General features: G+C 64.1%; 55 protein-coding genes (2 of these 55 only partly in view). 28 read left to right on the top strand and 27 right to left on the bottom strand.

The features are described from left to right. Nucleotides 1-11 carry the 5' portion of an ABC transporter ATP-binding protein gene (locus tag TGR7_RS09310; protein WP_012638422.1) on the bottom strand. 913 nt of this gene lie to the left of the window's left edge, so 11 of the gene's 924 nt are visible here — the first part of the coding sequence; its start codon is at nt 9-11; its stop codon lies beyond the left edge, outside the window. Nucleotides 12-150: 139 nt separating this feature from the next. On the opposite strand from TGR7_RS09310, the gene TGR7_RS09305 reads away from it, so the two are divergent. After that, nucleotides 151-1536, top strand: coding sequence for a leucyl aminopeptidase family protein (locus tag TGR7_RS09305; protein WP_012638421.1), 1386 nt, complete (start codon nt 151-153; stop codon nt 1534-1536). Between the two features lie 101 nt (nt 1537-1637). Here TGR7_RS09305 and TGR7_RS09300 read toward each other — a convergent pair whose 3' ends face one another. Further along, entirely contained in the window at nt 1638-3746 is a 2109-nt protein-coding gene (locus TGR7_RS09300; RefSeq protein ID WP_012638420.1) for a SulP family inorganic anion transporter, read from the bottom strand. Between the two features lie 57 nt (nt 3747-3803). Then, a complete protein-coding gene (locus TGR7_RS09295) occupies nt 3804-4325 on the bottom strand; it encodes a hypothetical protein (protein WP_012638419.1) in 522 nt (173 codons plus the stop codon). A 239-nt stretch (nt 4326-4564) separates the two neighbouring features. Here TGR7_RS09295 and TGR7_RS09290 point away from each other — a divergent pair, with 239 nt between their 5' ends. Together TGR7_RS09290 and TGR7_RS09285 are read left to right on the top strand one after the other, a co-directional pair. Continuing rightward, nucleotides 4565-6070: a sensor histidine kinase gene (locus TGR7_RS09290; RefSeq protein WP_012638418.1), complete on the top strand. Its 1506-nt coding sequence runs from the start codon at nt 4565-4567 to the stop codon at nt 6068-6070. Next, the gene (locus TGR7_RS09285; RefSeq protein ID WP_012638417.1) at nt 6063-7400 is read left to right on the top strand and encodes a sigma-54-dependent transcriptional regulator; all 1338 of its coding nucleotides are present in this window, start codon (nt 6063-6065) and stop codon (nt 7398-7400) included. The genes TGR7_RS09290 and TGR7_RS09285 overlap by 8 nt, the downstream gene beginning before the upstream one ends. A 55-nt stretch (nt 7401-7455) precedes the next feature. On the opposite strand, the gene TGR7_RS09280 is transcribed toward TGR7_RS09285, so the two are convergent. After that, complete coding sequence (locus TGR7_RS09280) at nt 7456-8874, bottom strand: Glu/Leu/Phe/Val family dehydrogenase (protein ID WP_012638416.1); 1419 nt, start codon at nt 8872-8874, stop codon at nt 7456-7458. A gap of 92 nt (nt 8875-8966) precedes the next feature. Between TGR7_RS09280 and dusA the strand changes: the two genes are divergently transcribed. Continuing rightward, a complete protein-coding gene (gene dusA / locus TGR7_RS09275) occupies nt 8967-9977 on the top strand; it encodes a tRNA dihydrouridine(20/20a) synthase DusA (protein ID WP_012638415.1) in 1011 nt (336 codons plus the stop codon). 29 nt (nt 9978-10006) lie between these two features. Here the strand turns inward: dusA and TGR7_RS09270 are convergent, their stop codons facing one another. The 3 genes from TGR7_RS09270 to purB form a co-directional block, all read right to left on the bottom strand. After that, on the bottom strand, nt 10007-13912 hold the full coding sequence (locus TGR7_RS09270) for an EAL domain-containing protein (RefSeq protein ID WP_012638414.1): 3906 nt from the start codon (nt 13910-13912) through the stop codon (nt 10007-10009). 77 nt (nt 13913-13989) lie between these two features. Continuing rightward, the gene (locus TGR7_RS09265) at nt 13990-15177 is read right to left on the bottom strand and encodes a cupin domain-containing protein (protein WP_081434277.1); all 1188 of its coding nucleotides are present in this window, start codon (nt 15175-15177) and stop codon (nt 13990-13992) included. Between the two features lie 156 nt (nt 15178-15333). Beyond that, on the bottom strand, nt 15334-16701 hold the full coding sequence (gene purB / locus TGR7_RS09260) for an adenylosuccinate lyase (protein ID WP_012638412.1): 1368 nt from the start codon (nt 16699-16701) through the stop codon (nt 15334-15336). An 83-nt stretch (nt 16702-16784) separates the two neighbouring features. On the opposite strand from purB, the gene TGR7_RS09255 reads away from it, so the two are divergent. Beyond that, a complete protein-coding gene (locus TGR7_RS09255; RefSeq protein WP_012638411.1) occupies nt 16785-18155 on the top strand; it encodes a class II fumarate hydratase in 1371 nt (456 codons plus the stop codon). A 103-nt stretch (nt 18156-18258) separates the two neighbouring features. On the opposite strand, the gene TGR7_RS09250 is transcribed toward TGR7_RS09255, so the two are convergent. From TGR7_RS09250 to TGR7_RS09220, 7 genes are all read right to left on the bottom strand, one after another. Then, on the bottom strand, nt 18259-20205 hold the full coding sequence (locus TGR7_RS09250) for a putative bifunctional diguanylate cyclase/phosphodiesterase (RefSeq protein WP_012638410.1): 1947 nt from the start codon (nt 20203-20205) through the stop codon (nt 18259-18261). A 51-nt stretch (nt 20206-20256) separates the two neighbouring features. Further along, on the bottom strand, nt 20257-21108 hold the full coding sequence (locus tag TGR7_RS09245) for an HDOD domain-containing protein (RefSeq protein ID WP_012638409.1): 852 nt from the start codon (nt 21106-21108) through the stop codon (nt 20257-20259). Further along, complete coding sequence (locus TGR7_RS09240; protein ID WP_012638408.1) at nt 21105-21488, bottom strand: hypothetical protein; 384 nt, start codon at nt 21486-21488, stop codon at nt 21105-21107. The genes TGR7_RS09245 and TGR7_RS09240 overlap by 4 nt, the downstream gene beginning before the upstream one ends. A 119-nt stretch (nt 21489-21607) precedes the next feature. Then, complete coding sequence (acnA, locus tag TGR7_RS09235) at nt 21608-24355, bottom strand: aconitate hydratase AcnA (RefSeq protein WP_012638407.1); 2748 nt, start codon at nt 24353-24355, stop codon at nt 21608-21610. A 37-nt stretch (nt 24356-24392) separates the two neighbouring features. Further along, a complete protein-coding gene (gene hflD, locus TGR7_RS09230; protein WP_041441421.1) occupies nt 24393-25016 on the bottom strand; it encodes a high frequency lysogenization protein HflD in 624 nt (207 codons plus the stop codon). Between the two features lie 125 nt (nt 25017-25141). Further along, nucleotides 25142-26236, bottom strand: a complete 1095-nt coding sequence (mnmA, locus tag TGR7_RS09225; protein ID WP_012638405.1) for a tRNA 2-thiouridine(34) synthase MnmA — start codon at nt 26234-26236, stop codon at nt 25142-25144. After that, nucleotides 26233-26712 carry an NUDIX hydrolase gene (locus TGR7_RS09220; protein ID WP_012638404.1) on the bottom strand — a complete coding sequence of 160 codons (480 nt, stop codon included), beginning with the start codon at nt 26710-26712 and terminating at the stop codon, nt 26233-26235. The genes mnmA and TGR7_RS09220 overlap by 4 nt, the downstream gene beginning before the upstream one ends. Before the next feature lie 134 nt (nt 26713-26846). On the opposite strand from TGR7_RS09220, the gene icd reads away from it, so the two are divergent. The 3 genes from icd to clpA all read left to right on the top strand — a co-directional run bounded on the left by icd (nt 26847) and on the right by clpA (nt 30882). Further along, on the top strand, nt 26847-28106 hold the full coding sequence (icd, locus tag TGR7_RS09215; RefSeq protein ID WP_012638403.1) for an NADP-dependent isocitrate dehydrogenase: 1260 nt from the start codon (nt 26847-26849) through the stop codon (nt 28104-28106). Nucleotides 28107-28274: 168 nt separating this feature from the next. Beyond that, a complete protein-coding gene (clpS, locus tag TGR7_RS09210) occupies nt 28275-28595 on the top strand; it encodes an ATP-dependent Clp protease adapter ClpS (RefSeq protein WP_012638402.1) in 321 nt (106 codons plus the stop codon). A gap of 25 nt (nt 28596-28620) precedes the next feature. Beyond that, the gene (clpA, locus tag TGR7_RS09205; RefSeq protein ID WP_012638401.1) at nt 28621-30882 is read left to right on the top strand and encodes an ATP-dependent Clp protease ATP-binding subunit ClpA; all 2262 of its coding nucleotides are present in this window, start codon (nt 28621-28623) and stop codon (nt 30880-30882) included. Nucleotides 30883-31073: 191 nt separating this feature from the next. Here the strand turns inward: clpA and infA are convergent, their stop codons facing one another. Beyond that, the gene (gene infA, locus TGR7_RS09200; RefSeq protein WP_012638400.1) at nt 31074-31292 is read right to left on the bottom strand and encodes a translation initiation factor IF-1; all 219 of its coding nucleotides are present in this window, start codon (nt 31290-31292) and stop codon (nt 31074-31076) included. A 173-nt stretch (nt 31293-31465) separates the two neighbouring features. On the opposite strand from infA, the gene fabD reads away from it, so the two are divergent. The 18 genes from fabD to TGR7_RS09105 all read left to right on the top strand — a co-directional run bounded on the left by fabD (nt 31466) and on the right by TGR7_RS09105 (nt 48290). Continuing rightward, nucleotides 31466-32401: an ACP S-malonyltransferase gene (fabD, locus tag TGR7_RS09195; RefSeq protein WP_012638399.1), complete on the top strand. Its 936-nt coding sequence runs from the start codon at nt 31466-31468 to the stop codon at nt 32399-32401. 231 nt (nt 32402-32632) lie between these two features. After that, nucleotides 32633-33376: a 3-oxoacyl-ACP reductase FabG gene (gene fabG, locus TGR7_RS09190; RefSeq protein ID WP_012638398.1), complete on the top strand. Its 744-nt coding sequence runs from the start codon at nt 32633-32635 to the stop codon at nt 33374-33376. A gap of 262 nt (nt 33377-33638) precedes the next feature. Further along, complete coding sequence (gene acpP, locus TGR7_RS09185; RefSeq protein ID WP_012638397.1) at nt 33639-33878, top strand: acyl carrier protein; 240 nt, start codon at nt 33639-33641, stop codon at nt 33876-33878. A gap of 122 nt (nt 33879-34000) precedes the next feature. Continuing rightward, on the top strand, nt 34001-35239 hold the full coding sequence (fabF, locus tag TGR7_RS09180; protein WP_012638396.1) for a beta-ketoacyl-ACP synthase II: 1239 nt from the start codon (nt 34001-34003) through the stop codon (nt 35237-35239). 40 nt (nt 35240-35279) lie between these two features. Continuing rightward, nucleotides 35280-36587, top strand: coding sequence for an aminodeoxychorismate synthase component I (locus TGR7_RS09175; protein ID WP_012638395.1), 1308 nt, complete (start codon nt 35280-35282; stop codon nt 36585-36587). Beyond that, nucleotides 36584-37396 carry an aminodeoxychorismate lyase gene (pabC, locus tag TGR7_RS09170; protein ID WP_012638394.1) on the top strand — a complete coding sequence of 271 codons (813 nt, stop codon included), beginning with the start codon at nt 36584-36586 and terminating at the stop codon, nt 37394-37396. The genes TGR7_RS09175 and pabC overlap by 4 nt, the downstream gene beginning before the upstream one ends. After that, the gene (gene mltG / locus TGR7_RS09165; RefSeq protein WP_012638393.1) at nt 37393-38421 is read left to right on the top strand and encodes an endolytic transglycosylase MltG; all 1029 of its coding nucleotides are present in this window, start codon (nt 37393-37395) and stop codon (nt 38419-38421) included. The genes pabC and mltG overlap by 4 nt, the downstream gene beginning before the upstream one ends. Next, complete coding sequence (gene tmk / locus TGR7_RS09160) at nt 38418-39074, top strand: dTMP kinase (RefSeq protein ID WP_012638392.1); 657 nt, start codon at nt 38418-38420, stop codon at nt 39072-39074. Before mltG ends, tmk begins: the two co-directional genes overlap by 4 nt. After that, on the top strand, nt 39071-40036 hold the full coding sequence (locus TGR7_RS09155; protein WP_012638391.1) for a DNA polymerase III subunit delta': 966 nt from the start codon (nt 39071-39073) through the stop codon (nt 40034-40036). Before tmk ends, TGR7_RS09155 begins: the two co-directional genes overlap by 4 nt. Nucleotides 40037-40048: 12 nt before the next feature. Further along, nucleotides 40049-40390 (top strand): PilZ domain-containing protein, encoded by a 342-nt coding sequence (locus TGR7_RS09150; protein WP_012638390.1) that lies wholly within the window; start codon nt 40049-40051, stop codon nt 40388-40390. Nucleotides 40391-40471: 81 nt separating this feature from the next. Further along, on the top strand, nt 40472-41251 hold the full coding sequence (locus TGR7_RS09145; protein WP_012638389.1) for a TatD family hydrolase: 780 nt from the start codon (nt 40472-40474) through the stop codon (nt 41249-41251). Nucleotides 41252-42045: 794 nt separating this feature from the next. Further along, nucleotides 42046-42519 (top strand): AAC(3)-I family aminoglycoside N-acetyltransferase, encoded by a 474-nt coding sequence (locus tag TGR7_RS09140; protein WP_012638387.1) that lies wholly within the window; start codon nt 42046-42048, stop codon nt 42517-42519. An 86-nt stretch (nt 42520-42605) separates the two neighbouring features. Then, on the top strand, nt 42606-43487 hold the full coding sequence (locus tag TGR7_RS09135; RefSeq protein ID WP_245522969.1) for an alpha/beta fold hydrolase: 882 nt from the start codon (nt 42606-42608) through the stop codon (nt 43485-43487). 251 nt (nt 43488-43738) lie between these two features. Further along, nucleotides 43739-44302: an HD-GYP domain-containing protein gene (locus TGR7_RS17135; protein WP_012638385.1), complete on the top strand. Its 564-nt coding sequence runs from the start codon at nt 43739-43741 to the stop codon at nt 44300-44302. Nucleotides 44303-44462: 160 nt separating this feature from the next. After that, on the top strand, nt 44463-45599 hold the full coding sequence (locus tag TGR7_RS09120) for a beta propeller repeat protein (protein WP_012638384.1): 1137 nt from the start codon (nt 44463-44465) through the stop codon (nt 45597-45599). A gap of 7 nt (nt 45600-45606) precedes the next feature. Next, nucleotides 45607-45864: a MoaD/ThiS family protein gene (locus TGR7_RS09115; protein WP_012638383.1), complete on the top strand. Its 258-nt coding sequence runs from the start codon at nt 45607-45609 to the stop codon at nt 45862-45864. Between the two features lie 412 nt (nt 45865-46276). Then, nucleotides 46277-47278, top strand: coding sequence for an MBL fold metallo-hydrolase (locus TGR7_RS09110; protein WP_012638382.1), 1002 nt, complete (start codon nt 46277-46279; stop codon nt 47276-47278). A gap of 244 nt (nt 47279-47522) precedes the next feature. After that, complete coding sequence (locus tag TGR7_RS09105) at nt 47523-48290, top strand: phosphate/phosphite/phosphonate ABC transporter substrate-binding protein (protein WP_245522968.1); 768 nt, start codon at nt 47523-47525, stop codon at nt 48288-48290. A gap of 25 nt (nt 48291-48315) precedes the next feature. Here the strand turns inward: TGR7_RS09105 and TGR7_RS09100 are convergent, their stop codons facing one another. After that, on the bottom strand, nt 48316-49560 hold the full coding sequence (locus TGR7_RS09100; protein WP_012638380.1) for a hypothetical protein: 1245 nt from the start codon (nt 49558-49560) through the stop codon (nt 48316-48318). Nucleotides 49561-49931: 371 nt separating this feature from the next. Here TGR7_RS09100 and TGR7_RS09095 point away from each other — a divergent pair, with 371 nt between their 5' ends. Further along, nucleotides 49932-50408, top strand: coding sequence for a cupin domain-containing protein (locus TGR7_RS09095; RefSeq protein WP_012638379.1), 477 nt, complete (start codon nt 49932-49934; stop codon nt 50406-50408). A 37-nt stretch (nt 50409-50445) separates the two neighbouring features. Here TGR7_RS09095 and mtgA read toward each other — a convergent pair whose 3' ends face one another. The 10 genes from mtgA to TGR7_RS17630 form a co-directional block, all read right to left on the bottom strand. Next, nucleotides 50446-51105 carry a monofunctional biosynthetic peptidoglycan transglycosylase gene (mtgA, locus tag TGR7_RS09090; RefSeq protein ID WP_012638378.1) on the bottom strand — a complete coding sequence of 220 codons (660 nt, stop codon included), beginning with the start codon at nt 51103-51105 and terminating at the stop codon, nt 50446-50448. A gap of 94 nt (nt 51106-51199) precedes the next feature. Continuing rightward, entirely contained in the window at nt 51200-51520 is a 321-nt protein-coding gene (locus tag TGR7_RS09085) for a hypothetical protein (protein WP_012638377.1), read from the bottom strand. Nucleotides 51521-51805: 285 nt separating this feature from the next. After that, the gene (locus TGR7_RS09080) at nt 51806-52153 is read right to left on the bottom strand and encodes a PilZ domain-containing protein (protein WP_041442864.1); all 348 of its coding nucleotides are present in this window, start codon (nt 52151-52153) and stop codon (nt 51806-51808) included. Between the two features lie 125 nt (nt 52154-52278). Beyond that, nucleotides 52279-52581, bottom strand: a complete 303-nt coding sequence (locus TGR7_RS09075) for a cytochrome c (RefSeq protein WP_012638375.1) — start codon at nt 52579-52581, stop codon at nt 52279-52281. A 109-nt stretch (nt 52582-52690) separates the two neighbouring features. Beyond that, nucleotides 52691-52918, bottom strand: coding sequence for an SOS response-associated peptidase family protein (locus tag TGR7_RS09070; RefSeq protein WP_281054576.1), 228 nt, complete (start codon nt 52916-52918; stop codon nt 52691-52693). Between the two features lie 123 nt (nt 52919-53041). Next, nucleotides 53042-53239 (bottom strand): type II toxin-antitoxin system HicA family toxin, encoded by a 198-nt coding sequence (locus TGR7_RS18030; protein WP_012638374.1) that lies wholly within the window; start codon nt 53237-53239, stop codon nt 53042-53044. Then, the gene (locus TGR7_RS09065) at nt 53240-53479 is read right to left on the bottom strand and encodes a DUF1902 domain-containing protein (protein ID WP_012638373.1); all 240 of its coding nucleotides are present in this window, start codon (nt 53477-53479) and stop codon (nt 53240-53242) included. 580 nt (nt 53480-54059) lie between these two features. Continuing rightward, nucleotides 54060-54380 carry a hypothetical protein gene (locus TGR7_RS09060; protein WP_012638372.1) on the bottom strand — a complete coding sequence of 107 codons (321 nt, stop codon included), beginning with the start codon at nt 54378-54380 and terminating at the stop codon, nt 54060-54062. Nucleotides 54381-54409: 29 nt separating this feature from the next. Beyond that, a complete protein-coding gene (locus tag TGR7_RS09055) occupies nt 54410-54676 on the bottom strand; it encodes a hypothetical protein (protein WP_012638371.1) in 267 nt (88 codons plus the stop codon). 87 nt (nt 54677-54763) lie between these two features. Then, nucleotides 54764-55654, bottom strand: a complete 891-nt coding sequence (locus TGR7_RS17630; RefSeq protein WP_012638370.1) for a hypothetical protein — start codon at nt 55652-55654, stop codon at nt 54764-54766. Nucleotides 55655-55844: 190 nt separating this feature from the next. On the opposite strand from TGR7_RS17630, the gene TGR7_RS09045 reads away from it, so the two are divergent. Continuing rightward, on the top strand, nt 55845-56087 hold the full coding sequence (locus TGR7_RS09045) for a hypothetical protein (RefSeq protein ID WP_012638369.1): 243 nt from the start codon (nt 55845-55847) through the stop codon (nt 56085-56087). A 175-nt stretch (nt 56088-56262) separates the two neighbouring features. On the opposite strand, the gene TGR7_RS09040 is transcribed toward TGR7_RS09045, so the two are convergent. Next, nucleotides 56263-56978, bottom strand: partial view of a hypothetical protein gene (locus TGR7_RS09040; RefSeq protein WP_012638368.1) — the 3' portion only. It continues 586 nt past the right edge of the window; the window shows 716 of its 1302 coding nt (coding positions 587-1302); its start codon lies off the right edge, out of view; its stop codon occupies nt 56263-56265.

Raw genomic sequence — 56978 nt, 5'->3', positions numbered from 1 at the left:
GCTTTGGGCATTGTTTTTAAGAGGTTTTTGCGAAGCTGTGACAAGTCGATAATGGTAACATGGGTGCTTGGGTGAGGGGTGAGGCAAACGGCGCCAGGTGTGGGTCGCGATGCCGAATCCTGTGTTCCGAATGTCTGAATAGGTGATCTGATGCGCGCGTGTTTCAGCCTTGATACCAAGACCGAGGCCATCCCCCTGGTTCCCCTGACCCCGGACACCCTGGCCTCGTGGCTGGAAGCCCATCCGCCCCGGGTCAGGGCCTGGGTGGAGGCCAACGGCTTCAAGGGCAAGCCCAATTCGCTGTGCACGCTGCCCGATGAGCATGGCCGCATCCAGGGCGTCCTGGTGGGCCTGGACACCGAGGCCCCTGTCTGGAGCGTGGCGGGTGCGGCGCGCAAGCTCTGCCCCGGCACCTATCGCCTCGACACCGACCAGGACGTCGCCTGGCTGACCCAGGCCTGCATCGGCTGGGGCCTGGGCGCCTACCGTTTCGACCGCTACAAGTCCGCCGAGAAACCGGCGCCGGTGCTGCAACTGCCCGAAGCCGTGGATGCCGACGAGGTACTGCAGGTGGTGGACGCCACCGCCCTGGTGCGCGACCTGGTCAATACCCCCGCCCAGGACATGATGCCCGAGCACCTGGCCGAGGCGGCGCGCATGCTGGCCGATGCCCATGGGGCGGTGTTCTCCACCGTGGAAGGGGAGGCCCTGCTGAGCGAAAACTTTCCCTGCATTCACGCCGTCGGCCGGGCCAGCAGTCACGCGCCCCGCAAGGTGGAGTTGAACTGGGGTGAAGACCATCACCCGCGCATCACCCTGGTGGGCAAGGGCGTGTGTTTCGACAGCGGCGGCCTGGACATCAAGCCCTCAAACGGCATGCGCCAGATGAAGAAGGACATGGGCGGCGCCGCCCACGTGCTGGGCCTGGCGAAGATGATCATGGCGGCCCGGCTGCCCGTGCGCCTGCGGGTGCTGATCGGCGCGGTGGAGAACGCCATCTCCGGGGATGCCTTCCGCCCCGGCGACGTGCTCACCTCGCGCAAGGGCCTGAGCATCGAGATCGAGAACACCGACGCCGAGGGGCGCCTGGTGCTCTGCGATCTGCTCACCGAGGCCTGCGAGGGTGAGCACAAGCCCGACCTGCTGGTGGACTATGCGACGCTCACCGGTGCTGCCCGGGTGGCCGTGGGCACCGAGATCGCAGCGACCTTCACCGAAGACGCGCCGCTCTACGGGGAACTGGAGGAGGCCGCCACGCGGCTGGGAGATCCGGTCTGGCGCCTGCCGCTGCACAAGCCTTACCGCAGCAGCCTGGAGAGCAGCGTGGCCGATATCGCCAACTGCAGCAGCGCCCCCTACGGCGGGGCGATCTCCGCTGCGCTGTTCCTGCAGGAGTTCGTGGACCCGCAGGTACCCTGGGTCCACTTCGATGTCATGGCCTTCAACAACCGCGGCCGCCCCGGCCGGCCCAAGGGTGGCGAGGCCATGGGGCTGCGCGCCATGTTCGAGGTGATCCGCGCGCGCTTCGGCGGCTGAGTACAGTCAAAAGCCGGAACGCGAAGGACGCGAAGGAGTCGCCAAGGACGCGAGGAAAATCGTTGGAATAACTTCGCATCCTTGGCGGGCAGTACCTGTTGTCAGACGGGGCCATTGCGGCCCGGTTCGGCCTCCTGCGATGCCTGCACTGGGACTTCACCGGCGTAGCGTTCCTTGAGCACGCAGATCGCCTGGTACTTGCTGCTCAGCAGATTGTCCTCACCGAGTACCTCCACCAGACCGGCGCGCTCAAAGGCACGGCGTACCGGGCGCTTGAGCCCGCTGAACATCAGGGTCACTCCAGTCTTCTTCAGGTCCGCGGTGAGCGCGCGCAGTTTCTCGGCGCCGGAGGCATCCAGGCGGTTGATGCTGTCTCCCAGCACCAGCAGGGCCTCGGCCCGGGGGAAACGGGACAGGGCATCCAGCACCGCCTCTTCGAAATGGGCCACGTTCATGAACACCAGCGAGGCATCAAAGCGCAGCACTACGAATCTGTCGGAGATGGGTGCCAGGTCGTGGGTGATGGCACCGGCCAGCACGCCGTCCTGGCGCAGGCCCTGGATCTCCGAGCGCGGCTTCACGGTGCCTACCAGGAACAGGAAGGTGGCTGCCAGCACCCCGACGATCACGCCACCGGCCAGGTCGGGGGCGGCGTAAAGCGTGACCGCGAAGGTCAGTGCGCCGGCCACGGCGTCGGCCCGGTTGACCTGCCAGGCCTTGAACAGGCTGCGAAAATCGATCAGCCCGAAGACCGCGCTCATGACGATGGCCGCCAGCACGGCCTGGGGCAGGTGGTAGAGGTACGGCGTGAGAAACAGCATGGCCAGCATCGCCGTCAGGGCGCTGACGATGGCGAACAGCCCCGATTGGGCGCCGGAACGGAAGGCCACCGCCGAGCGCGAGAATGAACCGCTCACCGTGTAGGACTGGAAGAAGGAGCCGGCGATGTTGGCCAGGCCCTGGCCGATGAGTTCCTGATTGCCGTCGATCTTCTCGCGGGTCTGGGCGGCCAGGGCGCGGGAGATGGAGGTGGCCTCCATGAAGCCGATCAGGGCCATCACCAGGGCGGCCGGGAGCAGGGCCAGCATCAGTTCCAGGTCGAAATGGGGCACCGAGAAGCTCGGCAGGCCGCGGGGGACCTCGCCGACCACCTTGCCGCCGCCGCTCAGGATCAGCTGTCCCTGGCGGATGGCCTCGGGCCGGTAGAAGGAGTCACCCTCCTGGGCGAGGCGCCAGCGGGTGGTCTCGCCGCTGCCCGTGCCGGGCACCGGCGACAGACGGATGGCGTGGCTTTCGGCCCTCAGCTCGTTGACGTCTTTGCGGAGTTCCTTCTGGGTGTGTTGCAGTTCAAGCAGGCGGGCCTCCAGCTGGGCATCGAAATCACCCCGATGCCGCAGCGTATCCAGTTGGGCATTGAGCTCGGTCAGTTGCGCGGCAATCTCGGTGAGCCTGCGATTGCCCTGGTCCCAGGCCTCCAGCGTTCGGATCACCTCGGGCGCGTCAATGGCATCCAGCCGGGTCTCGGCCTTGCGTTCGAAGCCGATGGCCGCCGAGAGCAGGGTGCCCAGCACCACGACCACCAGGACCCAGGGGATGCGCTTGTTGATCTTCTGTCCCACGACCAGGATCGCCAGTGCGCCCAGACCGATGAGCAGGGTGAGCGGGTGTGCCTGGCCGATCTGTTCGACCACGTGCCACAGGTCCACCAGGAAGCTGCCGGAGCTGGTGCGCGGCACGTTCAGGAAGGTGTTGAGCAGGGACAGGCCGATGATCAGGGCGGCGGCATTGGTGAAACCGACGATCACCGGCTGGGAGACGAAGTTCATGATCACGTTCATGCGGAACACGCCCAGGCCCAGGCGCAGCAGACCCACCAGCAGGGCCAGCATCACCGAGATCTCGATGAAACGTTCCGTGCCCAGCACGGCAAACGGCGCCACCGCCGCTGCCGAGAGCAGGGACAGCATGGCGGTGGGACCGGTGTGCAGGAACCGGGACGAGCCCCACAGGGTGGCGACGATCACGGGTACAGCCGAGGCATATAGACCGTACACCACGGGGAGACCTGCCAGCGCGGCATAGGCCATGCCCTGCGGGATGAGCACCATGGCCACCGACAGGCCCGCGATCAGATCACCCCGCACGGCGCGCGGGGACATGGGGAACCAGTTCAGGAAGGGCAGCAGGCGATAGAGCCAGGGATTGGGCATGGGCATCTCAGGCTGGGTGTGTAAGGGTCATCAGATGATGCACGAGTGCAGGGGCGGTCAGGTCACGTCCCGATCACAACGGGCGACCGCCACCACCGGCACCTTCAGGTCCACGTGCAGGCTGTGGGTGATCCCGTGGCCGGTGAAACCGTCCGCATCACACACCAAAAACTGTAACCGATGGGTGCGGTTGACGGCACGTTGAATCGCATCATTGCTCGAGCCCTTGAGCCGACGGATCTCCACCCGGTCGTCGGGGTTGAAGGATTCGGGCAGATGTCCGGTGATCTGTGCCAGTACCTTGGCCTCATCCTGGAAGCTGTAGACCACCAGGTTGGCGTCCAGGCGCTGGGCGCTCTCCAGGGCGAAGGCGGCGGCCGGCGCCGAGAGGACCGAGCCCAGGATCAGGCCGATGCGTACCCGCGAGGCCATGGGGCGGGCCGGCTCGAGCTCCGGTTCGCTCGACACCGTGGCCGCGCCCAGGGTCCTGAGTTTCTGGTCGCTGGTGAGGAATTCGCCGGCCTGCTCATGGGCAAGGCCATCGAAGAACTGCCGGAACAGCGATTTGGATTTGGACATGGTGTGTACTCCCGTGATGCGGTGACCGTTCCCGGACGTGTTCTCCGGGCCTTTCTCTATGGTGGTATTGCAACGCCTGTGCCACACTCTATGTCCATGAAAAACAGTAACTTGCGAGAACCCTCTCTGAGCCCGGATGTTGCAATGCGCAACATCCGGCCCGGGCTGAACCGGCCCTGGCCCCGGATCCGAGAGGCATCGGGCAATGCGTGTTGCGATCTGCAACGGGCGGAGGGCTGATGCAACCGAGTCTGCAACAACGCATCCGCATCACCTGGGTGGTCACCCTGGTGGTGGTTGCCCTGGTGAGCCTGTTTGCCGCCGAGCGATTCAATCGCTTCGAGAACAAGCTCTACGAGGGTGACGTGATCGCCGACCTGCTGCGTGACAGCCTGGAAATGCGACGCCACGAAAAACGCTTTTACGTGGATGGCAAGCCCGAGGACCTGCAACTCGCGGCGGCATATGCCACGGCCTCCCTGGAGCGATTGGTCAGTGCATCCGCGATCATCGAGTCTCATGCCAGGGGCAATGAAGTGCAGGACTTCGAACAGGCCGTGAGGCGCTACATCGACGGGCTTGCACAGCTGGAATCCGGGGGCGGCACGAGCAGTCAGACCAACGCGGAAGCCGTGCGCCTGGCGGGCAGCGAGGTCTCATCCCTGGCCAAGATCTGGGTGCAGCGGGAACGGGACGCCCTGCATGCCAGCATGCGTGCAAGCCGCTGGCAGCTGGCGATGGTGTTGCTGCTGGCCGCCGGGCTTCTGCTGCTGACCTTCTGGTGGCTGGCCCGACAGGTGCTGTTGCCCCTCAATCGCATGGTCAACCGTTTGGCACCGATCACCACCGGGCGCTATACCCGGCTTCAACCGCGCAACGATGCCATCGAACTCCAGACCCTGGCCCAGGCGATCAATCACATGTTGGAGCACATCGAGCAGCGCGAGCGCAAGCGCGCGCACACCGAGCGCCTGCTGGCACTGGGTGTGCTGGTGTCCGGTGTGGCCCATGAACTCAACAATCCCCTGGGCAATATCGCCTCGTCCCTGGACCTCTACAACGAGCAGCTGCGTCGGCCCCCGGAACAGCGGGATGAACTCAGGATGCAGCGTTATCTGCGCCAGGCCCGGGAAGAGACTGACCGGGCACACCGCATCGTGCGCCTGCTTCTCAACCATGTCCGTGACCGTGCTGGGGAACGCCTGGATTGTGTCTTCACGGATCTGCGCAAGGTGATCGACGCCGCGCTGCAGTGGAGCCGGGCCCAGTGTCGTGACAGCGAGGTCCAGGTGACCTGCGCGGGGGAGCTGTTTGTGTGCGTGGCGCGGGAGCCTTTTCAGCAGGCGCTGGTCAACCTGCTGGTCAATGCCGACCAGTCGGCGGGTCCCGGGGCAAGGATCATCGTCCAGGCAGAGCACAGGCCCATGCCGGAATGGAACACGGATGAACGCTACAGCGTGGGGCCGTTGCTGCAGCAGGAACGTGTCAGCCCCGATGGCCGTCCCCGTTCGGCGATCGCCATCCAGGTGAGCGACAATGGCCCCGGGGTCCAGCCGGCGGACATGCCCCATCTGTTCGAACCCTTCTATCGCGCGGAGACCCGTCGGGACACGGAAGGCAGTGGCCTGGGTCTGTACCTGGTCGCCCAGATCATGGAGGTCCATGGAGGCGCGGTCAGCGTCGAGAACGGACACGACGGCGGCGCGATCTTCACCCTCTGGTTGCCGGAGAATGCCGATGGCTGATCTTCGCCTGCTGCTCGTGGATGACGAACAGATCGCGCTGGACAACCTGGCGGACGCCCTGGACGGTCAGGGCTTCCTGATCGAGACCGCGCCGGGCGGCGAGGCGGCCCAGGTGGCCATCAGGCGCAGCCAGTTCGACCTGGTGATCACGGATCTGCGCATGCCCGGCGTGGACGGGCTGGCGGTGCTTGCCAGCGCACTGGAGCACAATCCCGACACCCTGGTGATCCTGCTCACCGGGCATGCCACCGTGGACACCGCGGTGACCGCCCTGCGTGCCGGTGCCTATCATTATCTGACCAAACCCTATCGGCTCGAGGAACTGCGCGCGGCGGTCGCCGGTGCCAGGGAACGACTGCTGGCACGCAGGTCCACGCGCACCGAGCCGCCCGCGGTCTCGTCGGGCCCCATCGTCACCTGCAGCGAGATCATGCAGCGGGTACTTGCCACGGCGGCCTCCATCGCGCCCAGTGAGAGCAACGTGGTGATCCTGGGAGAGAGCGGCACCGGCAAGGAGCTGCTGGCCCGGGAGATTCACCGCCTCAGCCACCGGCATGACCAGCCCTTTCTCGCGGTGAACTGCGGGGCACTGAGCGAGGAACTGCTGGACAGTGCCCTGTTCGGTCACGAGGCGGGCGCCTTCACGGGCGCGGTCAAGGCGAGGCGCGGCTATTTCGAGACCGCCTCCGGCGGCACCCTGTTCCTGGATGAATTCGCCGAGATGAGTCCCGCCATGCAGGTCAAGCTGCTGCGGGTCATCGAGAATCGCGAAGTGCTGCCGGTGGGTGCCGAGCGTCCACGGCCGGTGGACGTGCGGCTGGTGGTGGCGACCAACCGCAGCCTGGAGCGGGAAGTGGCCGAAGGGCGGATGCGCAGGGACCTCTACTACCGGGTCAGCGTGGTGACCCTGGAACTGCCGCCGCTGCGCCGGCGCAAGGAGGACGTCCCCCTGCTTGCCCAGCACCTGCTGCGACGTCATTGCGAGTCTTCCGGGCGCAACGTTCAGGGATTCAGCGATGCGGCGCTCGAACTGCTCATGGCCTACGACTTTCCCGGCAACGTGCGCGAGCTGTCCAACATCATCGAACGGGCCGTGCTGCTCACCGAGGGCACATTGATCGAGGTGGGTAATCTGCCGGACAACCTGCGCAGGTTGCGTGTCACCATGCCCGCATCCGCTGCCATGGCCTCACTGGAGGACCAGGAGATCAGCGCCATCAAACGCGCACTGGCGGAAACCGGCGGTCATCGCGGCCGAGCGGCGGAACTGCTCGGCATCGACCGGGTGTCGCTGTGGCGCAAGATGAAACGCTACGGCATCGAGGCCTGAACCGGCACGGACGAACACCCCCGTTCAGCCTTGAACTTTGAATCTTGAACAGTCTTCACACCACGCCGAGATCCAGGTTCGCCCGGGCGATCTTCTGGATGGCGATGCGGTAGGCGGCGGTGCGGTAGTCGTACTTGCTGTTCTCGCGGGCCTCCTGGATCTCCTGGAAGGCGGTGCGCATGGTGTCGTCGAGGCCCGAACGCACCAGGTCGGTCTCGTGGGCGCCGCGCACCAGGGCCTCGTGCATCCATTCCGGCACCTGTTCGCCGGTCATCAGTTCCAGGGCCGAGACCATGTGCTGGCCGCGCACCTCGTCGAAGCGCCGTTGCAGGCGGCCGAGACGGATGTGCGACAGGTTCCTGATCCACTCGAAATAGGAGACCACCACGCCGCCGGCGTTCATGAACACATCGGGCAGGATCATGATGCCCCGCTTGCGCAGGATCTCGTCGGCCTCGTAGGTGACCGGGCCATTGGCGCCTTCGGCAATGAGCCTGGCCTGGATGCGCTCGGCGTTGCTGCTGGTGATCACGCCCTCCAGGGCGGCGGGCACCAGGATGTCGCATTCCTTCTCCAGCACCCGGGCCCCAGGCGGGACGAATTCCACGCCGGGGAAGCCTTCCACGCCGCCGGTCTTGTTCATGAACTGGCGTATCTCTTCGACGGGTAAGCCGGCATCGCTCACCAGGGCGCCGTCCTGTTCGATGATGCCGGTGATCAGTGCGCCGTCTTCCTCCTGCAGGGCCTTGGCCAGGTGGTAGCCCACGTTGCCGAGCCCCTGGACGATCACCCGCTTGCCCTCCAGGGAACCGGACAGGCCCGCTTCATTGAGCGCGGCAGGATGGCGGAAGAACTCCCGCAGGGCGTACTGGATCCCCCTGCCGGTGGCCTCCACGCGTCCGCGGATGCCGCCGAACTGGATGGGTTTCCCGGTGACACAGGCTGCGTGATTGAGATCCTCCGGGTAGAGGTTCTTATAGGTGTCCATGATCCAGGCCATCTCCCGCTGCCCGGTGCCCAGGTCCGGGGCGGGCACGTTGGTGGCGGGACTCAGGAAACCCTTGCGGGCCAGTTCGCGGGCGAAGCGGCGCGTGATCTGTTCCATCTCGTCCCGGTCGTACTGGCCGGGATCGATGCACAGACCACCCTTGGAGCCGCCGAAGGGCACGTCCACCAGGGCGCACTTGTAGGTCATCAGCGCGGCCAGGGCCTCGGTGGTCTCCTGGTCCAGGGTGGGGGAGTAGCGCAGGCCGCCCTTGGCGGGCAGCTTGTGGGTGCTGTGCACCGCCCGCCAGCCGGTGAACACCCGGATCTCGCCGCGGATGCGCAGGGGGAATGACACCTGCAGGATCGACTCGCAGGACTTGAGCGCGCGATCCGCGCCGGGGGGCAGTTCCAGGCCGTCCAGGGCGTGGTCGATCATCAGCGCCACGTTCTGCATGAAGTTGGGGGAGGGTGCGGTATCTCCGGCCATCTGGGGACCTCTTGCGTAGGCATTCAGTTACAATCTAGCAGACTTGAGCGCCTTGCCGCTCGCCCGGTTGCGCCCTGACACGTTCTCTACTTATGTCTGTTTCCCTGCCCTGCAGTTCCGATGCTTCCCCCGCGAATCCCTTGTCGCGACGCGTGAGCGTGGCGCCGATGATGGACTGGACCGATCGGCACTGCCGCTATTTCCTGCGCCTGATCAGCCGTCACACGCTGCTGTACACGGAGATGGTGACCACCGGGGCCCTGTTGCACGGTGACCGGGAACGCTTCCTGGCTTTTCATCCCGACGAGCATCCCCTGGCCCTGCAACTGGGCGGCAGCGAACCGGGGGAACTGGCGGCCTGCGCGCGCATGGCCGAGGACCATGGCTACGACGAGGTGAACCTCAACGTGGGCTGCCCTTCGGACCGGGTGCAATCCGGGCGTTTCGGTGCCTGCCTGATGGCGGAGCCGCAACTGGTCGCGGACTGCGTCGAGGCCATGCGCTCCGCCTGCGGTCTGCCGGTCACCGTGAAGACCCGCATCGGCATCGACGACCGGGACAGCTACCCGGAGCTCACCGCGTTCATCGATACCGTGCAGCGCAGTGGTTGCCGGACCTTCATCATTCACGCCCGCAAGGCCTGGCTGCAGGGCCTGAGCCCCAGGGAAAACCGCGAGGTGCCACCGCTTCGCCATGACTGGGTGTATCGACTCAAGCAGGACTTCCCGGCGCTTGAGATCATTCTCAACGGCGGCGTTAAGGACCTGGACACGGTGAGTGATGCGCTGCGCCAGGTGGATGGCGTCATGCTGGGCCGGGAGGCGTATCACAACCCCTACGTGCTGGCGCAGGTGGACGCGCGTTTCTACGGGGATGCCCATCCCGTTCCCAGCCGTCATCAGGTGGTGGAACGCTTCCTGCCCTACGTGGAGGCGCGGCTTGCGCAAGGCGTGCCCTTGCAGGCCATGACCCGCCACATCCTCGGGTTGTTCCAGGGTGTGCCCGGCGCCCGCGCCTGGCGCAGGACCATCAGCGAGAACGCACACCGCGCCGGTGCCGGTGTGGAGGTGATCCAGGCAGCGGCGCAGCGCGTGCCCGGCTGAGCCTGCCGCGACTCGCGATGGGCGCGCTGTCAGTCGAGGTAATTTCGCAAGGCTTCCAGCAGACGCTCACTGAGCGCATGAAGCTCGTCGAGCCGGGCGATGACCTGCGCGGCGTCGCCACGCTCATGCAGCTCGATCAGTTCCGCGGCAAGTGCATGTACCTGGCGATGCAGCAGGTCGATCTGCCCGAAGCCCGGTTGCAGCTGATCGCCGAGCTGGTCGAGCCAGGTTCCGAATCGGCACTGGTGCGGGCCCAGCGGCGGGAAGTCGCTGCTTCCGCTGCGTAGTGCCCTGTCCAGATCCTCTAGCCAGGCACGGTGTTCGACCCCGGCGTGGAGCAGCGGCATCAGCTCGCGGCTGATCCGCCGCAGGCGAGGCCAGTGGGGTTCGGGGCGCCAGCGCTTGACCCAGTCGTGCAACGCCTCGGCGGGCATGGGGCGCGCGATGCCATAGCCCTGGGCCAGTTCGCAGCCGATCCTGAGCAGCATGTCGCCGTGCTCCACGGTTTCCACGCCCTCGGCGATCACCTGTCGGTTGAAGGCGCCGGCCAGCCCCAGCACGCCGTCCAGGATGGCGAGGTCTTCCGGGTCCATGAGGATGTCCCGGATGAAGCTCTGGTCCACCTTCACCACGCCTGCGGGCAGGCGCTTGAGGTAGGTGAGCGACGAGTAGCCTGTGCCGAAATCATCCAGTGCGATGTTCACGCCGATGGCGCGGCATTGATCCAGCAATCGGGTCACAAGGGCCAGGTCGCCCAGCGCACTGGTTTCGAGTATTTCCAGTTCCAGGGAGCCCGGGGATATCTCAGGGAACCCATCCAGCAGTGTCCTGAGACGGCTGACGAAAGTGTCCTGGCGAAGCTGGCTGGCACCGATGTTGACGCTCACCGGAAGGACAAGCCCGGCAGTCTGCCAGGAGGCCATCTGCTGCAGCGCGCGGGTGATCACCCATTCCCCCAGTTCGATGGCCAGCGGGTGGTCTTCGATCACGGGCAGGAAGTCCCCTGGCGGCAGGAGACCCTTGTCCGGATGCTGCCAGCGGATGAGGGCCTCGGCGCCGATCACGGCCCCGCTGCGCATGTTGACCTTGGGCTGGTAGTGGAGGACGAACTCATCGTTTTCGAAGGCGCTGCGGATGCGCTCCAGGCTCTCGTGGTGGGTGCGCACACTGCGATCCAGCTCCGCGTCGAAGACGTGGTAGCGGCCCTTGCCGGCGAGCTTCGCCTGGTACATGGCCTGGTCGGCCTGGCGCAGTAACTGCTCGGCCTCGATCTGCTCCGCCTGGGGATAGAAGGTGACACCCAGGCTCGCGGAGATCCTCAGTTCCCTGCCTTCGATACTGACCGGGCGGGCCGCCGCGGCGAGCAGGCGGGTGAGCAGCGGCACGCAGGCCTCCACGTCCGCAAGATCCAGCAGCACGGCGACGAACTCGTCACCGCCCAGGCGGGACAGGGTATCCTCCTCACGCAGGACCTCGTGCATCTGTTGCGCTACCGCCATGAGCAGCTTGTCCCCCACGGCGTGGCCGTAGCGGTCGTTGATGGCCTTGAATCCATCCAGGTCCAGGTAGGCCACGGCCAGGTGGTGACCGCGGCGCACGGCCTGGGCCATGGCCTGGTGCAGGCGGTCGGCCAGCAGCACCCGGTTGGGCAGGTTGGTCAGGGCATCGAAATGGGCGATGTGCTCCAGTTGGCGTTCGTGTTCCTTGATGGCGGTGATGTCGGTGGAGATCCCCAGCAGACCGATCACCTCGTCCCGCTCCGTCTCGTCGTAGATGGGGGTCTTGATCTCCAGGTACACCCGCCGGTGACCGCCGGGATCGACGGCCTCGATCTCCTCGGAGGTCTGTTCACCCAGGAACACGTGCCGGTCGATCTCCCGCAGGCGATGGGCCGTGCTGTCCGAGAAGAAGCGAAAGTCATCGCTGCCGGGCAGATCGTGGTCGTTCGTGCCAAACAGCTCCAGCGTGGCGCGGTTGGCGTAGGTATAGCGGGACTGGGTGTCCTTCATGTAGATGAAGGAGGAGACGTAATCCAGGGCCTCGCGGAAGCGCTGGGTCTCGCTGTGTGCCTTGCGCAGCGCGGCCTCCGCCTCCTTGCGTTCGGTGATGTCGGTGATGAAGCCGTACCAGAGAGTCGAACCGTCCGGTTCGCGATGGGGCAGGGAATCGCCGTACAGCCAGCGAACCGTGCCGTCCGGGAATTTCACCCGGTATTCATGGCGCCAGGGCGTGAGATGGCGCGCCGAATGCTGGATCGACTCGACCACGGCATCGTAGTCGTCGGGGTGCAGGATGGCGAACACGGCCGAGGCATCTGTCTTCACCTCCTCGGGGCTGACACGGTAGATCTGGCGGATCGCTTCGCTGGCGTAGGGGAAGCAGGAGCGGCCGTCCGCCTGGAGCCTGAATTCATAGACCACGCCGGGGACCCGGCTGGTGATGGTCTGAAGTCGCGCGAGGATTTCCTCGCGGGCAGCCTCCAGGGCCTTTTGTCCGGAGATGTCCGTGTGGGTGCCGATCATGCGCAGCGGGCGCCCCTGCCCATCGCGACTGACCACCATGCCGCGATCCAGGATCCATTTCCAGCTGCCGTCCTTGCAGCGCATGCGGTGTTCGGAGACGTACTCGCCGCGATCTCCATTCAGGTAGCCCTTCAGTTCCGCCAGGGTGCTGTCCAGATCATCCGGATGCACCCGGCGTTGCCATTCATCCAGGCCCTGGCCGATCTCCTGGTCCTCGAAGCCGAGCATGGATTTCCAGCGTCGGGAGAAGTACACGGTGTTGTCTTCCAGGTTCCAGTCCCAGACACCGTCGCCGGCCCCCTCCAGGGCGAAGCGCCAGCGGTATTCACTGTCACTCAGCCGGGCCTCGCGGTCGCGGATGTCCACGGTGAGCTGGTCGGCGATGCGCAAGGCCCGGGCCTGGGTGTTGGCCATGCTCAGGAGCAGACTGAACAGCAGCCCGCTGAGCACCAGGCCGCCGGCGAGGGTGGCCCAGGCAGAGGTGTAGTCGATGCCACTGGACGGATCCAGATGGTCGAAATGCAGTGTCCATTGCCGATCATTGAAGTCGATAACGCGCTGGCGGAAGAACAGGCTCGGCCCGGTATCCAGCGCGGACTCGAAATTGCGGTATAGCAGGTTCTCCGGCCTCGCCTCGCCATCATAGATGCTCAGGCCGACGGCCTGGCCGTTGAGATGTTGGTGGTCATTGCCCAGGATGCCGCCCATCAGGTCATACATGCGGTAGGGGCTGTACGACCAGCCGATCAGCGCCTCGCGTCGCTCCTCGAGCGTGCCCCAGGCGGCGCCCTGACGATAGACCGGCACGTACATCAGGGTGCCGGGCTGGACGCCGGTGCCGGTCTCCTGGACCAGTTCCACTCTGCCGCTCAGGGCGGCCATGCCGGTGTCGCGGGCCTGGATCATCGCGGCACGCCGCACCGGCTCGGAGAACATGTCATAGCCGAAGGCGCGCAGGTTGCGACCCCTGAACGGTTCCAGGTAGACGATGGCGGAATAGAGCTCGCGCTCACCGGCCGGCCAGACCTGGTATTCGGGAAAACCCTCGGCCCGGATGCGGGTGATATGGTCTTCGAGCTCTTCGGGCCGGATCAGCAGGGAAAAGCCGATGCCCTGGATCCCCACCACGGTCTCCGAGGCACTGAGCTTGTCGGTGAAGGCGCGCCATTCATCCCGGGTGACCTCCTCGGAGGCATCAAACAGCGCAGCGCCACCTCGCAGCACCAGGGCATAGGCGCGCAGGCGTTCGTCGATCTTGACCGTGACCTGATCGGCAGCGAAGGAAAAATGATCGATGGCGTCTTCTTCGGCCAGATCCTTGGCCAGGGTGGCAAAGAAGAATGTGAGCAGTAAGCCTGCCGCCAGGGTCAGCCAGGCGTACAGGGGTTGTCGGATGACGCGCGAGTCGGGCATGGTCTCAGCCTGGTCCTTTGCCAAGGCCTGTCATCATGGGGCCGCCGCATGCCGGCCCGTGCAGGAGAGCCTGATGATCAAGGCGCCGGGATCTCAAGCAGGATCCCGGCTATACACAGGCTCATGAGCAGATCTTCCGCGCTGTCGATACCACTGGCAAGGCCCCAAAGGGCCTTGCCGTCATAGGCCGTTTCGGCGCACAGGTGGCGCACCAGCGGGCCTGCCGCTTCCGGCAGGAGGTGTTCCTGGCCGTTGACGAACAGGCGCAGGCCACCGTGGTCCGACATCCAGGCCAGGCGGGCGGCGCCGTGGCGTTCCAGGGAGACTCCATCCTGCAGCAGGCCGAGTGCCTCGTCCCGGGTGAGCGTCTCCGGCAGTTGCATGTGCTCCAGCAGTTCCGCCTTGGGTTCGGTGAGCACAGTGCCCAGCCAGCGGGCGAGTTCGGCGTCATCGACCGCCATGGCCCGGCGCAGGCCGGCGATCAGGCGGGCGAGGGCGGCTGCGCTGAGTTCACCCGGGTTGTCCTGGGGCTCCAGGCCTGGATCGGCGTAGCGATCCTGGGGCGCGAGTGCTTCGTAGCGCTGGTCCACCCAGGCGGCCATCAGGTCCCGCCAGGCCGGGGCCCGGAAACCCACGGACCAGGTCATGCACGGTCCCACGGCCACACCGTGATGGGGGATGCGCGGCGGCAGGTAGAGCATGTCGCCGGGCTCCAGGATCCACTCCTGGTCCGGCTGGAAATCCCGCAGGATGCGCAGTTCGACCCCGGGCAGGAAGTCATCGCCGCTCACCGCCTGACGGGCGATCTGCCAGCGGCGTCGGCCCTGGGCCTGGAGCAGGAACACGTCGTACTCGTCCACGTGGGGTCCCACGGAACCCTCCGGCGCGGCATAGCTCACCATCAGGTCGTCCATGCGCCAGTCGGGGATGAAGCGGAAGGGTTCCAGGTAGGCCCGCAGTTCCGGCAGGTGCTTCTCCATGTCCGAGACCAGCAGGGTCCAGTGGCTCTCGGGCAGGGTGGTGAAGTCGTCCTCGTCGAAGGGACCGGTGCGCAACGCCCAGGACCCGGTCTCGCCCCGCTCGCGCACCAGGCGACTGATCACCCCTTCCTCGCAGGCCAGCCCCGCCAGTTCCTCGGGTGAGAGGGGCGACTCGAACCCGGGGATCGCCTGACGCACCAGCAGCGGTTTCTGCTGCCAGTAGTCGCGCAGAAACGCCCGGGCGGTGAGCCCCCCCAGCAGCGTCAGCGGTTCGTCGGGGTTCATGGCCATGTACGTGAACGAGGTGGTGGATTGGTGGCTATGTAGTCAACGCAAAGAGCGCAAAGTCGCAGAGGGCGCAAAGGTTTCTTGAAATAAAGTTCTAAGATTTCTTTGCGTTCTCTGCGTCTTTGCGCTCTTTGCGATGAACAGCGATCACGATCAGATACCACGCGCCTGCTCGGCGGCGTTGCCGATGTAGGTGGCCGGGGTGAGTTCGCGCAGGCGGGCCTTCTCGGCCTCGGGGATGTCGAGACCGTCCACGAACGCGCGCAGGGCGGCGGCGTCCACCCGCTGGCCGCGGGTCAGTTCCTTGAGCTTTTCGTAGGGCTTTTCGATGCCGTAGCGGCGCATCACGGTCTGGATGGGCTCGGCGAGCACCTCCCAGTTGGCGTCGAGATCGGCGTTCAGTGCAGCGGCGTTCACCTCCAGCTTGCCGATGCCCTTGAGCGCCGCCTGGTAGGCGATGCTGGACCAGGCGAAGCCCATGCCGATGTTGCGCAGCACGGTGGAGTCGGTGAGGTCCCGCTGCCAGCGGGAGATGGGCAGCTTGCCGGCCAGGTGCTCGAACACGGCGTTGGCCAGTCCCAGGTTGCCCTCGGCGTTCTCGAAGTCGATGGGGTTGACCTTGTGGGGCATGGTGGAGGAACCCACCTCGCCGGCCACCACCTTCTGCTTGAAGTAACCGAGCGAGATGTAGCCCCAGACGTCCCGGCAGAAATCGATCAGGATGGTGTTGAAGCGCGACACGCCGTGGAACAGTTCGGCCATGTAGTCGTGGGGCTCGATCTGGATGGTGTAGGGATTCCATTCAAGCCCCAGACCGGTGACGAAGGCCTCGGCGAAGGCGGGCCAGTCCACGTCGGGATAGGCGGACAGGTGGGCGTTGTAGTTGCCCACGGCGCCGTTGATCTTGCCCAGCAGGGCCACGCCGGCCACCTGGTCCCGCTGACGCTTCAGGCGATGGGCCACATTGGCCATCTCCTTGCCGAGCGTGGTCGGAGAGGCGGGCTGGCCATGGGTGCGCGACAGCATGGGCTGGGCGGCGTGTTCGTGGGCCAGACGCTTCACGGCATCGATCACCTCGTCCATCTGGGGCAGCAGCACCTCGCTGCGCCCGTCGCGCAGCATCAGTGCGTAGGAGAGGTTGTTGATGTCCTCGGAGGTGCAGGCGAAGTGGATGAACTCGGAGACCGCCTCCAGTTCGTGATTGCCGGCGATCTTCTCCTTGAGGAAATACTCCACCGCTTTCACGTCGTGGTTGGTGGTGCGCTCGATGTTCTTGACCCGGTGCGCGTCCTCTTCGCTGAAGCCGGTGACGATCTCGTCCAGCAGGTTCAGGGCGTGGCCGCTCAGTGCCGGGACCTCGGCGATGCCTTCATGGGCGGCGAGCGCCTTGAGCCAGGCCACCTCCACCTGCACCCGGTAGCGGATCAGGCCGAATTCACTGAACACCGGGCGCAGGGCCTCGGTGCGGGTGCCGTAGCGGCCGTCCACGGGTGAGATGGCGGTGAGGGCTGACAGATCCATGCGGCGACTCCGGTTTCAAACGCGTGAAGGCGCTGGATTATACTACAGCCTACCTGTAGAGACGCCGTGACCCGGAGGCCCCCATGAGTGACCAGCAGACCCGAACCGAACGCGACAGCATGGGCACGGTGGAGGTCCCCGCGGATGCGCTCTACGGGGCCCAGACCCAGCGGGCAGTGGACAACTTCCCGGTCAGTGGTCTGCCCATGCCTCCCGGTTTCATTCATGCCCTGGGGCACATCAAGGGTGCCTGTGCCCGGGCCAACGCGGCCCTGGGCGGCCTGGACGCGGACGTGGCCAAGGCCATCGATGCCGCCGCCCGGGAGGTGGCCGAGGGCGGTCACGACCACCAGTTCCCGGTGGACGTATTCCAGACCGGTTCCGGCACCAGTTCCAACATGAACGTCAACGAGGTGATCGCCCGGCTGGCCAGCCAGCGCCTGGGCAAGCCCGTGCATCCCAATGACCACGTCAACCGGGGCCAGAGCTCCAATGACGTGGTGCCCACCGCCATCCACGTCTCTGCCCGCCTGGCCCTGGTCAATCACCTGCTGCCGTCCCTGGATCACCTGGCCCTGACCCTGGAGCGTCGCGCCAGCGAACTGCGCGACGTGGTCAAGACCGGCCGCACCCACCTGATGGATGCCATGCCCGTGACCCTGGGCCAGGAACTGGGCGGCTGGGCCCGGCAGGTGCGCAACGGCCTGGCGCGCCTGGAGCGCAGCGGCGAGGGCCTGCTGGAGCTGGCCCTGGGCGGCACCGCCGTGGGCACCGGCGTCAACGCCGAGCCCGGCTTTGCCAAACTGGTGGCGGAGGAACTGCAGCAGACCACCGGCGAGATCTTCCGCAGCAAGCCGGATTTCTTCGAGGGCCTGAGTGCCCAGGACACGGCGGTGGAGATGAGCGGCCAGCTGCGCACCGTCGCCGTGAGCCTGATGAAGATCGCCAACGACCTGCGCTGGATGAACTCCGGCCCCCTGGCGGGGCTCGGCGAGATCAGCCTGCCGTCCCTGCAGCCCGGCAGCAGCATCATGCCCGGCAAGGTGAATCCGGTGATCCCGGAGTCCGTGGCCATGGTCTGCGCCCAGGTGATGGGCAATGACGTGACCGTGACCGTGGCCGGCCAGTCCGGCAGCTTCCAGTTGAACGTGATGCTGCCGGTGATCGCGCTGAACCTCTTGCAGAGCACCGAGCTGCTGGCCAATGCGGCCCGCCTGCTGGCGGACCGGGCCATCGCCGGCTTCACGGTCAACGAGGAACGCATCCGCGAGGCCCTGGACCGCAACCCCATCCTGGTCACGGCACTCAACCCCATCATCGGCTACGAGAAGGGCGCGGCCATCGCCAAGAAGGCCTATGCCCAGGGCCGGCCGGTGCTGGACGTGGCGCTGGAGGAGACGGATCTTTCGGAAGAGGAACTGCGCCGGCTGCTGGATCCGGGTAAGCTCGTTTAGGAAGTCAGAAGTGTGAATTGGGAAGTGGGAAGTAAAATGCTCAAACTTCGCACTTCTCAAATCGCACTTCTCACTTCACATCCCATTTCCCAATTCACACTTCTTACTTGCCTTTAAGGTATTCCCTGAACCCTTCAAACGGCAGCGGCCTGCTGAAGAAGTAGCCCTGCACGATCTCGCATCCCAGTCGTTTGAGGAAGCCGAGCTGTTCCCGGGTCTCCACGCCTTCGGCCACCACCTCCAGTTCCAGGCTCTTGGCCAGGGCCACGATGGCGGTGACGATGGCCTCGTCGTCCCGGTCGCCGGGGATGTCGCGCACGAAGGACTTGTCGATCTTCAGGGTGTCGATGGGGAAGTGCTTGAGGTTGTTGAGCGATGAATAGCCGGTGCCGAAATCATCGATGGCCAGGCGCACACCCAGTGCGTTGAGCTGGCGCAGCATGCCCACGGCGATGTCGATGTCCTTCATGATGGTGCTTTCGGTCAGCTCCAGCTCGATGTAGGCGGGGGCGATACCCGCGGACCTGATGGTGTTGCGGCATTGCTCCACCAGGTCGGACTGGCGGAACTGGCGCGCCGAGAGGTTGATGGAGATGCGCGGGATCCGGTATCCGTCCCGGGTGAGTTGCCGGATGTCCTGACAGACCTTCTGCAGCACCCAGGCGCCCAGTCCTTCGATGATGCCGGTCTCCTCGGCGATGGCGATGAAGTTGGCCGGCGGCTGCAGGCCCTTCTCCGGGTGCCGCCAGCGCACCAGGGCCTCGGCGCCCACCACCTGCCCGGAGATCACGTCCACCTGGGGCTGGTAATGCACCTCGAACTCCTCCCGGGCCAGGGCCTTGACCAGCTGGTTTTCCAGGATCAGCTGGCGGTAGGTCTGGGAGTTGATGTCCTTGGTGTAGAACTGGAAGCTGTTGCGCCCGCGCTGCTTGGCGTCGTACATGGCCGCGTCGGCGTTCTTGATCAGGGTGTCGGCGTCGTCGCCGTCGTAGGGGAACACGCTGATGCCCACGCTGCAGGTGAGAAACACCTGGTGTCCCTCGATGTCGTGTTCCCGGCTGATCACCTCGATCAGGTGCTGCACGATGCGCACCACCAGGTCCAGTGAATCCACTTCGTCCAGGATGATGCCGAACTCGTCACCGCCGAGGCGGGAGAGGGTGATGCTGGAGGCCTCGATGCCGTAGCGTCGCGCCAGCTCGTTGCCCAGGAATACCTTGCGCAGGTCTTCGCCCAGCTGCTTGATCAGCAGGTCGCCGCTCTTGTGGCCTAGCGAATCGTTGACTCGCTTGAAGTTGTCCAGGTCCAGCAGGATCACCGCCAGGTGTGCATCGCGGCTGGCGCGCCGGCCGATGCTCTGCTCCAGTCGGTCCACGAACAGGATGCGGTTGGGCAGGTTGGTGAGCAGGTCGTGGCTGTACTGGTGCACCAGTTCCTTGGACTGGCGTTCGGTGATCTTCTTGAGCGTGCGCTGCTGCTGCTCCATGAGGGCGTACAGTGCCGCGCTCTCCAGGGCGTAGGCGGTATTGAACAGCACGATCGACAGCAGCTTGAGCGCCGACTCCGTGGTGCCCACCCTTTCCTCGCCCAGACGCCCGGCGAACATGCCGCGGATGCGGGTGCGGGTGGAGATCACGTGCAGGATGATGGTGGACTGGCGATCCCGGGAAGGCAGGCACACCGGGTGATTCTGGTTGATGGCCCAGGAGAACATGCCGTTGCGGATGAAGACCTCCACCTCGGCCTCGATGCTGGTCTTGTCCTCCTGGGACGGGGCATAGACCAGGTTGAAGCTGGATTCGTCGTCGACGATGTAATAACCGGTCTGCTGGAAATCCAGGATCCGGTCGATGCATTCGTGGGCGTTCTTGAGGATTGAGGCGGTGTCGCGGTTGCGCGCGCTGTCACCGAATATCGCGGTCATGGACGCAAGCACGTCCATGGCGTAGCTGTGCCACTGGGTGGTCTGTTCCAGGTATTCGACCCTGCGCTTGAGGAACTCCATTTCCGGCAGTGGGTGATTGCCGTTCTCGGCCATGTTGTATGGCATGCGTTCCGTCTGTGGCGGTCCGAGGATGTGTCAACTGTCCTGTTGTGCTGCTCAACACGCCAGGAAGACTTCGACGGCCTGTTGATAATGCTGCTCAGTATACTCGATCACCTGCTCAAGAATGCCACCCGGCAGTGCAATTCGATTCCAGGCCACAGGGTCGACGGGTGGCACGAACCTTTCGCCGCTGGTGCCCATGCGCAGGGCATTGGCGATGCTGTCGGCCACATGGACCACGGCGGCCTCGACGGGGTAGTTGCTGGCCTCACCCGGATTGTGGTGAAACCGCACCGCCTCGCTGAACGCCGGCGGCAGGCGCCAGGCCTCCAGCAGGGCGCCACCCAGGGCGGCATGGTCGAATCCGAGGATCTGCTGTTCCACCTTGAACAGCAGTTCGCCCATTTCGTCGCGGCGTTTGAGCAGCAGGGTCAGCTTGCCTTCCAGGTGCATGAACATGACCAGCCGGCCCAGGTCGTGCAGCAGACCGCACACGTAGAAGCGCTCCACGTTGGGTTCGCGCCGGAAGGTGGCGATGGCGCGGCTCACCAGCCCGCAGGCGATGCTGTGACGCCAGAAACTCTCCATGTTCACCTGGCCCAAGGGGATCTCGTTGAAGAAGCGGATTACCGTGGCCGCCAGCACCACGTCGCGCAGCTGCTGGGTGCCGATGATGCTCACGGCGCGCGCCACGGACTGGATCTTGTAGGGGAAGCCGTACAGCGGGCTGTTGGCGAGCTTGAGCACCTGGGCGGTGAGGGCGGGATCGTGTTCGATGAGCCGGGCCATGGCATCGAAGGAGCTGGTGGGGTCGTTGACCGCCTCCTCGATGCGGTGATAGACGTCCGGCAGGCTGCCGAGCTCGATGTGTTCCCTGATCAGCTCCTGGCAGATGGGATGGGTCATGGGCTGCCCTTGTTGCGTCCGGCCTCTGCGGCTATGCGTCGTAGGGACGCCTCGTAGAGGGTCTGGCTGACCGGAAGACTCATGTCGCAATGTCTGAACAGGTCATCGGCCACCGGGGCCAGGCGGCTGCGAAGGGCGGGATCGAGGACGGGTGTTGCCGGGTCGGCGTCGGAATGGCCGGGTTGCTCGTCGTTGTCGGGCTGGGTTTCGGTCCAGATGGTGACCTCGGTGACACCCCAGGTCATGAGCACGCGCAGATGGCGTTCCTTGAGGGGCAGGCCGGCGGGCATCAGCAGTCGACCGGTGCGGTCGTGGATGTCCTCGGCCAAAACCTGGCCCGGAACTAGGTAAATCGTACGCAGTTTCTGCTTATTGTTCATAAGCCCATGAATTCTAAGCCCCGCACGTAAACTACAGCCTGTGGTTTCTGGCTGCAAGTGTTTCCTTCACCGGGCATCACTGCGCGACACCCGGTGAAGGATATGTGACTGCCGGAGGCTCAGGCCACCAGCTGGCGCAGCACGTAGGGCAGGATGCCGCCATGACGGTAGTAATCCACCTCCTGGGGGGTGTCCAGACGCACCCGCGCCTTGAAACGGGTGACCTTGCCGTCCTCGGCGGTGGCGGTCACGGTGACCTCTTTGGCCGAGCCGTCACCCAGGCCGGAGATGTCGATGATCTCGCGGCCGGTGAGACCCAGGGACTGGGCGTTCTGACCGTCCATGAAGGTCAGCGGCAGCACGCCCATGCCAACCAGGTTGGAGCGGTGGATGCGCTCGAAGCTCTCCACGATCACCGCGCGCACCCCCAGCAGCCGGGAGCCCTTGGCGGCCCAGTCGCGGGAGGAGCCGGAGCCGTACTCCTTGCCGGCGATCACCACCAGGGGCGTGCCCTCATCCTTGTATTTCATGGCGGCGTCGTAGATGGACATCTGCCCGCCGTCGGGCAGGTGCAGGGTCACGCCGCCCTCGGTGCCCGGCGCCAGCCGGTTGCGCAGGCGCACGTTGGCGAAGGTGCCGCGCATCATCACCTCGTGGTTGCCGCGGCGCGAGCCGTAGGAGTTGAAGTCCGCGGGCTTCACGCCGTGCTCGGTGAGGTATTTGCCGGCCGGGCTGTCGGTCTTGATGTTGCCGGCCGGGGAGATGTGGTCGGTGGTGACGCTGTCGCCCAGCAGGGCCAGCACCCGGGCAGCGCTGATGTCGGTGACCGGCTCGGGCGTCATGCCCATGCCCTCGAAGTAGGGCGGGTTGCGCACGTAGGTGGAGTCGTCCTGCCAGTCGAAGCGCTGGCCGGAGGGGGCCGGCAGGCTGCTCCAGCGGGTCTCGCCCTGGAACACGTTGTCGTAGGCGGCGCGGAACTTGGCGGCGTCCACGTTCTGGCTCACCACGGTGCGAATCTCTTCCTGGGTGGGCCAGATGTCGCGCAGGTACACCGGCTTGCCGTCCTTGTCCTCGCCCAGGGGCTGGTTGTAGATGTCGATGTTCATGCGTCCGGCGATCGCGTAGGCCACCACCAGGGGCGGGGAGGCCAGGAAGTTCATGCGGATCTCCGAGTGGATGCGGCCCTCGAAGTTGCGGTTGCCGGAGAGCACGGAGCTGACGATCAGGTCGTCCTTGAGGATGGCCTCGCTGACCGGCTCGGGCAGGGGGCCGGAGTTGCCGATGCAGGTGGTGCAGCCGTAGCCCACCACGTGAAAGCCCATGGCCTCCAGGTCATTGAGCAGGCCGGACTGGGTCAGGTACTCGGTCACCACCCGGGAACCGGGGGCGAGCGAGGTCTTCACCCAGGGCTTGACGGTCAGGCCGCGTTCCCGTGCCTTGCGGGCCACCAGGCCCGCGCCCAGCATCACGGACGGGTTGGAGGTGTTGGTGCACGAGGTGATGGCGGCGATCACCACCGCGCCGTGGTCCAGGCTGAACTCGTGGCCGTTCATCTTCACCAGGTGTTTGGGCGGTGTGGCGTCCGCCTGGTGTTCCACGCCCACGGCGGTGTGGCCACCTTCCGCCTCGAAGCGCTCAGCCTCGGCGGGTGCCTTCGCGGCCGGCTTGCGCTCGTCCAGCATGGTCTTGATGGCCTTCTCCACCACCTGACCCGCCTCGCCCAGGCGGATGCGGTCCTGGGGCCGCTTGGGGCCGGCCAGCGACGGCTCCACGGTGGAGAGATCCAGTTCCAGCACGCTGGTGTAGCGGGCCTCGGCATCGCCGGCCTTGCGGAACATGCCCTGCTCGCGTGCATAGGCCTCCACCAGGGCGATGGAATGGGCGTCACGGCCGGACAGGCGCAGGTATGCCAGGGTCTCCTCGTCGATGGGGAAGATGCCACAGGTGGCACCGTACTCGGGCGCCATGTTGGCGATGGTGGCGCGGTCGGCGAGCGGCAGGTGGGCCAGGCCGTCGCCGAAGAACTCCACGAACTTGCCCACCACCCCATGCTTGCGCAGCATCTGCACGATCATCAGCACCAGGTCGGTGGCGGTGGCGCCCTCGGCCAGGTCGCCCACCAGGCGGAAGCCCACCACCTGCGGGATCAGCATGGAGATGGGCTGGCCCAGCATGGCCGCCTCGGCCTCGATGCCGCCCACGCCCCAGCCCAGCACGCCCAGGCCGTTGATCATGGTGGTGTGGGAATCGGTGCCCACCAGGGTATCCGGGTAGGCCACCAGGGAGCCGTCCGCCTGTGGCTGGGCGAACACGGTGCGCGCCAGGTATTCCAGGTTTACCTGGTGCACGATGCCGGTGTCCGGCGGCACCACGGCGAAGTTGGAGAAGGCCTGCTGGCCCCACTTGAGGAAGCTGTAGCGCTCCCGGTTGCGGGAGTATTCCAGCTCGGCGTTCAGGTTGAAGGCGTTGGGATTGCCGAAGCTGTCCACCTGCACCGAGTGGTCGATGACCAGTTCCGCCGGCTGCAGGGGATTGATCTTGGCCGGGTCGCCGCCCAGGGCCACCACCGCGTCACGCATGGCGGCCAGGTCCACCACCGCGGGTACGCCGGTGAAGTCCTGCAGCAGCACGCGCGCCGGGCGGAAGGCGATCTCCTTGCCGGGCTCGGCCTTGGGGTCCCAGTCGAGCAGGGCCTGGATGTCCTCGGGGTTGACTGTCTTGCCATCCTCGCAGCGCAGCAGGTTCTCCAGCAGGATCTTCAGGGAGAAGGGCAGGCTGGCGGCGCCAGGCAGGTCGCGCAGGCGGTGGATGGTGTAGGTCTTGTCCTCGACGCCCAGGGTGGTGCGGGTCTTGAAGTTGTCGGTCATGGAGGGATCCCCGTGGTGAGATGTGTATTGGAATGGTTCAGTGGGCCAGCAGGGCGCGGGTCTCGCGCAGCAGTCCGGCCCGCGAGAACAGCAGGCGCCAGCGGGAACCGCCCGCCTGGCGCCAGAGCACCGCGGCGCGGATGCCCGAGAGCAGCAGGGTGCGGATGCGCGCGGCGTTGTCGCTGTTGGACAGATGGGCCTGTTCGCCCTGCACGATGATGCGCGGACCCAGCTGGCTGATGGTGTCCTGGTAGGTCTGGGCCAGGGCGGCGTTGACGCTCTCGTGGGTCGGGTCGTCGAAATAGTCCCGCTGGCGCTCGGCGCCCTGGATGCCCTCGCGCACCCCCTGGATCATGTGGGGCTGTTTCATGAGCTTGCGCTCCAGGAACAGCAGGCCGATCACGTAGCGGGTCAGCTCCATGTCGTTGCCCGAGCCCCGGTTCTCCAGCTGGCTGGCCAGGGCCTGCAGGCCGCGGCGCAGGCGATGCACGTTGCCGTAGATGCCCTCGACGTCCGAGGCCTCGAAGCTGAACAGGCTGCCCACCATGGTGCGGAACTCGTCCGGGTCGCAGCGCCCGTGCCAGGCCACGTCCTTGACCAGGGAGGCCGCCTGGAACAGGGCGGCGAGGGCGATCACACGGTTGCGTTGGCTGGCGTCCACGAGCGGTCTGGCCTTGTCTTGGGGTCGGGTGGCGGAGCGGGGTGTGGAACCCCGAGTCATCTATATCACTATACCGTGAAACGGCACGTCGGATGAACGTCAGCCCGTGATTTTGCCGCAGGCATTCAGGGATGGAATCGGCGCACGATGATGCCGCCGCCCAGGCAGCGATCCTCCTGGTAGAAGACCACCGACTGCCCCGGTGCGATGGCCCGCTGGGCCTCGTCGAACAGCACACGCACCCGGCCGTCGGCGTGCGGCTCCACCCGGCAGGCCTGCAGCGGCTGGCGATGGCGGATGCGCGCCCGGCAGCTGAAGGCCTCCCGGGGGGCTTCGCCCGACACCCAGTGCAGGTCCTGGGCCTCCAGGCCCCGGTGGTGCATCAGGGGGTGGTCATGGCCCTGGGCGACGATCAGGCGGTTGTGCGCCATGTCCTTGTCCACCACGTACCAGGGGGCCTCCCCGGCGTCGTGCACGCCGCCGATGCCCAGGCCCTGTCGCTGGCCCAGGGTGTAGTACATGAGCCCCTGGTGTTCCCCCAGCCGGTTGCCCTCCGGGTCGACGATCTCCCCGGGCCGGGCGGGCAGGTAGGTCTGCAGGAAATCCCTGAAACGGCGCTCGCCGATGAAGCAGATGCCGGTGCTGTCCTTCTTGGCGAACACCGGCAGGCCGTGCGCCCGGGCCAGATCCCGGACCCGGGGCTTCTCCAGTTCGCCGATGGGAAACAGGGACTTCGAGAGCTGTTCCTGGCCCAGGGTGTAGAGGAAGTAGGTCTGGTCCTTGTTGGCATCCCGGCCGGCCAGCAGGGTGTAGGACTCCCCGTCGCGTCCGATGCGGGCGTAGTGGCCGGTGGCGATGCCATCGGCGCCCAGTTGCCGGGCGTAGTCCAGGAAGGCCCGGAACTTGATCTCCTTGTTGCACAGGATGTCCGGGTTGGGGGTGCGACCGGCCTGGTATTCGTCCAGAAAGTGACTGAACACCCGGTGCCAGTAGTCGGCGGAGAAGTTCACCTTGTGCAGGGGGATCTCGAGTACTTCGCAGACGGCCTTGGCATCGGCCAGGTCCTCGGCGGCGGCGCAGTAGCCGGGCTCGTCGTCCTCCTCCCAGTTCTTCATGAACAGGCCTTCCACCCGGTAGCCGGCCTGGATCAGCAGCAGGGCGGCCACGGAGGAGTCCACGCCCCCGGACATGCCCACGATGATGTGTCGGGGGCCGCTCATGGGCTTGGCAGGTCCTGCAGGAGTGCCAGGGGGTAGCGCCGTTCGGCCAGGTAGTCGTCCACGCAGCGCAGCACCAGGGGGCTTCGCAGGCGCGCGCGTTCCGTGACCAGGGTGTCCCGGTCCAGCCACAGGCTGCGAAGGATGTCCGGGTCCAGGCTGCGGGTGCCGTCCTGGTCATGGACCGTGCCGGCGAAGGCGAAGCGCAGGAAGGTCTCGCCGCCCGGGTGGCGCCAGCGGTAGATGCCCACCAGGGCCTCGGGGCGGAAATGCCAGGCGGTCTCCTCCAGGGTCTCCCGGATCACCGCCTGGAGCAGGGATTCGCCGTCCTCCAGGTGCCCGGCCGGCTGGTTCAGGCGCAGGCCGCCGTCCACCTGTTCCTCCACCATCAGGAATCGCCCGTCCCGTTCCACCACGGCGGCCACGGTGGCCCGGGGAGTCCAGGGGCGGGCGGTGGTGTACTGGTCGGCTGACGGCATGGCGAGGCGGGTGAGTGACGCAGGCGGGCAGATTATCACAGGAACCTCTGGCCGGGGCGCCGGGGCCCACCACCCCAGGGCTGCGGCCGGGTGTATAATGAGCACTTAACCGCGATCCACATCAGGGAGACCCCATGGCCTACGAACACATCAAGATCCCCGACAATGGCGAAAAGATCACCGCCAATGACGACAATTCCCTGAACATTCCCAATCATCCCATCATCCCCTACATCGAGGGCGACGGCATCGGCGCGGACATCACCCCGGTGATGAAGAAGGTGGTGGATACCGCGGTGGACAAGGCCTACGGCGGCAAGCGCGCCATCGCCTGGATGGAGATCTACGCCGGCGAGAAGGCCACCAAGGTCTATGACAAGGACACCTGGCTGCCGGCGGAGACCCTGGATGCGGTGCGCGAGTACGTGGTGTCCATCAAGGGCCCGCTGACCACCCCCGTGGGCGGCGGCATCCGTTCCCTGAACGTGGCCCTGCGCCAGGAACTGGACCTGTACGTCTGCCTGCGCCCGGTGCGCTACTTCAACGGCACCCCCAGCCCGGTGAAGGAACCGGAGAAGACCGACATGGTGATCTTCCGGGAGAACTCCGAGGACATCTATGCCGGCATCGAGTGGGAATCCGGTTCCGCCGAGGCCCAGCGGGTGATCGACTTCCTGATCAACGAGATGGGCGTGCACAAGATCCGCTTCCCGGACACCAGCGGCATCGGCATCAAGCCCGTCTCCAGCCAGGGCACCCAGCGACTGGTGCGCAAGGCCATCCAGTACGCCATCGACAACGATCGCGACTCGGTGACCCTGGTGCACAAGGGCAACATCATGAAATTCACCGAGGGGGCCTTCAAGAGCTGGGGCTATGCACTGGCCAAGGAGGAGTTCGGTGCCAAGGAGATCGACGGCGGCCCCTGGTGCAGCTTCAAGAACCCCAGGACCGGCAAGGAGATCATCATCAAGGACGTGATCGCCGACGCCTTCCTGCAGCAGATCCTGCTGCGCCCGGCCGAGTACAGCGTGATCGCCACCCTGAACCTCAACGGCGACTACATCTCCGATGCCCTGGCGGCCCAGGTGGGCGGCATCGGCATCGCCCCCGGCGCCAACCTGTCCGACAAGGTGGCCATGTTCGAGGCCACCCACGGCACCGCGCCCAAGTACGCCGGCCAGGACAAGGTCAACCCAGGCTCCCTGATCCTGTCCGCGGAGATGATGCTGCGCCACATGGGCTGGACCGAGGCGGCCGACCTGATCATCAAGGGCCTGGAGGGCGCCATCGAGTCCAAGCAGGTGACCTACGACTTTGCCCGCCTGATGGACGGCGCCACGGAACTGTCCTGCTCCGCCTTTGGCGACAACATGATCAAGCACATGGGCTGACACCGGACGGGAAACCCTCTCCCGCAGTGTGGGAGAGGGTTTGCCGGTGCCCCGCTGGGCTATACTCGAGGCATCCGGAATCGGCGATTTCCCGGCTCCGGGACTCCCTCAATCCTCCGGGCAATCTGCCCCATTGAACCGTTCAGAGAAAGCAGCGCTCAAAGCATTATGGGAGAAGAAAGGAAAGACACACCCGACCGGGGTCTGGCCGTCGAGGAGGCTCGACCGAAACTCAAGCCACCGCCGCAGTATCAGGTCGTACTGCTCAACGATGACTACACTCCTATGGAGTTTGTGGTTGAAGTCCTGGAGAGTTTTTTCGGCATGGACCGGGAGAAGGCCACGCGCATCATGCTGCACGTGCATACCCGGGGTAAGGGTGTGTGTGGCATCTACCCCCGTGACATCGCCGAGACCAAGGTGGCCCAGGTAAACGACTACGCCCGTCAGCACCAGCATCCGTTGCTGTGCGCGATGGAGCAGGCCTGACAACGGCACATACGGGGTTTACGCCATGCTCAACAAGGAACTCGAATTCTCACTCAACCTGGCCTTCAAGGCCGCTCGCGAGAAACGTCACGAGTTCATGACCGTCGAGCACCTGCTGCTCGCCCTCACGGAAAACCCCACCGCCGCCTCGGTGCTGCGCGCCTGCGGCGTCAACCTGGACAAGCTGCGCGGCGAGCTGGCGGAGTTCGTGGACGCCAACACCCCGCGCCTGCCCCCCAATGACCCCCGCGACACCCAGCCCACCCTGGGCTTCCAGCGGGTGCTGCAGCGGGCGGTGTTCCACGTGCAGTCCTCCGGGCGCAAGGAGGTCACCGGCGCCAACGTGCTGGTGGCCATCTTCGGCGAGCAGGAATCCCACGCCGTGTACCTGCTGTCCCAGCACGACGTGGCCCGCCTGGACGTGGTGAACTACATCTCCCACGGCATCTCCAAGGTGCCCGAGGAGCATCCCGACGAGGAGGCCTCGAGCCAGCAGGAGGCGCCCGCCGAGGGCGAGGAGAACCGCCAGAACCCGCTGGAGGCCTACGCCACCAACCTCAACGAACAGGCCCGCAAGGGCAAGATCGACCCGCTCATCGGCCGCGCCCACGAGCTGGAGCGCACGGTGCAGATCCTGTGCCGCCGGCGCAAGAACAATCCGCTGTACGTGGGCGAGGCGGGCGTGGGCAAGACCGCCATCGCCGAGGGCCTGGCCAAGAAGATCGTCGACGGGGAGGTGCCCGAGGTCCTCAAGGACGCGGTGATCTACTCCCTGGACCTGGGTGCCCTGGTGGCGGGCACCAAGTACCGGGGTGATTTCGAGAAGCGCCTCAAGGGTGTATTGGCCCAGCTCAAGCGCCGCAAGGGTTCGGTACTGTTCATCGACGAGATCCATACCATCATCGGTGCCGGTGCCGCCTCCGGCGGCGTCATGGACGCCTCCAACCTGATCAAGCCCATGCTCGCCTCCGGCGAGTTGAAGTGCATCGGCTCCACCACCTACCAGGAATACCGGGGCATCTTCGAGAAGGACCGGGCGCTGGCACGGCGCTTCCAGAAGATCGACGTGAACGAGCCCACGGTGGACGAGACCTACGAGATCCTGAAAGGGCTCAAGTCGCGCTTTGAGTCGCACCACGACGTGCGCTACACCAACAAGGCGCTCCGGGCGGCGGCGGAGTTGGCCAGCCGCTACATCACCGACCGCCACCTGCCGGACAAGGCCATCGACGTGATCGACGAGGCCGGCGCCAACCGCCGCCTGCAGCCGGCCAGCACGCGCAAGAAGACCATCTCCGTGCACGACGTGGAGGCCATCGTCGCCAAGATCGCGCGCATCCCGCCCAAGAGCGTCTCCGCCTCCGACATGGAGACCCTCAAGAACCTGGAGCGCAACCTGAACATGGTGGTGTTCGGCCAGGACGAGGCCATCTCCACCCTGGCGGCCGCCATCAAGATGGCCCGCTCGGGCCTGGGCGACGGGCAGAAGCCCATCGGTTCCTTCCTGTTCGCCGGTCCCACCGGCGTGGGCAAGACCGAGGTCACCCGCCAGCTGGCCGACCTGCTGGGCATCGAACTGGTGCGCTTCGACATGTCTGAGTACATGGAGCGGCACACGGTGTCGCGCCTGATCGGTGCGCCGCCCGGCTACGTGGGTTATGACGAGGGCGGCCTGCTCACCGACGCGATCCTCAAGCATCCCCACGCGGTGCTGCTGCTGGACGAGGTGGAAAAGGCCCACCCCGACGTGTTCAACCTGCTGCTGCAGGTGATGGACCACGGCACGCTTACCGACACCAACGGCCGCAAGGTGGATTTCCGCAACGTGATCCTGGTGATGACCAGCAACGTGGGCGCGGATGTCTCCAGCCGCGCCACCATGGGTTTCACCCGCCAGGATCATTCCAGCGACGCCATGGAAGTGCTCAAGCGCACCTTCACGCCCGAGTTCCGCAATCGCCTGGACGCCATCATCCAGTTCCGCCCCCTGGCGCCGGAGACCATCGCCAGCGTGGTGGACAAGTTCCTCACCCAGCTGCAGGCGCAGCTGGACGAGAAGAAGGTGGTGCTGGACGTGGACGAGGAGGCCCGCACCTGGCTGGCCGAGCACGGCTACGACCCGAAGATGGGCGCCCGGCCCATGGCACGCGTGATCCAGGAGCACATCAAGAAGCCGCTCGCCGAGGAGATCCTGTTCGGCCGTCTGGCCGGCGGCGGCGAGGTGAGCGTCACCGTGCGCGACGGTGCCCTGGCGCTGGAGTACGAAGAAGAGCCGGTGGCATCGTAAGGGAAAAGCCGGAACGCAAAGGGCGCGAAGGAAATCCTTTTGAAAAAAGACCCTTCGCGACCCTGGCGTACTCCCTTTGCATCCTTCGCGGTTGGCTTTTGATCGGGCTTGTAGAAACCAGAGACCAGAAACGACAAACGCCGCATCTCTGCGGCGTTTGTCGTTTGAATCCTGCGTGGCGGGCGCGGCGCTTACTTGTTGCGGTAGGTGATGCGGCCCTTGGTGAGGTCGTAGGGGGTCATCTGCACCGTGACACGGTCGCCGGTGAGGATGCGGATGTAGTTCTTGCGCATGCGTCCGGAGATGTGGGCCGTGACGATGTGGCCGTTGTCCAGCTGTACACGAAACATGGTGTTGGGCAGGGTGTCCAGCACCGTGCCTTCCATTTCAATGTGGTCTTCTTTGGCCATATACCTGCAGTCGGTCGGGTCGAGTCAAGCGGCCCATTATCAACAACCGGGCCGATAAAACAAGGGCCTGGTGAACCTTGTTCACAACGCCGCGTGACCGATTTGCCCGCATGCGGATGGATTGCCTAAACTACGCGGCCTGATTTCCCTCCCAAAACAGAGGCCATTCCCCCATGACCTTCGCCTGCGTGTTCCCCGGCCAGGGCTCCCAGTCCCTTGGCATGCTGAGCGCCCTGTCCGATGCCCATCCCCAGGTTCGCGAGACCTTCCAGGAGGCCTCCGACGTGCTGGGCTTCGATCTGTGGAGCCTGGTGCAGAACGGACCCGAGGAAGACCTGAACCGCACCGAGAACACCCAGCCGGCCATGCTGGCGGCCGGCGTGGCCGTGTGGCGGGTCTGGCAGGCGGCGGGCGGACCGGCGCCTGCGGTGATGGCGGGCCACAGCCTGGGCGAGTACACCGCGCTGGTGTGTGCAGGCGCCATGGGCTTCAGCGATGCCGCGGGCCTGGTGGCCGAACGCGGCCGGCTCATGCAGGGCGCCGTGGCGCCGGGGCAGGGGGCCATGGCCGCGATCCTGGGCCTGGATGACGCCCAGGTGATCGAGGTCTGCGCCCGCGCCGCCGAGGGCGGCGTGGTGGAGGCGGTGAACTTCAATTCCCCGGGGCAGGTGGTGATCGCCGGCGAGACCGCCGCGGTGGACCGGGCCGTGGCCCTGGCTGCCGAGGCCGGCGCCAAGCGCAGCGTGAAACTGCCGGTGAGCGTGCCTTCCCACTGCCGGCTCATGGCGGGCGCGGCCGAACGCCTCGCCGAGCGCCTGGCCTCGGTGGCGATCGTCTCCCCGTCCATTCCCGTGATCCACAATGTGGATGTGTCCAGTCATTCGGATCCGGCCCAGATCCGCGCCGTGCTCGCCGCGCAGCTGCACCGTCCGGTGCGCTGGGTGGAGTCGGTGCAGAAGATGGCCGCCGATGGCGTGACCACCGTGCTGGAGCTGGGCCCGGGCAAGGTGCTCACGGGCCTCAACAAGCGCATCGACAAGACCCTCGCGCTCGCCTGCGTGCAGGATCCCGAGAGCCTCGCCCAGGCCCTAGGAGCCTGTCGGACTTAGGCTGCGCCTACTGCGCTGGTGGGAGAGCGGTCCATTTTTCCGATCCTTTTCGTCAAATAGCGACGGCTATTCTCCTCAAACGATCGAAAAAATGGCCTCACTCTCCCATTCAGCTCGCTACGGGCACCTAAGTCCGACAGGCTCCTAGGGCAGGTGCAGGGCTGAGTCCGTCGAACATTTAATATATCGGACCGCCCGAAGCGGCCCGCATCATTGTCAGGAGAAGCTTTCATGAGTCTGGAAAACGAGATCGCACTGGTCACCGGCTCGAGCCGCGGCATCGGCAAGGCCATCGCCATGGCCCTGGCGGAGCAGGGCGCCACCGTGGTGGGTACCGCCACCAGCGAATCCGGCGCCGAGGCCATCACCGCCTATCTGCGCGAGGCGGGCCTGAAGGGTCGGGGCATGGCCCTGAACGTGACCGATGCCGAGGCGGTCGAGGCGGCCATCAAGCAGATCAGCGACGATCTCGGTGGCATCTCCATCCTGGTCAACAATGCGGGCATCACCCGGGACAACCTGATGATGCGCATGAAGGACGAGGAGTGGGATGACATCATCCAGACCAACCTGACCGCCGTGTGGCGCGTCACCCGGGGCGTGCTGCGGGGCATGATGAAGGCCCGCAAGGGCCGCATCATCAACGTGGGCTCCGTGGTGGGTTCCAGCGGCAATGCCGGGCAGACCAACTACGCCGCCGCCAAGGCGGGTCTGCTGGGCCTGGGCAAGTCGCTCGCCCGGGAAGTGGGCTCACGGGGCATCACCGTGAACACCGTGGCCCCCGGCTTCATCGACACCGACATGACCCGTGGCCTGCCCGAGGCCCAGCGTGATGCCCTGCTGGGTCAGATCCCCTTGGGTCGCCTGGGTCGCCCGGAGGAGATCGCCTCCGTGGTGGCCTTCCTGGCCTCGCCGGCGGCCGCCTACATCACCGGAGAGACCCTGCACGTCAATGGCGGTATGTACATGGCCTGATGGTGCTGTACATGAGAAACCTGCTGTAACGAACTCAACAGAAAGCTCTTTTAGTACTCATTCCGCTGCCGAACCCGGTACAGGAAAGTGTGTTGCGGTGGTTTACAGCGGATGTGGGGCCGGGTGATACTCGCGCCCCTTGAAGACTTGCAATCCCGGACCAGCGCTCTGCGCCAGCCACTTCAGGTGGAACGGTCTGGGGGATTTATCTAGAATAGCGGCCCAGCTTCGGCTGCCTATCCAACAAGGGGATTGTCAAACCATGAGCAACATTGAAGAACGCGTCAAGAAAATCGTTGTGGAACAGCTGGGCGTGAAGGAAGAAGAAGTCACCAACAGCGCTTCCTTCGTCGAAGATCTGGGCGCGGATTCTCTGGACACCGTGGAACTCGTCATGGCCCTCGAAGAAGAATTCGAGACCGAAATTCCTGACGAGGAAGCGGAAAAGATCACCACCGTGCAGCAGGCGATTGATTACATCAACGCCCACGCTCAGGGTTGATTGAAACCGGAACGCCGCTTCCGGTTCAGTACCTCGACATCGTGGCCGCGACCAGTGCAGACTGATCGCGGCCACGGGTGTTTTTGAACCGCCTGGAAACTTAAATCTCCGAGGGCAAGAGCTTGTCTAAACGGCGCGTCGTCATCACTGGACTGGGGATCGTCTCCCCGGTCGGATCCACCATCCAGTCCGCCTGGGACAACATCACCGCAGGCCGCAGCGGGATTACACCCATTGACGTCTTTGACGCCTCCGAGATGCCGGTGCGCATCTCCGGCGCGGTGCGGGACTTCAATGCCGACGATTACATCACCCCCAAGGACCAGCGCAAGATGGACACCTTCGTCCATTACGGCATCGCCGCTGGCCTGCAGGCCATCAAGGATTCCGGCCTCGAGGTGACCGAGCAGAACGCAGAGCGCATCGGCGTGGCCATCGGCTCCGGCATCGGCGGTCTGCCCTACATCGAGAAGAGCCACACGGCCTATCTCAACGGTGGTGCCCGCAAGATCTCGCCCTTCTTCGTGCCCAGCGCGATCATCAACATGGTGGCCGGCAACCTGTCCATCATGTGTGGCCTGAAGGGTCCGAACATCTCCATCGTCTCCGCCTGCGCCACCGGTACCCACAACATCGGTGATGCCGCGCGCATGATCATGTACGGCGACGTGGACGTGATGGTCGCCGGTGGTGCCGAGATGGCCACCACGCCGCTGGGCATCGGCGGCTTCGCTGCCGCCCGCGCCCTGTCCACGCGCAACGACGATCCCGCCCGCGCCAGCCGTCCCTGGGACAAGGACCGGGACGGCTTCGTGCTGGGCGATGGCGCCGGCGCGCTGGTGCTGGAGGAGTACGAGCACGCCAAGGCCCGTGGTGCGCAGATCTACTGCGAGCTGGCCGGTTTCGGCTGGAACAGCGACGCCTACCACATGACCCAGCCGTCCGCGGGCGGCGAGGGTGCGGCCAACTGCATGCTCATGGCCCTCAGGGACGCAGGTCTCAATCCCACGGACGTGGACTACATCAACGCCCACGGCACCTCCACCCCGGCCGGCGACGTGGCCGAGACCATGGCCGCCAAGCGCGCCCTGGGCGATCACGCCTACAAGGTGGCCATCAGCTCCACCAAGTCCATGACCGGCCACCTGCTGGGTGCCGCCGGCGGCGTGGAGGCGGTGTTCCTGGCCCTGGCCATGAAGCACGGCGTGATCCCCCCCACCATCAACCTGGACAACCCGGACCCCGAGTGCGATCTGGACTACGTGCCCAATACCGCCCGTGAGATGAAGATCAACGTGGGCCTGTCCAATTCCTTCGGATTTGGTGGCACCAACGGCACCCTCGTCTTCCGGATGCTCTGATCCCATCCAGGCAGGGGGCCGCGCCCCCTGCCTGGATGCGGTGACGGACCTGCTGGCGCTGCACCGGCGCTGGCCCGGCAGATATCCCCATCTCCTGGAAAGCGCGCTCAAGGGCACGCCCCAGGCCCGTTACAGCATCCTGTTCGCCTTCCCCGGCGAAACCCTGAGCCTGGACGCCGACGGCGGATCCGGGGATTTCCTGCGCGCCCTGGATGCCTGGTGGCAGCGCGAGCGGATCGCGCCCCTGAACGATGCCGCCGACCCCCTGCCGTTTCGCGGCGGCTGGTTCCTGTTCCTGGCTTACGAGCTGGCCGCGCAGGTGGAGCCGGTGCTGGATCTGCCCCTGGATCCCTGCGCGCTGCCCGTGGCCTTCGCTCAGCGCTTCCCCTGTGCCCTGGTGGTGGACCACGAACAGGGCCTGACCCACCTGGTGGCCGAACCGGGTCATGAGTCGGCACTGGAACAGATGCGCGCCGATCTGGCCGCGCTGGATGGAAGCGATGCCGCGGCCACGCCCCTGGTGCTCGAATCCCTGGAGGAGGACGCGCCCCGACGCTACCTGCGTGGTGTGGAGCGCATCATCGACTACATCCGCGAGGGTGACGTGTTCCAGGTGAACCTGTCCCGTGCCTGGCAGGCGCGCTTGCGCGAGCCGGTGGCGGCGGCAGAGCTCTATGACCGCCTGCGCACTCGCAACCCGGCCCCTTTCGCGGCGCTGGCCAGCCTGCCCGGCGGGCACATCGTCAGTTCCTCGCCGGAACGCCTGGTGCGTGTGCGCGGCGAACGGGTGGACACCCGGCCCATCGCAGGCACCCGTCCCCGGGGCGAGGCCCTGGAGTCGGACCGGGCCCTGGCCACCCAGCTGCTGGCCCATCCCAAGGAGCGCGCCGAGCACATCATGCTGCTGGACCTGGAGCGCAACGACCTGGGCCGTCTGTGCGTGCCGGGCAGCATCCAGGTGGACGAACTCATGACGCTCGAGACCTATCCCCACGTGCACCACATCGTCTCCAACGTCACCGGCCGGCTGCGCCCCGGCATCAGCCCCGGCGAGGTGATCCGGGCGGTGTTTCCCGGCGGCACCATCACCGGCTGCCCCAAGGTGCGCTGCATGGAGATCATCGCCGAGCTGGAGCAGGAAGGGCGGGGTGCCTACACCGGCTCCCTGGGCTACCTCAACCGCGACGGGGACATGGACCTCAACATCCTCATCCGCACCCTGGTGCAGCGGGGCAACCAGGTGCACTTTCGCACCGGCGCCGGCATCGTCGCCGACTCCGATCCCCAGCGGGAGCTGGAGGAGACCCGCCACAAGGCGGAGGGCCTGCTGCGGGCCCTGCGTCCATGATTCTGGTCAACGGACAAGCGGGAGACACCCTGCCGGTCCAGGACCGGGGGCTGGCCTACGGCGACGGCCTGTTCGAGACCCTGGCGGTGCGCGACGGCAAGCCCCTGCACTGGGATCGGCACATGGCGCGCATGGCCGGGGGCTGCGCGCGCCTGGGCCTGCCCGCGCCGGATGCCGGTCTGTGGCTGGCCGAGGCGCACCGGGTGCTGGCCGGCGGCGGATTCGGGGCGCTGAAGCTGATCCTGACCCGGGGCGTCGGCCTCCGGGGCTATCGCCCGCCTTTGAAGCCCGAGCCAACTCGCATCGTGATGGGCTTCGAGACCTCCGATCCGCCCGCGGCCTGGTCAGAAGAGGGCGTGGAGGTCTGCGTGTGCCAAACTCGGCTCGGCCGCAACCCGGCCCTGGCGGGCATCAAGCATCTCAACCGCCTGGAGCAGGTGTTGGGACGCAGTGAATGGCAGGATGAATTCCAGGAAGGCATCATGCTGGATACCGACGACCATGTGGTGGAAGGCACCATGAGCAACCTGTTCCTGATCCGGGACGACCAGACCCTGATCACGCCGCTGCTGGATCAGTGCGGCGTGGCGGGGATCACCCGTGCCCGGGTGCTGGATGCGGCCCGGGCGCTGGGCGTCTCCTGCCAGGAGGCGCGGCTCTCGGTCGCGGACCTGTTCAAGGCCCGCGGCCTGTTCCTCACCAACACCCTGATCGGCCTCTGGCCCGTGCGCCGGCTCGACGGTCGCGAGCTCCCGCGCCATGAGCTGGTGGCGCGCCTGCGCCGGGCGCTTTCGGAGGGCGTGGCGTGAGGCGTGTGCTGCTGGGTGTCCTGTTCCTGCTGGTGCTGGCCCTGGTGGCCGCCGCCGGGCTCGGCTACGACTACCTGCGTTTCATGGATGAACCCCTGGCGCTCGATGAGACCCAGGTCTACGAGGTCCCCCCCGGGTCCTCGGTGCGCCGGGTCGCCCGCGATCTGCACGAAGCGGGCTGGCTGGAACGACCGGCCTACTGGGAATTCCATGCCCGGGTGGAGGCGGAGTCCGCCACCATCCGCGCCGGCGAGTACCGCCTGGAGCCGGGGCTTACGCCGCGCAGCCTGCTGGCCCTGTTCACCGCCGGACGCACGGTGCAGTACAGCCTCACCATCCCCGAGGGCTGGACCTTCGCCCAGATGATGGCGGCGGTGCGCGCCCACCCGCAGATCCGCCAGACCCTGGACCCGGCCGGGGACATGGAGATCATGGCCCGGCTGGGCCGCAGCGGAGAGCATCCCGAGGGCTGGTTCTTCCCGGACACCTACCTGTTTCCCCGGGACACCACCGACATCGCCTTCCTGGAGCGCGCCCACCGGCGCATGGTGGAGTTCCTGGATGCCGCCTGGGCGGAGCGCCAGGAGGGGTTGCCCGTCGAGAGTCCCTACCAGGCCCTGATCCTGGCCTCCATCGTGGAGAAGGAGACCGGCCATCCCGACGAACGGGGCCTGGTGGCAGCGGTGTTCAACACGCGTCTCAAGCGTGGCATGCGCCTGCAGACCGACCCCGCGGTCATGTACGGCGCCGGCATCACCAGCGGGCGCCTGCGCAGCCGCGACCTGCGCACCGACACCCCCTACAACACCTACACCCGCGCCGGACTGCCGCCCACGCCCATCGCACTGCCCGGCGGCGCCTCCATTCGCGCGACCCTGAACCCGGCGGACACCGACGTGCTGTTCTTCGTCTCCCGGGGTGACGGCAGCCACCACTTCTCCACCACCTACCGGGAGCACCGGGAGGCGGTGATCCGCTACCAGCTGGGCGGCGATGCCAGTCGTTACCCGGGGAGTCGACGATGAACCAGCCAACCACGGCACGGGGCCGTTTCATCACCCTGGAGGGTGCCGAGGGGGTGGGCAAGTCCACCCAGATCCAGGCGCTGCAGGCGTTCCTGGAAAGCCGGGGCGTGCCCTTGCTGGTGACCCGGGAGCCCGGCGGCACGCCGTTGGCGGAACGGATCCGGGAACTGCTGCTGTCCCGGGACCATCCGCCCATGCACCCGGACACCGAGCTGCTGCTCATGTTCGCCGCCCGGGCCGAGCACCTGCGCACCCGCATCCTCCCGGCGCTGGAGGCCGGCACCTGGGTGCTCTGCGACCGTTTCACCGACGCCACCTATGCCTACCAGGGCGGCGGCCGGGGACTGGACCCGGCGCGCATCGCCGTACTGGAGGACTGGGTGCAGGGACCGGTGCGCCCGGACCTGACCCTGCTGCTGGACGTGGACGTGCGCACGGGTCTCGCCCGGGCCCGGGGGCGGGGGGAAGCGGACCGCTTCGAACAGGAGGCGATGGACTTCTTTGAGCGGGTGCGCGAGGCCTACCTGGCGCGGGCCCGGGCCGAGCCGAGCCGCTACCGGATCATCGATGCCGGCCAGTCCCTGGAGGCCGTGACCCGGGATCTGCAGGCGGCCCTGGTGTCCCTGCTGCAGGCGAACGGGGTAACGCCGTGAGCGCCCCCTATCCCTGGCTGGAGGATGCCTACCGGCAGCTGCTCGGCCGCCTGGCGGGCGGGCGTCTGCCCCATGCGCTGCTGCTCACCGGCCCCGTGGGGATCGGCAAGCGGGCGCTGGCGGAATCCCTGGCCCTGGCCGCCCTGTGCACTGCGCCCGGTGTCGAGGGCGCGCCCTGCGGGCACTGTGACAGCTGCCGTCTCTACCGTGCCGACACCCACCCGGACCTGACCCGGGTCACCATCCCCGAGGACAAGACCCAGATCGTCGTTGACCAGATCCGGGAGTTGTCCGAGACCATGGGTTTGAGTCGCTCCATGGGTGCCCACCGTGTGGCGCTGCTCTGGCCGGCGGAGGCCATGAATCCCAATGCCGCCAACAGCCTGCTCAAGACCCTGGAGGAGCCGCCGGAGCGCACGCTGATGATCCTGGTGAGCGCCGAGCCCTCGCGCCTGCCGGCCACCATCCGCAGCCGTTGCCAGACCCTGGCCGTGCCCCTGCCGCCGGACGAGATCACCCGCGCCTGGCTGGCGGGGCAGGGGGTGCAGGCCGGACAGGTGGACGCGCTGCTGTGTCTCGCCCGGGGGGCGCCCCTGGTGGCGCGGGATCTGGCCGAGGAGGGCGCGCTGGAGCAGTGGCACGCCCTGCTGGGTGATCTGTCGCAACTGACCCGGGGCAAGACGGGCACGGTCGCCCTGGCGGAGCGCTGGAAGGCCCAGGACACCGAGCGCCTGATCCGCTGGGTCCAGATCGCCCTGTGGGAGTCCGCGCGGATCGCCTTCACCGGACGGGCCGCTGCGGGACGGGAGGATTTGCAGCCCCTGGCAAAGACGTTAGACTTGGGTCGCATCTTTCAATTACAGGACCGCCTGACCGAATGGCGTCGCCTGGCCCGCACCACCGTCAACCCGCAGATGCTGCTGGAAGAGGTGTTCGCCGGCCTCGCGCCCGGCAGGGCATAGGGGAGTCACCGCATGTCGGCAGGACAGGGCATTCTCTCGCTGGCCATCAAGGACAAGAACTCCTTGTACGCTGCCTACATGCCGTTCGTGAAGAACGGCGGTCTGTTCATCCCCACCCAGAAGCCCTACAAGCTGGGCGACGAGGTGTTCATGCTGCTGACCCTCATGGAGGAGCGCGAGCGCATGCCGGTGGCGGGCAAGATCATCTGGGTCACCCCGCCCCGCGCCCAGGGCAACCGCACCCCGGGCATCGGCGTGCAGTTCAATCCCCAGGACAACGGCGCCACCCGCAACAAGATCGAAGGCCTGCTGGCCGGCGCCCTGCAGGCGGATCGCCCGACCCATACCATGTAAACCGAAATTCAACGTTCAAAATTCAAGATTCAAAGTCGCTGCACCTTTGAATTTTGAACGTTGAATGTTGAATTGCCCCATATGCTCATCGACTCCCACTGCCATCTGGATCGCATCGATCTGGAGCCCTTCGACGGTTCCCTGGACAAGGTCATGGACAGCGCCCGCGCTGCCGGCGTGGGGCACATGCTGTGCGTGAGCATCTCCCTGGAGGAATACCCCACGGTGCGGGGCATCGCCGAGCGCTATGCGGATGTGTCCTGCTCCGTGGGCGTGCACCCCGGCGAGACCGAGGGGGCCGATCCCACGGTGGAGGACCTGGTGAGCCGGGGTCGCGATCCCCGGGTGGTGGCCATCGGCGAGACGGGGCTCGACTATCACTACCACCCCGAGGACAACGAGTGGCAGCGGGAGCGCTTTCGCACTCACATCCGCGCCGCGCGGGAGGTGGGCAAGCCGCTCATCATCCACACCCGTGACGCCCGGGAGGACACCATCAGGATCCTCAAGGAGGAGGGCGCCGATCAGGTGCGCGGTGTGATGCATTGCTTCACCGAGACCTGGGAGATGGCGCAAGCCGCCCTGGATCTGGGCTTCTACATCTCGTTTTCCGGCATCGTCACCTTCCGCAACGCCGATGAACTGCGCGAGGTGGCCCGCCAGGTCCCCGACGACCGCCTGCTGGTGGAGACCGATTCCCCCTACCTCGCCCCGGTGCCCCATCGCGGCAAGGGCAACCACCCCGCCTGGGTGCGTGACGTGGCCGCGAAGGTGGCCGAGGTGCGCGGCAGCGACCTTGAAAGCATCGCGGCGCTCACGACGCGCAACTATCAGCAGCTGTTTGGTGCTTTGAAGGATTAACCCGCATATCTCACCGGTCGGACACCAGCGGACGCGTAACAAGCTGAAACCCAAGTGGAATACACTGAAATGGCCGGCGAACTCAGCATGACAGTCTGTTCCCGCCGGAGTCCTATCGCGGTTCAGGCTCGTCTTCGCGCCCGTAGGCTTGCTCTTCACTCAACCCATAGCTATTGCTATGGGTTTCGCTCCAGAGCGGCGCCTACAGACACGAATCCTTCGCCTGCTCCCGCAATCCCGGTGAGATATGCGGGTTAAGGCGGGTTAGCCACAGAGGGCACAGAGGCCTCAGAGGGGAAATACGAAACCTCAAAGACAGGGCAGCGGCCGTCGTTTGCCTCCCTCGCCCGCCACCGTTAAAGTCGGGGCAAAGAAGACAGACAGGGAGTCTGGTCATCCATGAAGCTGCCCAATGCATTCCATTCAGCCTGCATCCAGCGGGCTGCGCACGGTCAGACTGTGGCGCAGCGTACCGAGATACGCCGCCCGCCGCCTCTTCGGAAAGGTGCGGATGAACTGCTCCGCCCGCATCACATAACAGCCTACCGATGCGGATCTAACCCCTCGAGAAAGAAGAATATGCCGGTAACGATCCCAAAACCGGCGTTCCCTGTCGGCGCGACCACCTGTCGCCATAAGGCACCTCCCTGTGTGCACGAAGCTCCTGAACAGGATTCATGCTTCCGCAACACACACCGGAAAGGCAAGGGTTCCCCGTACTATACGGAATCCGCATATCACCGATATGTCAGAATCCGTCTAATCAACTGTTATGCAGCACGGAGGTAGCCCAGTTGATAGACATTCGCCATCTCACCCCGAATGATGTGCCGCTGATGAAAGCGTTGTTGACAACGTTTGGCGAGGCATTCAATGAACAGGAAACCTACACTTCGAACCCCCCGAGTGACGATTATCTGGAACGACTGCTCGGCGGTGATTCCTTCATTGCGCTGGCAGCCTTGAAGAATCGAGTTGTCATCGGCGGCATCGCCGCGTATGAACTGAAGAAGTTCGAGCAGGAGCGCAGCGAGGTCTACATTTACGATCTTGCGGTGGCCATCGGGCATCGGCGAGAAGGGATTGCGACAATGTTGATTGAGAAGCTAAAGGAAATAGCTGCTATGCGAGGCGCCTACGTGATCTTCGTTCAAGCCGACACCGGCATTGAAGACGTACCAGCAGTCGCCTTGTATACAAAGCTGGGGAGGCGTGAAGATGTCTTGCATTTTGATATCGCAGTCGAAGGTGAGGGCGGCGCTGCATAACAAGTCACTGCACCGGATGCCAGTTCCGCTCGCGCTCCATTGCCATCGGTGAGTTCAACGTTAAGCGGCGAATGAGTGAAAGGAAAATGGCCGAAAGAGAAATTGGCAGCCATTTCGTGAGCGTAGCTGGTACCGAGCTTGCATACACTGTGGAAGGCGTTGGTACGCCTCTGCTGATCGTAGGGTCATCCATTTATTACCCCCGAACCTTCTCGCAAGGTCTTAGGCGATCGTGCTCGCTGGTGTGTGCTGATTTACCACATTTCGTACGGTTGGACTCTAAGTTCATACATACATCAATCAACTTCGACACCTATGCGATGTGCATTGAGGCGATTCGTCTTGCAGCCGGTCTTGAGCGTGTTGCAGTGGTCGGCCATTCTCATCACGGAAACGTAGCTCTGGAGTACGCGAAGAGATTTCCTCAGAACGTTTCACATGTTGTCCTGATCTGTTCTCCTCCCGTTAATATCGCCCAAACAGTTCATGCTGCCGAACAGTACTGGGCACTCCATGCTTCAGAGGAGCGGCGGGAAGCCCTTGAGATGAGGCGGAGCTCCCTGGTGGATAAGGATCAGTTGGAGTCGCTTTCTCCAGCGGATGCCTACGTTCGGCAATACGTAGCGGATGCGCCCTTGTATTGGAATGATCCCAATTACGACGCCTCCTGGCTGTGGGATGGCATGGCGTTCGATATGGAGGCCATTCGCGCGTTTCGCGACCTCTACCAGGAATACGAGTTGAATTGGGATGCTGAATCACTCATCGCTCCCGTGCTCATCGTCATGGGAGAACACGACTACGCGGTTCCGCATACACTATGGAATAGGGTACTGCCTAGTCTGGAGAACGTCGCCTTCCGAGTGTTCAGCAAGAGCGGACACACTCCACAGCTCGAACAGCCGGAAGAATTCGATCACCTCATACTCGATTGGATAACCGCCAACAACCGTCTGCCTTTGGCCTGAACAATCGTCGCCCAACAAGGTTCTGCACTGCGTTAAATCCAGGGACGGTATACCTATTGTGCTTCTCGCTTAATCTGCCATGCCTGTGGGCGTCTGAGTAATGAGGGACACTGCCTCTGGATTCACTCGCTGCTTAGTAGCCGAAAAGACGGGGGGAAACCTCAGAGTCTGTCACCTTTTAAATCACCTTTAACGGCATTGCACCCTTGTGGCAGGCAATCTATATATCCTTACTAAGGTGACCATGTTTCATGGGGGCACTGGATATGATCGATAGAATTGCAAATTTTATAGCGGGACTCGTCGAAGGAAGGGACCCCGATCTCGCCGGACATCATCAGAGGCTTGGCAGTAGTGCTGAACGCTTTGGCCTGCATTTGGGCTGTACATCGGAGGAAGTCTCCCTGCTGTGCCTGGGTGCTGAGATCCACGACCTTGGAAAGCTTTCCATCAGCGATCATATCCTGAACAAGCCCGCACGCCTGACCGCATCTGAGTTTTCGCTCATCAAGCAGCACGCCGACATAGGCGCGGATCTACTGTCTCCCCTGGACCTTGATCCTCGTGTAAACGATCTCGTGCGATTCCATCATGAGAACTATGACGGAACTGGATATCCCCAAGGCCTCAAAGGCGATGAAATCCCATTCTTTGCGCGCTTGGCCAGAATCCTGGATTCTTTCGATGCCATGATCATGAATCGCCCCTATCATAAGGGCGTCTCTACGGAAAGAGCCCTGCGGCGCATGGAGCAGGACTCCCACTGTTACGATCCTAATTTGCTTCACCAGTTTTTCCAGTCTGTGAAGGCCTGACTTTGCGGGATGCTCTCATACACATGATCAGCCTGGCGCACCAGGACGTGTCATCCCCGATAATCTGATACTGAAGAAACCGGGTCACAGCGGGGAAATGTCTCTAGAGATAAGCAGAATTTCCTCGCTGACCCGGTTTCTCGCGAAGGAGGAACGACACATGACGACATCTCAGTCATCCGGACAGGGTCCCGTGTTGCTGGTAGCCACCCGCAAAGGGGCATGGCTGTTTCACGGCGACGACAGACGCCAGAACTGGCGAAGCGACGGCCCCCACTTTCTCGGTCATATCATTCATCACATGGTCCTGGACCCCCGCGACCGAGAGACGCTGCTGGCAACAGCCAGTACCGGGCACCTGGGACCGACGATCTTTCGCTCCACGGACCTGGGAGCGTCGTGGAGAGAGGCCCGTCGGCCACCTGCCTTTCAGCCCGAGACCGGGCGCAGCGTACATCACAGTTTCTGGCTCACGCCCTGCCATGTTGACGAGCCCGGAGCCTGGTATGCAGGCTCCTCGCCCCAGGGCCTGTTCCGCTCCGATGACGGTGGTGATCACTGGCAGCCCTATTCAATCCTCAACGACGATCCCCGGTTCCGTGCCTGGATGGGTACGGTGCAGGACGGAACCCCGGATGGTCCCGTTCTGCACTCCATCATCGTGGACCCGCGTGACCCGAAGCACCTGTACATCGCGATGTCTGGTGGCGGGGTGCATGAGTCTCTGGATCGCGGTGACAGCTTCACATCCCTGATCGAGGGCTTGGAGGTCGTGGAGGGCTTCGACATTCTCGATCCGACCTTCCACGACCCCCATTGCATACGCCTGTGTCCGAGCGACCCAGACCGCCTCTATCAGCAGAACCATTGCGGCATATACCGCCTGGATCGGCCCTCCATGGAATGGCGACGCATCGGCAATGCAATGCCCCGCGAGGTGGGCGACATCGGCTTTCCCATGGTCGTACACCCACGGGATGCGGACCGCGCCTGGGTCTTCCCCATGGACGGTACCGAGGTCTGGCCTCGCACCTCGCCGAGCGGCAGACCCGCGGTCTATGGCACGCGAGACGGCGGCATGAATTGGGAACGACAGGATGAGGGTATGCCGAGGGAACAGGCCTGGTGGACCGTGAAGCGTCAAGCCATGACCTGCGACACCCGGGATCCCGTGGGTCTTTACTTCGGAACCACGAGCGGTGAACTCTGGATGAGTGACGACGAGGGGCAGCACTGGCGCTGTCTCGCACGCCACCTGCCAGAGATCTATGCGGTCGAGAGCGCAGAGCTCGGTTAGCCAGGCCATGGACGTTCTGATCCCCACGCCGCTGCACAGTTACACCGGGAGTCCCCGGGTGCAGGCCCACGGCGAGACGCTGTCCGGCCTGCTGGATGACCTGGATCGCCAGTTCCCCGGCATCCGGTTCCGCATCGTCGACGAGCAGAACAGGATGCGCCCGAACATGCGCTGTTTCGTCAATAACGCCGCAGTATTCGATCTTGGCCTGCCATTGAAAGAGTCTGACGAAGTGGTGATCGTGCAGGCCTTGAGCGGTGGGTAGGTCACAGGGTGTCGGCCACTCCAACCAACACCAGTCCCTCACGGGCGTTCAATCCCAATAACGGGGCCGAATCTTGGCAACCGACTGTATATAAAGAATAATTCCTTAGTATTCGGCCGGGAATCGATCTTGGGCGCGTAATTTCAGTACAATCTACGCCCCAATACGGCAGGGAAGCACCGGGCAAGACAGTTAGAGGGGGCGGAGGGATGAAACTGTAATCCCTCCGCCCCCTTTTAGTAGCCGGAAAGACCCAGGGCCCTCTTATCGTCGCCCCTGTTCACGCACCCGGAGATCCAGGGTTGCGCCGAACGCGCACGAAAGATCCTGGACAAAGGGAAAGGAATCCACATCAACTTCCCAAGATTCATTGAACGATCCACCCAAGTTAAGAAACTGCACTGGAGAAGTCATGAAAAACCTTATTTTTACTCTGCTTTTGGTCAGCATCGCCCTGTGGCTGAGCGCCTGTTCCGGCGAGAGCCAGCCGCCCGTTCAGCAGCAGGCCGCCGCGGAGACGGCAGAGGTGACCGACAACCCCTTCGGCATGAAGGTCGAGCAGCTGGCCGAGGGGGTCTATGCCATCGTTTCTCCCGCCCGCGGCTTTCCCAGCGCGGACAACCTGGGCTGGAATTCCAACACCGCCTTTGTCGTCACCGGCGACGGGGTGTTGATGTTCGATACCGGCTCTTCCGAAGCCATCGGCGCGGCCCTGCGTGATCTAATCCGCACCGTCACCGATCAGCCGGTGCGCTGGATCATCAACAGCCACGTGCATGGCGATCACTGGCTGGGCAACAGCGCCTTCATGGCCGACGAACCCGAGCAGATCATCGCCTCCGACATCACCATCGCACTGATGAAGGAGCAGGGTGACGAATGGCTGAGCCGTTTCTACAGCATGACCAACGGGGCCATCGGCAGCTTCGACCTGGTGCCGGCGCGTGATGCGGTGACCGAATCCGGCAGCTACCAGTTCGCCGACACCGAGGCCTATATCCTGCGCAGCGAGCGTGCCCATGCCCCCGGCGATATCGCCCTGTGGCTGCCCGCTCAGCGTGTGCTGCTGGCCGCCGACGTGGTCTACACCGAACGCGGCCCGGCCACCTTCGATTCCAACGTGCAGGGCTGGATCGCCATGCTCGATGAGATGCTTGCCCTGGAGCCTGAAGTGGTACTGCCCGGTCACGGCCCGGTCGGTGGCTTCGAGGCGGTGCAGAACATGCGCAACTACTTCCAGACCCTGTGGGATATCGTGGAAGAGGGCTATAACGCCGGCATGATGGACCATGAGATCGCCGCACAGGCCCGCGAGCAGATGGCGGACTTCGAGGCCATCTATCCCGGCATGGACGACATCCTCGGTGAGTCCGTCTCTCACATTTACCTGCAGGTGGAAGCGGCGCTGTTCTGAGCAGTTCACCGCAGACGCGGCTCAAGTCAGAGGTGACGGAGGGTCAAGGCTTTTAACCCTCCGTCACCTTTTCCCTTTCTATCCCTCCGTCATTTTTCCCGACGACCACTGGTATGGATTCGGCGACAAACGATTCTCATGGGTCGCTTATCACATTGCCGGGTTGAGATACAATCGAGTCGGTCACAGACGAGAGGTATCCTTGATCATGCCCAGCAGGCTCATAGCGACCTCTTTGCGCAGCATGTTGTTGTTCTTCCTGCTGGCCGGGAGCGCCGTCAAATCTGATGAGTTGACCCTGGCGGTGGCATTGGGCCTGTCTCAGCAACAGGCGGCCCAGACCTATCAGCCCTTGATCGCTTACCTGGCTCAGGCCACGGGCAGGGATATCCGGCTGGAGACGAGCGTCAACATCCTGGCCCACTGGCAGTTGATGCGTCGCGAGGCTTACGACATCGTGATCGACGCACCGCCGTTCACCGCCTACCGTGCCGCCAGGATGGATTACACCGTGGTGGCCAAACTGCCAGATGTCCTGAGCTTCACCCTGGCGTCCCACGTGGACTTCGGCATCCTGGATCCGTCAGAACTGATCGGGCGGCGGGTCGCGTCGCAGCCTTCCCCGGCCCTCGGTGCCCTGGGTCTCATCAATCTATTCCCGGACTCGGTACGTCAGCCACACATCGTCCCGGTGGATACCCATGTCGAAGCCGCGCAGTCGGCCGTGGACAAGCGCACAGTCGGGGCCATGCTGCCTACGAGCCTGATGGCGAATTTCCCAGATCTTGTCCCGGTGTACACCACCGAGCAGCTACCGGCGCCCGGGATCTCGGTGAGCAGCAGAGTCAGCCCAGACCAGCGCGAGCGCATCCGTCAGGCGCTGCTGAATGCCCAAAACTCACCGACCGGTCGAGCCATGCTGGAGGCTCTGAACGTGCCCAACCTCGAGGAGGCCGCCAACGATACCTACCTGGGCCTGGAGACCATGCTCGAAGGTGTTTGGGGGTATTAGTCTTTTCCCCCATACGACCATCCGCTCACGACCCCTTCGCACCGGCCTCTGCATCGAGTAAACGCAGCGTCTCCTCTGCGCCTGCGGCCCGTGTCAACTCCGCCACGTTGTCTCTGGCAAAGAACCCGTCGAAATCCCCGAAACGCTGCACGTATTCCACGATCAGCGAGGAGTGCTCCGAGGCGCTGGAGAAGATCTGCTTCAGGCCTTCCTCCTTGGAGCCGATCACATCCAGGAGGAAATCCTTCCCCTGGCGCCGGATGGCCTCGACTACGAACTCGATGTTCTCAACACCGTCCCGTTCACCGTCGTTGACCCCCACGGCGATGTGGTGCAGGCGCGGTCCGTAATTGCGCACGAAGGTCTCGGTGGGTGAGGGCAGTTTCTCCAGGTGATTGACGAAGTACGGGGTGTTGTTGGCGGTGAAGACCTTGGCCGGGCTGCGCCGCTCCTCGGAATAGTGAACGCTCTTGGTGACATTGGTGGATGAGTTCTGGTCCTTGATGTCATAGGAGCCCCAGTAGTAGTAGCTGGACCAGGAGAGGTATTCGAGGATCGCCACTTCCCGGTTCTGGGCGTAGACCCGGGTGGCCAGGTGATCGATGGGCTGCAGCAGGTCGTCGATGCGCAGCTTTTCCTGCAACGCCTTGGCGGCCAGGTAGGCCTCGTTGACGTCACTGCGAATGCTGCTCATCCCCAGGGCATACACACGGATCTCGTCAGGCCGTCGCTCCATGTACCCCACCATGTTGTGGGTATAGGGAGAGGGCTTACTCACCGCCACGTTGCCCGGCAGTTCCAGTTTCCGCACCTCGTCCTGGGTGAAGAAGCGGAACTCCCGGTCCCGTTGCAGGCTCACCGCGCCGTGCAGGTCTTCCACCCGGAGGATCTCGCCCATGTAGCGGCTGTGGGGCTTGTGCCGGCCGATGGGGTAGACCTCGTTGAGGCTCCGGAAGATGCCCTGGATGGACGGGTCCTTCACCTCCCTCACCAGGATGTCCGGCGACGCCATGTCGATGCGCAGGATGTGTGTCCAGTGGGACTCACTTTCCAGGGTGACCAGGTAGTGGTAGGGCGTCATGAGGGCCAGCTCGGCCACGTACTGGATCGAGTGACCGGGCTCCACGGTGATCATCAGGGCGTCGATCTCGCGGATGAGATCGCTCAGGCCCACCCGGTCGCGCTCCTCCAGCAGGCGCACCAGGTATTCCTCAAAGAAGGGGGAGTTCTGTTTGTCCCCGTGGCGGGGCAATCCAAGTGAGTTGGTCATGGGTTCGTCGGGCCTTGCGGCCGTTGTGGGGGGAGGCAGGATACTTGTGGCTTGCAACATTCAAGCCACTGCCATGGGATCAGGACAGCACCGCGCTCAGGGCCATCCCGAACAGGGTCGGCCGCACCAAGACAGGGCGTGGATCAGATGGTGGTCGCATCAGCGGGCATGTCATGGCGCATGATGGCGGTCAGTAGCCTGAAAGTGGCACGGTGGAATGCCGGATAAATGCCTCCTTACCCTTGATCGATGTGCTGTTGGATAGAAGTATTTCTCGCCAATGCCACCGCTGCGCCAAAACTCCACTATCTTCATGTAATGCGGATGTGTTTCACGATCCGACACCCTGCTCTCTTGAAGAGGATTCCCCCATGTCCACCATGAAACCCACTGGCCACACGCGCCAGGCTCGAGTGCTTTTCCTGCTGCTCCTGTTCGCCATGCCCTTGGCTGCGGAGACAGGCGTTCCCGAACAGGCCTTGGCACGTACCTTCAGTGATGCCGATCTGCAATGGGGACCGTGCCCATCCTTCATCCCCGCTGGCTGCGAGATCGCGGTACTGCATGGTGATCCAGCAAAGCAGAACGCGGACATTTTCTTCAAAGTACCCGGTGGCGGCTTCCTCGTCCCACATCACCGGCACACCTCGGCGGAACGCATGGTACTGGTCTCAGGGCAACTCCAGGTACAGTACGAGGGGCAGGAGACCGTGTCACTCAAGCCAGGCACCTACGCATATGGCCCGGCAGAACGAACGCATACCGCGGTCTGTGAAAGTCCCGAGGCCTGCGTGCTGTTCATCGCCTTCGAGGGCCCCGTTGATGCCTATGCAATCGAAGTAAAGTGAATGCATCGGGCGCCGCATCACAGCACCGACTTTTCATCTACCACCCCAGCTGCTGCATGCGCTCCTCGATGATCTCCGTATACCAGCCCATGGCCTGGGGCCTGCGCGTCAGCGGCGCGGGGAGGACCGCGGCGAGGCCCATGGCCTGCTGGCGGGACAGGTCGGCTGCGGTGATGCCGTAGTGGTGGCGCGCGGCCGCCTCAGCACCGTAGATGCCGGGTCCGAATTCCACCACGTTGACGTACAGCTCCAGGATCCTGTCCTTGCCCAGGATGAACTCAGCAACCGGGGTCAGCGCCCACTCGTAGACCTTGCGCACCGGATTTCGGTGGGTGGTGAAGAACAGGTTCTTGATCAGCTGCTGGGTGAGGGTGGAGGCGCCGCGCATGGACTGTCCTTCGTCCCTGGCCGTTTCCCGGGCCTTGTGCAACTCCTCCCAGTCGAAACCCCGGTGCAGGAAGAAGCGGGCGTCCTCGGCCGCCACCACGGCCCGGGGCAGGTGTGGGGAGATCTGGGAAGCGGGGCGCCAGCGATAGTCGCGGATGACAGGTTCGCCACTCCATACCTGCTCGATGACCCGTTGAGTCTGCACGCCTGTGACGGGTGGCGGCAGGTAGCGCAGGTAAGCCAGCGCCACGACGCACAGCAGGTAATAGGCGACGGGTAACAGCGCGATGATGAACAGAAAACGACGCATGGAGTATGTCCGTGTTGCTACAAGTCTGCCTTGATGCCTGATTCATCCGTGGCGTTGAGCAATTGCCAGCGTCTGTACCACGCCAGCCATGAGATCACCACTCGTGGCGCCCGCGCCGCAGGCGCTTGTACTGCCGGATCATGATGATGGCGTTGCGCAGGCTGGGTTCGTCGATGCAATCCACAGCGAGACCGACTCGCAAGCGGATTCCATCCTGACCTTCTTCTCCCACTTCGATGAAATTTCCGCCGGTCGCACTGCGGCCCAGGGCCATGACGCACGCATCCCAGCGCACCGGCTGCCCCTCGAACGGCCCCTCGAAGCGTAGCCGCACCGAATCGCCACCGGGCGTATCGAGCACGTCTGCCCGCAGTTCAGAAAGCTGCATCTCGGATTGCCCAGATGGCTTGGACATGGCGGGAATACGCTCCTGTAAGCGTTTCAGGTGATCTTTGGGAATCAGTCATCCGCAGTCTTCCCCGGAGCCGCGACGGCGGGATCATCCGGTTGACGTGCATGCTACGCGGATGGTGTCAGGAATTACCTGCCAGTGCCAATCTGTCTGCCAGGGATGACATGACATCGAAGCACGGTTCAGCAGGCGCTGCCTGCATGCACAGGGCGTGTCGCTTTCCATTATTGGGGTCTGTATCGATGGCCATGAGGTCAGGGTCAGAGCGTGCCCCGTGCCATTGCGCGCTTAGCCAGGGCCCCGGGACCTGCGCACGGACAGGTCGCGCAGGATCTCCAGCAGGCCGTCGATGTTGCCGGGATCGGAATCATCGAACATGCAGCCGACGCCGTCATCCGTGGTTCGGACTACGTAGCATTGCCAGTTGCGTGTCGGGCCGGTGTTGCCCTCCCCGGTACCGACGCTGAGCCGCAGCCTGGTGTACTTCGCCACGGCCTCGGTCGGCATCTCCACGTACACACCGCTCAGGCTGATATCCCTGATCCGGCCTTGCACAGGATCGGAGAACCGGTCGGTGAGCGGTTCGATCATGGCGTGAATGTCGACAGGCCTGCGTGCACCCTCTCGTTTTTTCACACACACCTCCCGGACGCCCGGGCCCCGCTCAAAGGTGCGGTCCGTGAATCGGGTCGCTGGCGTCGAAGACTGCATCCTGCTGCCAATGCCGCACGGGTGATCCTGTCCGAGCGGCCCGGTGGGTCTTATTCCGTAAGCTGGTAGAAACGCCGGTTCACATACCGAGTGACTGCGTCGATCTCCTCGCTGGTCCAGTGCAACCCGGCATGCACGCTCCAGGCCCCCACGCGGGCGTGCAGGTCATCGAGCCGGGTGACCTTGCGACCCTCCCGGGTGTGCACCCAGCCGGCATGGCATTGCTGACAGTGGTTTTCGTACAAGGCCCGGCCGGGATCGAAATCCTGAGCACCCACCTGCAGGGACGTCAGTGACAGGCAGATCAGCAGGGAAGCCAGCCTCAAGGGGCGGTGGGATGGCAAGACGTTCATGGGGCTCCGTGCCTCCTGGTTGGCAGTGGCAAACTGCGCGGCAGGATTTACCTCATGAATATAGTCGATGCGCAAAGACCCGATGAGGCGACGCGCAGAGGCCGCCTGCTCAGGGGCCGATCGGTTCGACCAGATCAGGCCGATCGTTCCTGGGCGAATTGACCCGTGTGCTCACCGGATAGGCATCCATCTGATCCGCGGGGAAGGGCAGCAGCATGGCCCGGGCATCCTCGGGGCCGGCTTGCAGCCAGGCCGGGCATCGGGAAGCCAGCGCCATGGCCGGCATCCGCCCCTTGGCATGGATGTCGGCCACCAGGGGATTGGCCGGCACGGTGATGAGAACGAAAAGGGATCGGAGACAAACAATTCTCCGAAAGCGTTATTTAAGGGTCATCCTCGCGGTTACCCGGTCAAGCGCCGGGCTTCTTCTGCCTGTGCGAAAGGTAAGAGCACGAACCACTTAGAACTGCTTGGGGAGACCTGCTTGCTTCAATACCGCGTTGGCAGTGTTGCGAGATAGAATTTTAGAATCGACCGGGAAATTACGATTCGTTTTAGGGCTGTACCAAATTTCGTGATCCCCTTTCCCCTGCCGGACAAACACACATCCGGCGTCACGCAGTATCCGCTTGAGGTCGGGCGTAAGGCTGCTGCCCATTCACGACGCCAATCGAACACTGTCGTGACGGTGCGCGATCACGTCAAACGGCAATTCATCGTCGTCAGTTTGCGGGGTAATCCCATTAGCTTCTAACAGTTCAGGGATGAGGATACGCAACTTCTCAGTCAGGGCTTCAACAGTGTCTGCTTCGGTCACGAGACCGGGCACGTCATCACTTTCTGCGGTCCACACCTTTGCATCCGGATCCCAAAGGGCATTGACGCGAATAGCTGACATGTCACGAGCCTCGATTAGTTCACTGACCGAAAACGTCCAGACAATTATGGGGATGGGGCAAGTTGAGAAGCAATGATTTCATGACCGGCCATCGGGGAATGGTGCCACTTAACGGGGCGAAGCCGGCCTGTTCGAGAGTGTAGCTGGCCTGTTGGAGGCTTGCGGGCGTACACCTTACCCTCGGCTGTGGCTATTCTGTGACCCAATGAAAAATCCGCCTGGCGGTGGGTTCCGTAAGTCCTTGTTTTATCCAACTCCCCGGGGCGGGCTCGACAAATCTGCCGGGAGCAGATTTGGACGCGCAGCGCGCCCGGAGAGACCGCGTTAGGGATGGCGCGGATCAACCGCCGACCTAGTGATTAATAGTTATTTAATATAATAACTATATCGATCAGTTATAGAATAATGTGTGCAATTTAGAATCGAAAACTCCCAAAATAGCCTTTAGCGACAAGATCATTGGGCCAGGTCTGCCGGTCTGAGCCGCACACTCAGCACAAGCATACCCTTGAAGGCGGGAAGTGACACGGCGGGATAGAGAACTGTGGCTCCGGGATTGGGGGTCCCTCACCGCTGGCATTCACTGTCTCACGAACCATGATTCGATCATCTTGTCCGTGTCCCAGGCAAGCAGACTCGGGTCCTGGTGTTGCTGGTGCTGATCTCCAGTCACAGCCGGGTTCACGCGAGGTTCCTGGAGGATGAGCCAGGCATCTTCGAGCCGCCCACTGAGCAGAGCGACAGCGGCCCGGTGAAGCGGGTGCTCGCGTGGCAGTCGCAGGGCCTTATGAAGGTCTTGAGCCCATGCCCGTTCCCTGGGCTTGTGCGTATTCCGTTTCTTGATGCGGGTCTCAAAGTCGATGACTTTTCCCATAGAGGCCTCCGTGATGATGGTGGTCATGCCGTCTCGCCCGGCCGCTGGAGGCTGGTTCAGCCTCTGCGGTGAAAGTCCATGGCGGCTCCCATGAACAGACCCGCCAGCGTACCGAAACCGCATCCGAAGACGAACAGGAGCGTGGAGAGCAGGCTCTCGCCGTAGCCGCCCAGGAGCGTGGAACCGAACACCAGTACGACGCCAACGACCATGTTGCGCACCGAGTAGCGGTTGCTGTAGCCGGTGAAACGCTCCATGGAGAAGCGCAGCTTCTCTTCCTCATGTACCACCGGCAGCAGGTATTCCAGAAACAGTTTCAGCATGGTGATTTCCCCCTGTGTTGTTATGGTGACCAGTTTATGGATCGAACTGGCGATTTTCGGGTTCGCAAGCTTGCGGGCCGGCCGGTTTCAGTCCCAGGAGCTTGAGCTGTCCCAGCTGCTTGAACTGTCCCATGAACTTGAGCTGTCCCAGCTGCTTGAACTGTCCCATGAACTTGAGCTGTCCCAGCTGCTGGAACTGTCCCAGGAACTGGAACTGTCCCAATCGCTCATTGAATGGATACCGCTGTCCAGTCCACCGCCGAAGCAATCCAGTCTGCCCAGGTCATCCAGACCTGTGTGACAGCCCATGGAGTCTGATCCGGTACCGATTGCCATATGACTGAGATCGGTTCCGTAGGGATTTCCCATCACATCAATCATGCCCCCATCCATCATGGGCAGGCCGTTGGCGGGATTGATACCGGGCCACGTACCTACGGTCGAGTCGCTCGAGGAAGAGGTCCCGTATACATTTCCCATCACATCGATCATGCCACCTGCCATCATGGGCAGGCCGGTGGCAGGATTGATGGAGGGACTGGAAATATCATGGCCACGATGTTCCCAAAGACCGTCGTCGCGACTCCCCGTATTGATTCGGTGATCGTCACTGCGGCTCAGGGCATAGGCCGTCAGCATGCCAGCCCCGGCACCCATGGCCATCCCGGACAAGGTGTCGAGAGGTTGATCTTCCCCCGTTCCATGATTGCCGGGTGCCGGCTTGTCCTCAGCCGGCTTCTGCACACCGGGCTCTTCCTTGCTGGGCAGCCTGGGACGTTCGTCGCGCCAGCGGATCATGAAGTAGACCCAGGAGACGATCATGACCAGGAGGGCCACGTTCAGCCTGGTGAATCCGGCCTCACGCAAAGCCTCTGTCCAAGCGGGAAACAGACTGTCGTGGGCCAGCATCGAGGCGATAAAAAACAGGCCAGTGATGGTCAACCAGAGCAGCCATTCGATAAAGGTTCTCGGCAACATGTGTTATCCCTCCCGGATCGGTATTCGGTATGTTCTCGGCACCCTGTGCCAGGATCGATGCTGAAATACTGACAAATTCGGGGATTCAAGGCCTGGATCGCAAGCTTGCCATGTCGGTATGGCGTATGGAGCTAAGAGATGATTGCCGCCTGTCCACGAGACGAACAACCGATATGGGGAGGGAGACAGGATGAGCAATGTGATTCAGTTGACCAGGGAGCGCATCGTCGAACATCAGAATCGCCTGCTCAGGAGGCGTGCGGGTATCAGCCCTGAGGCGCTGTTGATGTGCACCATCTATCTGAGCAAGGTCAACACGACCATAGACGATCCGCACGTCATCATCAGGCGGTGCGTCGCCCATGGCATCGACTTCGAGGAGGTGGCCGGCAACCCGGAGTGGATCGAGGTGGTGGCCAACATGGAGGGCTAGCCCGCATATCTCACCACCGTTCGTAGCGAGGGCGTCGAGAATACCAATCAGTGGATAGATGGAAATGCCTTTCAATCTGAGGCTCGGTTCCCGGCGGCCACTTCACGCAGATGGGCTGCGGTCGAGTATATAAGCACCCCTCCGCCGAAGCGGAGGGGTGTGACTTCAGAGAGTTTCAATTGAGCCCGTATGTGCGAATGAAGCCCTGGATTTCTTGGGTGTTGACTGAACCGATATCCTGGGCATAGGTCTTGTGCCCTTGACTCTCAACAGCCAGTCGATTGGCCAAGATATAGACATTGGTCTTTGGCGTAATGACCGCATACACATCATTCCTGGAATCACCAGACACCTGTGCCGTATTCTGACCCACAAAGGTGCGAAGCGTATTCAGTCCTGCGCCCATCAGGCTGAAGATCTCTGGGCTATTGCGCAGAAAATCCATGTTACTCAAGTCCATCAGGTACCAACCCTGACTTGCGGCAAAGCCTCGACCGCTACGCTGAGTCCCAATCAGAGGACCATTAGCACCTTCAGTCACCGTAATGCGGTTAGCCCTACCGAGCGCACCGTCGCTACTCATGTTCAGACGAGTGCCCAGGTTGCTCACGTTGTAGTAGATAACGCCGTCGGCTTTATCACCCACAACAGCTCGAACTCGGTACGCAGCGCCATCCCTTGAGTAAATATTATGCTCACGATGCAACCAGAGGAAAGCACCTGCCAGGGCAGAGTCTGTCAACGGCTCTCGGTCAATGAAAATAGCGCTGGATACTGGAAACGTATTCAGCTCACGAGTATCCATCAGCAGCTCTTTATTCTTGACTTCGATCCGACCATCGGCATAGCGCTTTTGACGCTCAAGACTGGTCCCGGTGAAGGCGTCTTCCT

Source organism: Thioalkalivibrio sulfidiphilus HL-EbGr7 (assembly GCF_000021985.1).
GTDB lineage: Bacteria > Pseudomonadota > Gammaproteobacteria > Ectothiorhodospirales > Ectothiorhodospiraceae > Thioalkalivibrio_A > Thioalkalivibrio_A sulfidiphilus.
Note: the sequence above shows the minus strand (reverse complement) of the source record. Positions and strands in the feature narration are given on the sequence as shown.

Bases quoted from the DNA above. Each gene is read 5' to 3' on its own strand.
- TGR7_RS17630 (WP_012638370.1), bottom strand. From the start codon at position 55,654: ATGTTGCCGAGAACCTTTATCGAATGGCTGCTCTGGTTGACCATCACT.
- TGR7_RS09280 (WP_012638416.1), bottom strand. From the start codon at position 8,874: ATGGCCGGAGATACCGCACCCTCCCCCAACTTCATGCAGAACGTGGCG.
- fabG (WP_012638398.1), top strand. From the start codon at position 32,633: ATGAGTCTGGAAAACGAGATCGCACTGGTCACCGGCTCGAGCCGCGGC.
- TGR7_RS09255 (WP_012638411.1), top strand. From the start codon at position 16,785: ATGAGTGACCAGCAGACCCGAACCGAACGCGACAGCATGGGCACGGTG.
- TGR7_RS09115 (WP_012638383.1), top strand. From the start codon at position 45,607: ATGGACGTTCTGATCCCCACGCCGCTGCACAGTTACACCGGGAGTCCC.
- TGR7_RS09285 (WP_012638417.1), top strand. From the start codon at position 6,063: ATGGCTGATCTTCGCCTGCTGCTCGTGGATGACGAACAGATCGCGCTG.
- purB (WP_012638412.1), bottom strand. From the start codon at position 16,701: ATGGATCTGTCAGCCCTCACCGCCATCTCACCCGTGGACGGCCGCTAC.
- mtgA (WP_012638378.1), bottom strand. From the start codon at position 51,105: ATGCGTCGTTTTCTGTTCATCATCGCGCTGTTACCCGTCGCCTATTAC.
- TGR7_RS09055 (WP_012638371.1), bottom strand. From the start codon at position 54,676: ATGCTGAAACTGTTTCTGGAATACCTGCTGCCGGTGGTACATGAGGAA.
- TGR7_RS09295 (WP_012638419.1), bottom strand. From the start codon at position 4,325: ATGTCCAAATCCAAATCGCTGTTCCGGCAGTTCTTCGATGGCCTTGCC.
- TGR7_RS09265 (WP_081434277.1), bottom strand. From the start codon at position 15,177: ATGAACCCCGACGAACCGCTGACGCTGCTGGGGGGGCTCACCGCCCGG.
- TGR7_RS09085 (WP_012638377.1), bottom strand. From the start codon at position 51,520: ATGTCCAAGCCATCTGGGCAATCCGAGATGCAGCTTTCTGAACTGCGG.
- TGR7_RS17135 (WP_012638385.1), top strand. From the start codon at position 43,739: ATGGGGGCACTGGATATGATCGATAGAATTGCAAATTTTATAGCGGGA.
- TGR7_RS09300 (WP_012638420.1), bottom strand. From the start codon at position 3,746: ATGCCCAATCCCTGGCTCTATCGCCTGCTGCCCTTCCTGAACTGGTTC.
- TGR7_RS09045 (WP_012638369.1), top strand. From the start codon at position 55,845: ATGAGCAATGTGATTCAGTTGACCAGGGAGCGCATCGTCGAACATCAG.
- tmk (WP_012638392.1), top strand. From the start codon at position 38,418: ATGAACCAGCCAACCACGGCACGGGGCCGTTTCATCACCCTGGAGGGT.
- TGR7_RS09250 (WP_012638410.1), bottom strand. From the start codon at position 20,205: ATGCCATACAACATGGCCGAGAACGGCAATCACCCACTGCCGGAAATG.
- acnA (WP_012638407.1), bottom strand. From the start codon at position 24,355: ATGACCGACAACTTCAAGACCCGCACCACCCTGGGCGTCGAGGACAAG.
- TGR7_RS09135 (WP_245522969.1), top strand. From the start codon at position 42,606: ATGGCCGAAAGAGAAATTGGCAGCCATTTCGTGAGCGTAGCTGGTACC.
- dusA (WP_012638415.1), top strand. From the start codon at position 8,967: ATGTCTGTTTCCCTGCCCTGCAGTTCCGATGCTTCCCCCGCGAATCCC.
- TGR7_RS09220 (WP_012638404.1), bottom strand. From the start codon at position 26,712: ATGCCGTCAGCCGACCAGTACACCACCGCCCGCCCCTGGACTCCCCGG.
- TGR7_RS09120 (WP_012638384.1), top strand. From the start codon at position 44,463: ATGACGACATCTCAGTCATCCGGACAGGGTCCCGTGTTGCTGGTAGCC.
- TGR7_RS09270 (WP_012638414.1), bottom strand. From the start codon at position 13,912: ATGCCCGACTCGCGCGTCATCCGACAACCCCTGTACGCCTGGCTGACC.
- acpP (WP_012638397.1), top strand. From the start codon at position 33,639: ATGAGCAACATTGAAGAACGCGTCAAGAAAATCGTTGTGGAACAGCTG.
- TGR7_RS09110 (WP_012638382.1), top strand. From the start codon at position 46,277: ATGAAAAACCTTATTTTTACTCTGCTTTTGGTCAGCATCGCCCTGTGG.
- pabC (WP_012638394.1), top strand. From the start codon at position 36,584: ATGATTCTGGTCAACGGACAAGCGGGAGACACCCTGCCGGTCCAGGAC.
- TGR7_RS09290 (WP_012638418.1), top strand. From the start codon at position 4,565: ATGCAACCGAGTCTGCAACAACGCATCCGCATCACCTGGGTGGTCACC.
- TGR7_RS09060 (WP_012638372.1), bottom strand. From the start codon at position 54,380: ATGACCACCATCATCACGGAGGCCTCTATGGGAAAAGTCATCGACTTT.
- TGR7_RS09240 (WP_012638408.1), bottom strand. From the start codon at position 21,488: ATGAACAATAAGCAGAAACTGCGTACGATTTACCTAGTTCCGGGCCAG.
- clpS (WP_012638402.1), top strand. From the start codon at position 28,275: ATGGGAGAAGAAAGGAAAGACACACCCGACCGGGGTCTGGCCGTCGAG.
- mnmA (WP_012638405.1), bottom strand. From the start codon at position 26,236: ATGAGCGGCCCCCGACACATCATCGTGGGCATGTCCGGGGGCGTGGAC.
- infA (WP_012638400.1), bottom strand. From the start codon at position 31,292: ATGGCCAAAGAAGACCACATTGAAATGGAAGGCACGGTGCTGGACACC.
- TGR7_RS09095 (WP_012638379.1), top strand. From the start codon at position 49,932: ATGTCCACCATGAAACCCACTGGCCACACGCGCCAGGCTCGAGTGCTT.
- TGR7_RS09065 (WP_012638373.1), bottom strand. From the start codon at position 53,479: ATGTCAGCTATTCGCGTCAATGCCCTTTGGGATCCGGATGCAAAGGTG.
- TGR7_RS09075 (WP_012638375.1), bottom strand. From the start codon at position 52,581: ATGAACGTCTTGCCATCCCACCGCCCCTTGAGGCTGGCTTCCCTGCTG.
- fabD (WP_012638399.1), top strand. From the start codon at position 31,466: ATGACCTTCGCCTGCGTGTTCCCCGGCCAGGGCTCCCAGTCCCTTGGC.
- TGR7_RS09305 (WP_012638421.1), top strand. From the start codon at position 151: ATGCGCGCGTGTTTCAGCCTTGATACCAAGACCGAGGCCATCCCCCTG.
- clpA (WP_012638401.1), top strand. From the start codon at position 28,621: ATGCTCAACAAGGAACTCGAATTCTCACTCAACCTGGCCTTCAAGGCC.
- TGR7_RS09150 (WP_012638390.1), top strand. From the start codon at position 40,049: ATGTCGGCAGGACAGGGCATTCTCTCGCTGGCCATCAAGGACAAGAAC.
- TGR7_RS09100 (WP_012638380.1), bottom strand. From the start codon at position 49,560: ATGACCAACTCACTTGGATTGCCCCGCCACGGGGACAAACAGAACTCC.
- TGR7_RS09145 (WP_012638389.1), top strand. From the start codon at position 40,472: ATGCTCATCGACTCCCACTGCCATCTGGATCGCATCGATCTGGAGCCC.
- icd (WP_012638403.1), top strand. From the start codon at position 26,847: ATGGCCTACGAACACATCAAGATCCCCGACAATGGCGAAAAGATCACC.
- TGR7_RS18030 (WP_012638374.1), bottom strand. From the start codon at position 53,239: ATGGGCAGCAGCCTTACGCCCGACCTCAAGCGGATACTGCGTGACGCC.
- TGR7_RS09105 (WP_245522968.1), top strand. From the start codon at position 47,523: ATGTTGTTGTTCTTCCTGCTGGCCGGGAGCGCCGTCAAATCTGATGAG.
- TGR7_RS09245 (WP_012638409.1), bottom strand. From the start codon at position 21,108: ATGACCCATCCCATCTGCCAGGAGCTGATCAGGGAACACATCGAGCTC.